General features: G+C 54.9%; 52 protein-coding genes, 7 pseudogenes and 1 riboswitch (2 of these 60 running past the window's edge). Of the genes and pseudogenes, 36 read left to right on the top strand and 23 right to left on the bottom strand.

Annotated elements, in window-relative coordinates; genetic code table 11:
* From traI to LGM20_RS26120, 4 genes are all read left to right on the top strand, one after another.
* Positions 1–4532, top strand: the 3' portion of a protein-coding gene (traI, locus tag LGM20_RS26135) for a conjugative transfer relaxase/helicase TraI (protein WP_044525168.1). It extends 730 nt beyond the left edge of the window; the window shows 4532 of its 5262 coding nt (coding positions 731–5262); its start codon lies beyond the left edge, outside the window; its stop codon occupies positions 4530–4532.
* A 79-nt stretch (positions 4533–4611) separates the two neighbouring features.
* The gene (gene traX / locus LGM20_RS26130; protein ID WP_023284651.1) at positions 4612–5337 is read left to right on the top strand and encodes a type-F conjugative transfer system pilin acetylase TraX; all 726 of its coding nucleotides are present in this window, start codon (positions 4612–4614) and stop codon (positions 5335–5337) included.
* Positions 5338–5493: 156 nt separating this feature from the next.
* Complete coding sequence (locus tag LGM20_RS26125; protein WP_023307531.1) at positions 5494–6090, top strand: fertility inhibition protein FinO; 597 nt, start codon at positions 5494–5496, stop codon at positions 6088–6090.
* A 19-nt stretch (positions 6091–6109) separates the two neighbouring features.
* Positions 6110–6457: a DUF6404 family protein gene (locus tag LGM20_RS26120; protein ID WP_015065646.1), complete on the top strand. Its 348-nt coding sequence runs from the start codon at positions 6110–6112 to the stop codon at positions 6455–6457.
* Positions 6458–6671: 214 nt separating this feature from the next.
* Here the strand turns inward: LGM20_RS26120 and LGM20_RS26115 are convergent, their stop codons facing one another.
* Complete coding sequence (locus LGM20_RS26115) at positions 6672–7217, bottom strand: hypothetical protein (RefSeq protein WP_015065647.1); 546 nt, start codon at positions 7215–7217, stop codon at positions 6672–6674.
* 359 nt (positions 7218–7576) lie between these two features.
* Here LGM20_RS26115 and LGM20_RS26590 point away from each other — a divergent pair, with 359 nt between their 5' ends.
* The 12 genes and pseudogenes from LGM20_RS26590 to LGM20_RS26060 all read left to right on the top strand — a co-directional run bounded on the left by LGM20_RS26590 (position 7577) and on the right by LGM20_RS26060 (position 16685).
* The gene (locus LGM20_RS26590; RefSeq protein WP_004152299.1) at positions 7577–7963 is read left to right on the top strand and encodes a hypothetical protein; all 387 of its coding nucleotides are present in this window, start codon (positions 7577–7579) and stop codon (positions 7961–7963) included.
* Positions 7876–9894 (top strand): S-type pyocin domain-containing protein, encoded by a 2019-nt coding sequence (locus LGM20_RS26110; RefSeq protein ID WP_032423380.1) that lies wholly within the window; start codon positions 7876–7878, stop codon positions 9892–9894. The genes LGM20_RS26590 and LGM20_RS26110 overlap by 88 nt, the downstream gene beginning before the upstream one ends.
* Position 9895: 1 nt before the next feature.
* On the top strand, positions 9896–10153 hold the full coding sequence (locus LGM20_RS26105) for a bacteriocin immunity protein (protein WP_021312405.1): 258 nt from the start codon (positions 9896–9898) through the stop codon (positions 10151–10153).
* A gap of 105 nt (positions 10154–10258) precedes the next feature.
* A pseudogene (locus tag LGM20_RS26100) lies at positions 10259–10339 on the top strand (hypothetical protein); the annotation flags it as partial.
* 104 nt (positions 10340–10443) lie between these two features.
* Positions 10444–10993 (top strand): annotated as a pseudogene (locus LGM20_RS26095) (phospholipase D family nuclease).
* Positions 10994–11312: 319 nt separating this feature from the next.
* The gene (locus tag LGM20_RS26090) at positions 11313–11591 is read left to right on the top strand and encodes a replication regulatory protein RepA (RefSeq protein WP_004199332.1); all 279 of its coding nucleotides are present in this window, start codon (positions 11313–11315) and stop codon (positions 11589–11591) included.
* Positions 11592–11807: 216 nt separating this feature from the next.
* Positions 11808–11885 carry a RepA leader peptide Tap gene (gene tap, locus LGM20_RS26585; RefSeq protein ID WP_004171457.1) on the top strand — a complete coding sequence of 26 codons (78 nt, stop codon included), beginning with the start codon at positions 11808–11810 and terminating at the stop codon, positions 11883–11885.
* Positions 11878–12735 carry an incFII family plasmid replication initiator RepA gene (gene repA / locus LGM20_RS26080; RefSeq protein ID WP_023307528.1) on the top strand — a complete coding sequence of 286 codons (858 nt, stop codon included), beginning with the start codon at positions 11878–11880 and terminating at the stop codon, positions 12733–12735. Before tap ends, repA begins: the two co-directional genes overlap by 8 nt.
* A gap of 1462 nt (positions 12736–14197) precedes the next feature.
* The gene (locus tag LGM20_RS26075) at positions 14198–14530 is read left to right on the top strand and encodes a hypothetical protein (protein ID WP_013213994.1); all 333 of its coding nucleotides are present in this window, start codon (positions 14198–14200) and stop codon (positions 14528–14530) included.
* A gap of 3 nt (positions 14531–14533) precedes the next feature.
* Positions 14534–15046: pseudogene (locus tag LGM20_RS26070) on the top strand (transposase); the annotation flags it as partial.
* Between the two features lie 419 nt (positions 15047–15465).
* Complete coding sequence (locus LGM20_RS26065) at positions 15466–15939, top strand: GNAT family N-acetyltransferase (protein WP_013213991.1); 474 nt, start codon at positions 15466–15468, stop codon at positions 15937–15939.
* Positions 15940–16070: 131 nt separating this feature from the next.
* Positions 16071–16685, top strand: coding sequence for a recombinase family protein (locus tag LGM20_RS26060; RefSeq protein WP_000904941.1), 615 nt, complete (start codon positions 16071–16073; stop codon positions 16683–16685).
* Between the two features lie 52 nt (positions 16686–16737).
* Here the strand turns inward: LGM20_RS26060 and merE are convergent, their stop codons facing one another.
* From merE to merT, 6 genes are read right to left on the bottom strand one after another with little or no spacing between them, the layout of a single operon-like run.
* Positions 16738–16974 carry a broad-spectrum mercury transporter MerE gene (gene merE, locus LGM20_RS26055; protein WP_001087809.1) on the bottom strand — a complete coding sequence of 79 codons (237 nt, stop codon included), beginning with the start codon at positions 16972–16974 and terminating at the stop codon, positions 16738–16740.
* A complete protein-coding gene (gene merD, locus LGM20_RS26050) occupies positions 16971–17336 on the bottom strand; it encodes a mercury resistance co-regulator MerD (protein WP_003465059.1) in 366 nt (121 codons plus the stop codon). Before merD ends, merE begins: the two co-directional genes overlap by 4 nt.
* A 16-nt stretch (positions 17337–17352) precedes the next feature.
* On the bottom strand, positions 17353–18999 hold the full coding sequence (gene merA, locus LGM20_RS26045) for a mercury(II) reductase (RefSeq protein ID WP_000136268.1): 1647 nt from the start codon (positions 18997–18999) through the stop codon (positions 17353–17355).
* A complete protein-coding gene (gene merF / locus LGM20_RS26040; protein WP_000654684.1) occupies positions 18996–19241 on the bottom strand; it encodes a mercury resistance system transport protein MerF in 246 nt (81 codons plus the stop codon). The genes merA and merF overlap by 4 nt, the downstream gene beginning before the upstream one ends.
* A gap of 2 nt (positions 19242–19243) precedes the next feature.
* Complete coding sequence (gene merP, locus LGM20_RS26035; protein ID WP_000735441.1) at positions 19244–19519, bottom strand: mercury resistance system periplasmic binding protein MerP; 276 nt, start codon at positions 19517–19519, stop codon at positions 19244–19246.
* Between the two features lie 15 nt (positions 19520–19534).
* Positions 19535–19885: a mercuric ion transporter MerT gene (merT, locus tag LGM20_RS26030; RefSeq protein ID WP_001294667.1), complete on the bottom strand. Its 351-nt coding sequence runs from the start codon at positions 19883–19885 to the stop codon at positions 19535–19537.
* Positions 19886–19956: 71 nt separating this feature from the next.
* Here merT and merR point away from each other — a divergent pair, with 71 nt between their 5' ends.
* Positions 19957–20391: an Hg(II)-responsive transcriptional regulator gene (gene merR / locus LGM20_RS26025; RefSeq protein WP_000429838.1), complete on the top strand. Its 435-nt coding sequence runs from the start codon at positions 19957–19959 to the stop codon at positions 20389–20391.
* Positions 20392–20508: 117 nt separating this feature from the next.
* Here the strand turns inward: merR and LGM20_RS26020 are convergent.
* The 4 genes and pseudogenes from LGM20_RS26020 to aadA1 form a co-directional block, all read right to left on the bottom strand.
* Positions 20509–20745 (bottom strand): annotated as a pseudogene (locus tag LGM20_RS26020) (GNAT family N-acetyltransferase); the annotation flags it as partial.
* Between the two features lie 127 nt (positions 20746–20872).
* Positions 20873–21712, bottom strand: coding sequence for a sulfonamide-resistant dihydropteroate synthase Sul1 (gene sul1 / locus LGM20_RS26015; RefSeq protein ID WP_000259031.1), 840 nt, complete (start codon positions 21710–21712; stop codon positions 20873–20875).
* Positions 21706–22053, bottom strand: a complete 348-nt coding sequence (locus LGM20_RS26010) for a quaternary ammonium compound efflux SMR transporter QacE delta 1 (RefSeq protein WP_000679427.1) — start codon at positions 22051–22053, stop codon at positions 21706–21708. The genes sul1 and LGM20_RS26010 overlap by 7 nt, the downstream gene beginning before the upstream one ends.
* Positions 22054–22216: 163 nt before the next feature.
* On the bottom strand, positions 22217–23008 hold the full coding sequence (aadA1, locus tag LGM20_RS26005) for an ANT(3'')-Ia family aminoglycoside nucleotidyltransferase AadA1 (RefSeq protein ID WP_001206316.1): 792 nt from the start codon (positions 23006–23008) through the stop codon (positions 22217–22219).
* Between the two features lie 145 nt (positions 23009–23153).
* Here aadA1 and intI1 point away from each other — a divergent pair, with 145 nt between their 5' ends.
* From intI1 to LGM20_RS25960, 9 genes and pseudogenes are all read left to right on the top strand, one after another.
* Entirely contained in the window at positions 23154–24167 is a 1014-nt protein-coding gene (intI1, locus tag LGM20_RS26000; RefSeq protein ID WP_000845048.1) for a class 1 integron integrase IntI1, read from the top strand.
* Between the two features lie 306 nt (positions 24168–24473).
* Entirely contained in the window at positions 24474–24764 is a 291-nt protein-coding gene (locus LGM20_RS25995) for a nucleotidyltransferase family protein (protein ID WP_001247892.1), read from the top strand.
* Positions 24761–25162 carry a HepT-like ribonuclease domain-containing protein gene (locus LGM20_RS25990; protein WP_001293886.1) on the top strand — a complete coding sequence of 134 codons (402 nt, stop codon included), beginning with the start codon at positions 24761–24763 and terminating at the stop codon, positions 25160–25162. Before LGM20_RS25995 ends, LGM20_RS25990 begins: the two co-directional genes overlap by 4 nt.
* Positions 25152–25508 carry a cupin domain-containing protein gene (locus tag LGM20_RS25985; protein WP_003465043.1) on the top strand — a complete coding sequence of 119 codons (357 nt, stop codon included), beginning with the start codon at positions 25152–25154 and terminating at the stop codon, positions 25506–25508. Before LGM20_RS25990 ends, LGM20_RS25985 begins: the two co-directional genes overlap by 11 nt.
* A gap of 254 nt (positions 25509–25762) precedes the next feature.
* Positions 25763–26089, top strand: a complete 327-nt coding sequence (locus LGM20_RS25980; protein ID WP_003100858.1) for a hypothetical protein — start codon at positions 25763–25765, stop codon at positions 26087–26089.
* Positions 26086–26586: a hypothetical protein gene (locus LGM20_RS25975; RefSeq protein ID WP_003100856.1), complete on the top strand. Its 501-nt coding sequence runs from the start codon at positions 26086–26088 to the stop codon at positions 26584–26586. The genes LGM20_RS25980 and LGM20_RS25975 overlap by 4 nt, the downstream gene beginning before the upstream one ends.
* Complete coding sequence (locus LGM20_RS25970) at positions 26583–26954, top strand: hypothetical protein (RefSeq protein ID WP_003100853.1); 372 nt, start codon at positions 26583–26585, stop codon at positions 26952–26954. Before LGM20_RS25975 ends, LGM20_RS25970 begins: the two co-directional genes overlap by 4 nt.
* Positions 26948–27505: a recombinase family protein gene (locus LGM20_RS25965; RefSeq protein ID WP_003100847.1), complete on the top strand. Its 558-nt coding sequence runs from the start codon at positions 26948–26950 to the stop codon at positions 27503–27505. The genes LGM20_RS25970 and LGM20_RS25965 overlap by 7 nt, the downstream gene beginning before the upstream one ends.
* Positions 27506–27537: 32 nt before the next feature.
* A pseudogene (locus tag LGM20_RS25960) lies at positions 27538–27867 on the top strand (NAD(P)H-dependent oxidoreductase); the annotation flags it as partial.
* A 57-nt stretch (positions 27868–27924) separates the two neighbouring features.
* On the opposite strand, the gene arsC reads toward LGM20_RS25960, so the two are convergent.
* From arsC to LGM20_RS25945, 3 genes are all read right to left on the bottom strand, one after another.
* Entirely contained in the window at positions 27925–28353 is a 429-nt protein-coding gene (gene arsC, locus LGM20_RS25955; RefSeq protein ID WP_001549888.1) for a glutaredoxin-dependent arsenate reductase, read from the bottom strand.
* 49 nt (positions 28354–28402) lie between these two features.
* A complete protein-coding gene (locus tag LGM20_RS25950) occupies positions 28403–29686 on the bottom strand; it encodes an arsenic transporter (protein WP_001549887.1) in 1284 nt (427 codons plus the stop codon).
* A gap of 95 nt (positions 29687–29781) precedes the next feature.
* Entirely contained in the window at positions 29782–30135 is a 354-nt protein-coding gene (locus tag LGM20_RS25945; protein ID WP_001549886.1) for a metalloregulator ArsR/SmtB family transcription factor, read from the bottom strand.
* A gap of 483 nt (positions 30136–30618) precedes the next feature.
* On the opposite strand from LGM20_RS25945, the gene LGM20_RS25940 reads away from it, so the two are divergent.
* Complete coding sequence (locus LGM20_RS25940) at positions 30619–32097, top strand: SulP family inorganic anion transporter (RefSeq protein ID WP_001549885.1); 1479 nt, start codon at positions 30619–30621, stop codon at positions 32095–32097.
* Positions 32098–32115: 18 nt separating this feature from the next.
* Complete coding sequence (locus LGM20_RS25935; RefSeq protein ID WP_004118529.1) at positions 32116–32943, top strand: universal stress protein; 828 nt, start codon at positions 32116–32118, stop codon at positions 32941–32943.
* A gap of 71 nt (positions 32944–33014) precedes the next feature.
* On the opposite strand, the gene LGM20_RS25930 is transcribed toward LGM20_RS25935, so the two are convergent.
* A complete protein-coding gene (locus LGM20_RS25930) occupies positions 33015–34211 on the bottom strand; it encodes an MFS transporter (protein WP_001549953.1) in 1197 nt (398 codons plus the stop codon).
* Between the two features lie 380 nt (positions 34212–34591).
* Positions 34592–34662, top strand: a riboswitch (Fluoride riboswitch).
* 77 nt (positions 34663–34739) lie between these two features.
* On the opposite strand from LGM20_RS25930, the gene crcB reads away from it, so the two are divergent.
* Positions 34740–35114 carry a fluoride efflux transporter CrcB gene (gene crcB / locus LGM20_RS25925; protein ID WP_004118534.1) on the top strand — a complete coding sequence of 125 codons (375 nt, stop codon included), beginning with the start codon at positions 34740–34742 and terminating at the stop codon, positions 35112–35114.
* Between the two features lie 274 nt (positions 35115–35388).
* On the top strand, positions 35389–36537 hold the full coding sequence (gene nhaA, locus LGM20_RS25920) for a Na+/H+ antiporter NhaA (protein ID WP_011977829.1): 1149 nt from the start codon (positions 35389–35391) through the stop codon (positions 36535–36537).
* A 353-nt stretch (positions 36538–36890) separates the two neighbouring features.
* On the opposite strand, the gene LGM20_RS25915 is transcribed toward nhaA, so the two are convergent.
* On the bottom strand, positions 36891–37223 hold the full coding sequence (locus LGM20_RS25915) for a DMT family transporter (protein ID WP_004118538.1): 333 nt from the start codon (positions 37221–37223) through the stop codon (positions 36891–36893).
* A gap of 131 nt (positions 37224–37354) precedes the next feature.
* Positions 37355–37912, bottom strand: a complete 558-nt coding sequence (locus LGM20_RS25910) for a recombinase family protein (protein ID WP_004118540.1) — start codon at positions 37910–37912, stop codon at positions 37355–37357.
* Between the two features lie 160 nt (positions 37913–38072).
* Between LGM20_RS25910 and LGM20_RS25905 the strand changes: the two genes are divergently transcribed.
* Positions 38073–41081, top strand: coding sequence for a Tn3 family transposase (locus LGM20_RS25905; protein ID WP_004118541.1), 3009 nt, complete (start codon positions 38073–38075; stop codon positions 41079–41081).
* Between the two features lie 273 nt (positions 41082–41354).
* On the opposite strand, the gene LGM20_RS25900 is transcribed toward LGM20_RS25905, so the two are convergent.
* Genes LGM20_RS25900 through LGM20_RS25890 form a run of 3 tightly spaced genes read right to left on the bottom strand, consistent with a single transcriptional unit; the run spans position 41355 to position 44698 of the window.
* The gene (locus tag LGM20_RS25900) at positions 41355–42323 is read right to left on the bottom strand and encodes an IS5 family transposase (RefSeq protein WP_000654811.1); all 969 of its coding nucleotides are present in this window, start codon (positions 42321–42323) and stop codon (positions 41355–41357) included.
* Between the two features lie 17 nt (positions 42324–42340).
* Positions 42341–44131 carry a P-loop ATPase, Sll1717 family gene (locus tag LGM20_RS25895; RefSeq protein ID WP_224222716.1) on the bottom strand — a complete coding sequence of 597 codons (1791 nt, stop codon included), beginning with the start codon at positions 44129–44131 and terminating at the stop codon, positions 42341–42343.
* A gap of 15 nt (positions 44132–44146) precedes the next feature.
* Positions 44147–44698, bottom strand: a complete 552-nt coding sequence (locus tag LGM20_RS25890) for a recombinase family protein (protein WP_019706028.1) — start codon at positions 44696–44698, stop codon at positions 44147–44149.
* Positions 44699–44861: 163 nt separating this feature from the next.
* Here LGM20_RS25890 and LGM20_RS25885 point away from each other — a divergent pair.
* Positions 44862–47871 (top strand): annotated as a pseudogene (locus LGM20_RS25885) (Tn3 family transposase).
* A gap of 33 nt (positions 47872–47904) precedes the next feature.
* Here the strand turns inward: LGM20_RS25885 and LGM20_RS25880 are convergent.
* From LGM20_RS25880 to LGM20_RS25870, 3 genes and pseudogenes are all read right to left on the bottom strand, one after another.
* Positions 47905–48393 (bottom strand): annotated as a pseudogene (locus LGM20_RS25880) (substrate-binding domain-containing protein); the annotation flags it as partial.
* Positions 48394–48955: 562 nt separating this feature from the next.
* Positions 48956–49156 (bottom strand): hypothetical protein, encoded by a 201-nt coding sequence (locus LGM20_RS25875; RefSeq protein WP_022631502.1) that lies wholly within the window; start codon positions 49154–49156, stop codon positions 48956–48958.
* A gap of 300 nt (positions 49157–49456) precedes the next feature.
* On the bottom strand, positions 49457–50425 hold the full coding sequence (locus tag LGM20_RS25870) for an IS5-like element IS903B family transposase (RefSeq protein WP_013815099.1): 969 nt from the start codon (positions 50423–50425) through the stop codon (positions 49457–49459).
* Positions 50426–50797: 372 nt separating this feature from the next.
* Here LGM20_RS25870 and glgB point away from each other — a divergent pair, with 372 nt between their 5' ends.
* The 4 genes from glgB to glgP form a co-directional block, all read left to right on the top strand.
* Positions 50798–52990, top strand: a complete 2193-nt coding sequence (gene glgB, locus LGM20_RS25865) for a 1,4-alpha-glucan branching enzyme (RefSeq protein ID WP_004099052.1) — start codon at positions 50798–50800, stop codon at positions 52988–52990.
* A gap of 129 nt (positions 52991–53119) precedes the next feature.
* Positions 53120–54403 carry a glucose-1-phosphate adenylyltransferase gene (gene glgC / locus LGM20_RS25860; RefSeq protein WP_004099051.1) on the top strand — a complete coding sequence of 428 codons (1284 nt, stop codon included), beginning with the start codon at positions 53120–53122 and terminating at the stop codon, positions 54401–54403.
* An 88-nt stretch (positions 54404–54491) separates the two neighbouring features.
* On the top strand, positions 54492–55925 hold the full coding sequence (gene glgA / locus LGM20_RS25855; protein ID WP_009653212.1) for a glycogen synthase GlgA: 1434 nt from the start codon (positions 54492–54494) through the stop codon (positions 55923–55925).
* A gap of 18 nt (positions 55926–55943) precedes the next feature.
* Positions 55944–57228: the 5' portion of a glycogen phosphorylase gene (glgP, locus tag LGM20_RS25850; protein WP_023157975.1), read on the top strand. 1163 nt of this gene lie beyond the right edge of the window; the window shows 1285 of its 2448 coding nt (coding positions 1–1285); its start codon is at positions 55944–55946; the stop codon falls past the right edge of the window.

Raw genomic sequence — 57228 nt, 5'->3', positions numbered from 1 at the left:
AGGCCGCCGGACCCGATGCCTCCCTGAAGTCCCGGGATGTGGCCGCGCTCGATACCCGAAAGTCGAAAGAAGCCATCGATCCGGCAGAGAAGATGGTGGAGTGGATGAACACGCTGAAGGAGACCGGGTTTGACATCCGGGGGTATCGTGAGGCCGCCGATGCGCGAGCCGCAGAGCTGGCCCGTGCACCTGCCGCGCCGGTGAACACTGACGGTCCGGATATCACGGATGTGGTGACGAAAGCGATTGCCGGTCTCAGCGACCGCAAGGTGCAGTTCACGTATGCCGACCTGCTGGCACGCACGGTCGGCCAGCTGGAGGCGAAGGACGGTGTGTTTGAGCTGGCGAGAAAGGGCATCGATGCCGCCATTGAACGGGAGCAGCTTATCCCTCTCGATCGCGAGAAAGGCCTGTTCACCTCAAACATCCACGTTCTCGATGAACTCGCCGTCAAAGCCCTGAGTCAGGAGGTGCAGCGTCAGAATCATGTCTCAGTCACGCCCGATGCGTCTGTGGTGCGCCAGGTCCCTTTCAGCGATGCCGTCAGCGTGCTGGCGCAGGATCGCCCGGTAATGGGTATCGTTTCCGGTCAGGGCGGTGCAACCGGCCAGCGGGAGCGGGTGGCCGAGTTAACCCTGATGGCCCGGGAGCAGGGGCGCGACGTCCATATCCTGGCGGCCGATAACCGTTCACGTGATTTTCTCGCCGGGGATGTGCGTCTGGCCGGGGAGACGGTGACCGGTAAATCCGCCCTGCAGGATGGAACGGCGTTTATTCCGGGCGGAACACTCATCGTGGATCAGGCGGAGAAGCTGAGCCTGAAGGAAACGATTTCCCTGCTCGATGGCGCGATGCGCCATAACGTGCAGGTCCTGCTCTCCGACAGCGGGAAGCGCAGCGGGACCGGCAGCGCGCTGACGGTGCTGAAGGACAGCGGCGTGAATACGTATCGCTGGCAGGGTGGCCATCAGACCACCGCCGACATCATCAGTGAACCGGATAAAGGCGCACGCTACAGCCGGCTGGCACAGGAGTTTGCCGTCAGCGTGCGTGAAGGGCAGGAAAGCGTGGCCCAAATCAGCGGGACGCGTGAACAGAGCGTACTCAACGGCCTCATCCGTGACTCCCTCAGACAGGAGGGGGTGCTGGGTGAGAAAGACACGACCATTACAGCCCTGACGCCGGTGTGGCTGGACAGCAAAAGCCGGGGCGTGCGGGATTATTACCGGGAGGGGATGGTGATGGAACGCTGGGATCCGGAGACCCGGACGCACGATCGCTTTGTCATTGACCGGGTGACCGCGAGCAGCAATATGCTGACCCTGAAAGACCGGGAAGGGGGCCGTCTGGATCTGAAGGTTTCCGCGGTCGACAGCCAGTGGACGCTGTTCCGGGCAGAAACACTGCCGGTGGCAGAGGGGGAACGTCTGGCGGTGCTCGGGAAGATACCGGACACACGCCTGAAAGGCGGGGAAAGCATCACGGTGATGAAAGTGGAGGAAGGGCAGCTGACGGTACAGCGGCCGGGGCAGAAAACCACGCAGACCCTGGCCGTGGGCGCGGGTGTGTTTGACGGTATTAAAATCGGCCACGGCTGGGTGGAAAGTCCCGGCAGGTCGGTTAGCGAGACGGCAACGGTCTTTGCGTCGGTGACGCAGCGTGAGCTGGATAACGCCACCCTCAACCAGCTGGCGCAGAGCGGAAGTCATCTCCGGCTGTACTCGGCGCAGGATGCGGCGCGCACGACGGAGAAGCTGTCGCGGCATACCGCCTTCAGCGTGGTCTCAGAGCAGCTGAAGACCCGATCCGGCGAGACGGACCTGGATGCGGCCATTGCGCAGCAGAAGGCCGGACTGCGTACCCCGGCAGAACAGGCCATTCACCTGGCCATCCCGCTGCTTGAAAGTGAGAAACTGACCTTCTCCCGGCCCCAGCTGCTGGCGACGGCGCTGGAAACCGGGGGCGGGAAGGTTCCGATGGCGGACATCGACACGACCATTCAGACACAAATCAGGTCGGGGCAGTTGCTGAATGTACCGGTGGCGCACGGCTACGGCAATGACCTGCTGATTTCCCGTCAGACCTGGGACGCCGAAAAAAGCATCCTGACCCACGTGCTGGAAGGTAAAGGCGCGGTGGCCCCCCTGATGGACCGCGTGCCGGCCAGTCTGATGACGGACCTGACCGCCGGACAGCGGGCGGCGACCCGGATGATTCTGGAAAGCACGGATCGGTTCACGGTGGTTCAGGGGTATGCCGGGGTGGGGAAAACCACCCAGTTCCGGGCAGTCATGAGTGCCATCAGTCTGCTGCCGGAAGAGACCCGTCCGCGCGTCATCGGTCTGGCGCCGACGCATCGCGCGGTCGGGGAAATGCAGAGTGCCGGCGTGGAGGCGCGCACGACGGCGTCGTTCCTCCACGACACGCAGCTGCTGCAGCGCAATGGCCAGACACCCGATTTCAGCAACACCCTGTTTCTGCTCGACGAGAGCTCGATGGTGGGGCTGGCCGATATGGCAAAAGCCCACTCCCTCATCGTAGCCGGCGGTGGACGGGCGGTGTCCAGCGGGGATACCGACCAGCTGCAGCCCATCGCGCCGGGCCAGCCGTTCAGGCTGATGCAGCAGCGCAGCGCCGCCGACGTTGCCATCATGAAAGAGATTGTGCGCCAGGTGCCTGAGCTGCGACCGGCGGTCTACAGCCTGATTGAGCGGGATGTGCACCGCGCCCTGATCACCATTGAGCAGGTCACGCCGGAACAGGTGCCGAGAAAAGAAGGCGTCTGGGCGCCGGGCAGTTCTGTGGTGGAATTCACGCCAAAGCAGGAAAAGGCGATAGAAAAGGCGCTGAGCGAGGGGAAAACCCTGCCGGCAGGTCAGCCCGCGACGCTCTACGAGGCGCTGGTGAAGGACTATACCGGACGGACCCCGGAGGCACAGTCACAGACGCTGGTGATCACCCATCTGAATAAGGACCGGCGGACGCTGAACGGTATGATCCATGACGCACGGCGGGAGAACGGGGAAACCGGCAAAGAGGAAATCACCCTGCCGGTGCTGGTCACGAGCAACATCCGTGACGGTGAACTGCGCAAACTGTCGACCTGGACGGCTCATAAGGAGGCGGTGGCGCTGGTTGATAACGTATACCACCGTATCAGCAAAGTGGATAAGGCTAATCAGCTGATCACCCTGACAGACAGTGACGGAAAGGAGCGATATATTTCACCCCGGGAGGCATCGGCAGAAGGCGTCACGCTCTATCGTCAGGAAAAGATCACCGTGTCTCAGGGGGACCGAATGCGCTTCAGCAAAAGTGACCCGGAGCGCGGCTATGTGGCCAACAGTATCTGGGAGGTGCAGTCTGTTTCGGGTGACAGTGTCACGCTGTCTGATGGCAAACTCACCCGCACGCTGACCCCGAAGGCGGATCAGGCGCAGCAGCATATCGACCTCGCCTACGCCATCACGGCTCACGGCGCCCAGGGGGCCAGCGAACGGTATGCCATCGCGCTGGAAGGGGTGGCCGGTGGTCGGGAACAGATGGCCAGCTTTGAGTCTGCCTATGTGGCGTTATCCCGCATGAAACAGCATGTTCAGGTCTACACCGACAGCCGTGAGGGCTGGATAAAGGCCATCCAGCATTCACCTGAGAAAGCGACGGCGCACGATATTCTGGAACCCCGTAACGACCGGGCGGTGAAAACCGCCGATCTGCTGTTCGGGCGGGCAAGGCCACTGGATGAAACCGCCGCTGGCCGGGCAGCCCTGCAGCAGTCCGGTCTGGCACAGGGAAATTCACCGGGAAAATTCATTTCTCCGGGGAAAAAGTACCCTCAACCACATGTGGCGCTGCCGGCATTTGATAAAAACGGGAAAGCCGCCGGTATCTGGCTCAGCCCGCTGACCGATCGGGACGGACGGCTGGAGGCCATCGGCGGAGAGGGACGGATTATGGGCAATGACGCCGCCCGGTTCGTGGCGCTGCAGAACAGCCGCAACGGTGAAAGCCTGCTGGCCGGGAATATGGGGGAGGGCGTCAGAATGGCCCGCGACAATCCCGATACCGGGGTGGTGGTGCGGCTGGCCGGTGATGACCGCCCCTGGAACCCCGGGGCCATGACCGGCGGGCGGATATGGGCTGATCCGGCGCCGGTGGCCCCGGTACCGCAGGCCGGGGCTGACATTATCCTCCCGCCAGAGGTTCTGGCGCAGCGGGCGGCAGAAGAACAGCAGCGCCGGGAAATGGAAAAACAGGCGGAACAGACTGCCCGAGAAGTGGCCGGGGAGGCGCGTAAAGCCGGCGAGCCGGCGGACCGGGTGAAAGAGGTTATCGGGGACGTCATTCGCGGACTGGAGCGTGACCGGCCGGGTACGGAGAAAACGACGCTACCGGATGATCCTCAGTTCCGGCGCCAGGAGGCGGCGATTCAGCAGGTGGCCTCAGAAAGTCTGCAGCGTGAACGTCTGCAGGCTGTGGAGCGGGACATGGTGCGCGACCTGAACCGCGAGAAAACCCTCGGGGGCGACTGACGCGCCTGCGGCTTGTCTGCTCCGGCAGCCTCCCCGATTAAAATCGGGCAGTCTGCCGGAGCGCTAAAAGGAAAAAAACATGAGAGCACAACACACATTTCCAGGTGCGACAGACCGCTGGCTTCATCGCCTGCTGACCTGGGCACCGGGACAAACGGATATGATTAAAACGGTCGCACTGGTACTGATGGTGACTGACCACACCGGCTTACTGCTGGCCGGAAACAATGAAGTGATGCGCCTGCTGGGACGGGGCTGTTTTCCGCTGTTCGGTCTGGCATGGGGAATGAATCTGGCCCGGCACGCGGAAATACGCCAGTCGCAGCTCAACAGCCTGTGGGTCTGGGCGCTGGTCGCCCAGGTGTCGTTTATGCTCATCGGGTACCCGTGGTATTCCGGGAATATTCTGTTTGCCTTTGCCGTCACGGGCCAGGTCCTGCGGTGGGTCAGCCAGCCGTCCTGGTATTACACCCTCCCGGCGGCTGGACTGCTGGTCGCCTGGATACCCCTGTCAACCGCCAGCTACGGCATGGCCGGAGTGGGCATGCTCACCGCCAGCTGGCTGCTTTGTCGCGCACAGCATGCACAGGAACGGCTGGGATACGGGGTGCTGTGGGCCCTCATGGTGTTGCTGATGAATATGCATGACGTGAGTGAATCAGTGGCCGGGCTGGCGATTGCGCTGCTGACGCTGATGGTGTGCTCATCTGCCGGAGAACGTGTGAAACGCTTCTGGCCGCGGCAGTTCTTCGTGATGTTCTATGCGGTGCACCTGGCGGTACTCGGTATTGTCGTCTCGATGTAAAAAAAAACCGGACACAGGTCCGGGGGGCGGGCACATTGCCCGTAAACGTGACAAAGGGGACATCATCGTTGTGTCCACTGCATTGCGAGGTGAAACGATGATACCGTTAGCGTATCGTATAGCACAGACCTGTAGCTTTTATTGATATGGCCCCTTATGAGTGAAGAAAAACGCCCTGTACTGAGCCTGAAACGAAAACCGGCGGAGAACAGTACGGCCCCCGCAGAGGCAACCCCTGCTCCTGGTGTGGTGCGCCGAAAGAAGGTCGTGGTGGTCTCGTCCCCGCCGGCCTGGAAGGCAAAAAAAGAGAAACTTGAGAAGGTTAAACAAGCGGCCGAAGCCGCCGCGCGCAACGCTGCGCCGGTGCCGGTTAACGCGGTAAAGACGCCACCTCCGGTGCGTTATCTTCGCCTGCTGCCGCCGGAACAGGCCATTATGACGCTGAAGGCATTCTGGCCACAGCTGTTCGACGGAAACTCACCCCGTCTGCTGGCAACGGGCATGCGCGAACAGCTGTTTGCCGACATTGTGAACCGTGACCTGCCGCTGTCGCATAAACAGGTGATTAAGTGCCTGAAGAGTCTGACCCGGTCTGCGGGCTATCTGTCCCGGATGAAGGAGGGAGCCGCCCGCTATGATCTGCAGGGGAACGCCGTCGCGACCGTCACTGCAGGGGAAGCGCAGTACGCCAGCGAGCGCATGATGAAAGAACTCCTGCGAACTGAGCGTATGCGGAGCCAGTCAGCTGGCTGAATACAATCGAGGAGAGGAAATGGATTTTGAAGCGCGGAAACAAAAGGCGCTGGCGATAATGGCCAGCCGTAAGATGTGGAAAAGCAATTATGCACCGCTTCTGATACGACTGTTGTGGCGGCTGGGGATAAACATTCCCCCGCTGCCGTTTGCTCCGTTCTGGCAGGTTTTTGGCGTGATGGCAGGCTCTTTCTCCGTCGGATACGGACTGTGGATGTACTGGATGGTGTGGCGGGCCCAGGGGATGCCACCCCTGTTCGCTTGCAAAATCAGTCTTATTGCGGGCGTGTTATTTGGCCTGACGATGGCACTGTTTCATCTGTGGCGCCGAAAGATGAATAAATTACCTGACTGGAAAGATTTATAACGGAATCAGAAGAACGCCGGAAACAGGACTTACCCTGGCTGAATGGCATGAATTTCCGCGCTATGCACTTGCGTGCATACTCATGCATGCCGTAAAAACAGCCCCTGCGCGTTTCTGGCGGGTTTTCGGTGTTTTGCCAGTTTCCCGTCAGAAACGCCCTGAGGCCGTTCTGGCGGTGCTTACAATTAAGGGATTATGGTAAATGGTGACTTGGTTAATCATAAACATCCTGGGGGATGGCATACACCAGCTGGATATCCGGTGCATCGTTGAGCCATCGACCTGATTTTTTCATCAGGTAGCCACCAATTTCTTCGGTAGTCAGCCGAGCATGAAACAATGCTTCATCATTGAACCAGCAGTCAGGGTGATAGATGAGATCCAGTGGGTTTGCCCTGAAATTAATCTCCAGTAACTGGAGTGCATAGCTGTGGTCAGATGCACTACCTTCTGCTTTGCGTATGAAGTTGATAACGTCGTTCAGTTCTGTCCATGTAAAGTCATCAAGGTATTTTTCCTGATTAAGCGCCATCCTGGTGAAATCTAGTGCACTTGTCCAGGATGAAAAATCACGAAAATCAGAGAACCCGCAGGGCATGACGACCTGTGCATTCCAGTCTGCCATCATCTGTTTTAGTTCTTCATTGTTTTCGTCCATCCCGTTATCGATGTGATCGAGAATGTCATTCAGCTGACTGACCAGTTCTTTCATCTGTTTACGGGTGACCCGTGCGGGTTTCATTCGCTCAGGTAATGGCATCAGAAATACTCTCTTTTTTATCGTGCACTCGGGGGAACTAAGTAATCTATCGGGCTATGAATCAGAGCTCAAATCGTTTTTTTCTTTCTGATGATCCGCATTCTGCCTCGGGTCCACCTCTGCTGTTATTTTTAAGTGAATGAAAATAAATAAAAATATTGTTAACCACGACATATTGACAGAGCTGGTATATCAAGAGCAGCATCAAAATATTGTATATAAATACATGCTTTTATATGCAGTAACTGGCGTGGCAGAGAACTAATAACAGCCTCCGGATAGCTGTCCTGAAGCAATAAACCGCACGCCGTATTTCAGAAAATTGGAAAACAAAAAAAACAAAAGAAGGAAATGTGTGATTGGTGGATTTAACTATAACGGTGAGGGTGCTACGAGCTCAGGCCTTAGCTCTCCTTCTGCCAGTGATGTGGCTAATCAGTTTAATAGTTTTGGTGGGACGCAAATCCGGGCATCAGATGTCTCGAATATTCGCAGTGATGGTAATGGTGGGTATATGGCGGATATTCGGGGGCAGATTCACACTGTGTCCTCTGAGGAAGGCTCAACAACTGTCAGTGGCTTCGATGGTGTCCGCAGTTCTTCTACCGGTAATGGCGGAAGTCAGGGTGGGCAGGGGCCACAGGGACAGTCTCTTGTTATGCATAACGGGCAGATGGGATACTGGGAAAACCGATCATCCGGGGCTGGTAATAACGAACATACTACCCGCGCTTTTGTGGCTGTAGGCCCATCAGAAGCAGAAAAAGCTGCACGAGCGGAGAAGGTAGCTAAGGAAAAACAGCAAGCAGAAGAGGCTGCAAAAGCATTCGCAGCGAAAACAGCAGCGGCATCCGCCGCTGCTGAAAAAGAACGTCAGAATGCGATTTCTGCTGCGGCTGCTGCAGGTCAACATCAAACTGTTCCTGATGCGCGTAATAATCTGAATCAGGCGACTGCTGAAGCATCACGCCTGAAAACAGTGGCAGATAATGCCCTTAATACAGCGAAGAATAAGCGAAAGGAAGCTATCGATGCCGTACCAGTAGCAACTCAGGCTGAGAAAAAATATCAGGATCTGCAGCAAAGCATTAAAGGCCTCACTCTAAATAATAACGGCCAATACGGTACCCAAAAATGGGAGGTTATCAGTTCGAATAAAGAACATGACCACTGGGGATACCGGTTCTATCCATCTGGGATCACAAAAGCTCAGGTTGATGCAGAGCAGAATGATGCGGTGAACAAACGAAATGCTGCTACCAGTCTTGCCAGTCAGGCAACGGCCGCTGAGCAGGCCAGTCTGCAGGCATCAGCTGCCTATAATGCTGCAGAAACGCGCCGTCAGGCTGCCCAGGCTGCATTAGCGTCCGCAGAACAAGCCGCCGCTGCTGAACGTAAACGCCAGGAGGCGGAAGCAGCAGCCGCCGCTGCGGCAGAAAAAAAACGACAGGCTGATGCAGCAGCGAAAGCCGCTGAGGAGGCCAGAGCCATTGCTGAAAAAGCAAAAGCGCTGCAGGCCCGTTGTACAGCCGCAGATAAACTGAAATCTTCAGAGATTCAGGCTGTCAGGGGTATCCCGGCTACAGCGGCACCTTTTGCTATTCCTCTGACCTGGTCAACTGCGTCACGTGGAGGTTTTACTCTGTCGGCTGATGCTGCGGCCAGCCTGGGAGCTTTCATCAGCGAGGCTCTGGCGACGTTAAGTATCGCTGTGGTGGCTAACCCAGTAGCATTAACCATTGTCGGTCTTGTGTTATCGAAATCAGTTGGCGTCGGTAGTGATATGGTGCCCGGTCGGGATATCAGTTCGATGATGCCTGGCGATGCGTTTGGTCTGCCTGATACCGCGGCATTGAATAAAGCAGCAGATCAGAAAACATCTGTCAGTATGCCGGTTCGTGGCCGTCTGGTTATGAATGATAGCGGCATTCTGGATGTTCAGCTGGTCAAAACCAATACTGCCGGTGCCGTGAAGGTCGCTCGTGCTGTACTGGATAAGGAAACCGGCTACTGGGGCTATACTCTTCCCGCTGTCGCAGATGTACCGGCGCAAACTATTTTTGTCAGCCCGGCTGACGCACTTGGTGCAAATGGACCACTGACGCTAAGCGGGCCGGTACCACTACCGGAGCGTATTCTGCATACCGGTGATCAGATTTCGGCGCCACAGGCTACAGATAAAACCGTGACGCCGGTAGCGGATGACCTCGATTTTGACGATATTATTCTGGTGTTTCCACCGGAGTCCGGCCTAAAACCGCTGTATGTGATGTACCGTAGCCCTCGTAACATGCCCGGTACAGTAAGCGGCAAAGGGCAGAACGTTGGCAATAACTGGATGGGGGGGGCCAGTACCGGGGATGGTGCTCCTGTTCCTTCCCAGATTGCGGATAAATTACGCGGGAAGACTTTCGGTAGTTTTGATTCTACCCGTCGGGCGTTCTGGAAAGCGGTTGCTGACGATTCTGCACTAAGCAAGCAATTTAGTGAAGCTGATATTAATCAGATGAAAGCTGGAAGGGCACCTACTGCGGACTTTTTAGAATCAGTAGGGAAACGTGTTAAAATTGAATTACACCACGAAAAAGAAATATCTCAAGGAGGGGCTGTTATGGATGTCGATAACATTAAGGCGCTAACACCTAAAAATCATATTGAGACACATAAAGGAAAATAAAATGGCTGGTAATAAAATTTCAGATTTTACGGAAGAAGAATTTACTGCTTTTGTTAGTAAAATAATCGCTGCTGATTTTCCAACTGACAAAGAGAACGATGATGCTATTTATTCGTTCGCCCAACTAACAGAGCATCCTGCTGGTTGGAACCTCATCTTCAAGCCTAAGGTAGGCGAAGATTCTTCGGCGAAAGGAATTGTTAAAACCGTAAAGGAATGGCGAGCTGCTAACGGTAAGCCAGGTTTTAAAAAATCGTGATTGGATGTGCGGGTTCAGGTGATGAATCCGCACATTTTTAACTCTGGATTTGAAGAATAATTACTAGATATCCATTATTTTTTCCTGTCGCCAAACTGACCCCATGATGGATGGTTTCTGGGCTCTGTCCACGATACCGGCGACGGACCCGTCTGCTACTGGTTTCGGCATACCACAAAATCCTGACGCCTCCGCATGGCGTCGTTGTCCAACCCCGGGAACGGGGAAAAGCCAGTTTCCCCCGCTCCCGGCGTTTCTTAAACACCCGTTAAGGAAATACTGTGAAAAAAATGAACCGTACACTCCACAAATGTTGTCTGTCGGGGCTTATCAGCCTGGCTTTGTGTGCACCTGTTCCGGCCGTGTATGCCGCCAGCATCGAGACGGGATATTCTCCGGAAGGAACGGCTCTGCAGTTGGTCCTGAAGACTATTGATTCTGCGCAGCAGGAAATCCGACTGATGGGGTATTCCTTTACCTCGCCTGAAGTCGCCGGTGCGCTTGTCAGGGCAAAGCGGCGTGGTGTCGATGTGAAAGTGGTTCTGGACTGGAAAGCCAATACCGGCAAGCAAAACCAGGCGAGCCTGGCGGCCATGAATCTTCTGGTCAATGCCGGCATCCCGGTTCGCACAGTGTCGCAGTACAAAATCATGCACGACAAAGTCATCATTGCCGACGGCCGCAATATTGAAGTCGGGTCTTTTAACTACACCCGCCGCTGATCGGGTCAATTCAGAGAACGTGCTTGTCGTATGGGATGATCCAGTCGTTGCTCAACGCTATCTGCAGCACTGGTTGACTCGCTGGTCGCAGGGTACGGACTGGAAACGGGCTTATTAATGCTCCTCAGACATAAAACGAGCATCAATACGGTTTACTTACGTCCATGCTAAAGCGCCTGGTCCGCCCGTCGCTCGTATCTTATCTCTTAAGCCTTGCCCCTGAAGGTACTCACTTTTAGTTCAGGATGGGGCTACTCTCCCACTCTCTAAAAGAGGACATAGGCATCTCATTCAGTTGAAATTTGTACGCCAATACAAATTACAATTTTAGAAAGGATCTCTTGCAAATTGAAAGTAAGTTATTGATTTGCAGGATCTGAGAGTTCTGTAGTATCCTCCGTTCCGAAGACATTTCTGAGGTGTCAGGAGAGCGATAAATGTCACGTTCAGCAGATAAAACCACTTCCTCTACGAATGCAAAACGTGCATACCGGAAAGGTAAGCCAATGTCTGCCAGTGAGAGGCAGCTTGCCGCAATTGCGCGGAAACGCGAAACTCATAAAGAAGTTAAGGTTTTTGTTAAAAACCCACTAAAGGACGTGATGATAGCGGTTTGTGAGGAAGAAGGTCTGACACAAGCCCAGTTTATCGAGAAACTCCTCGAGCGAGAGCTTACAGAACGTGGTCTTATAGATGTAAAGACTTCACATTCTTGATCATGTTTTTATTGAGTGCTAGATTGTTGATGGTCTGAATAATTTTGGGTGTGCCACGCCCTAAGGTGGCAGGGAACTGGTTCTGATGAGGTATCTACCCGGGACCAGAAAAGCAAAAACCCCGATAATCTTCTTCAATCTTGGCGGAAGGAAAAGATTAACGGGGCCTTCATAAACTGCATAGAACGTGTTGCTCTATGCGAGGAGTATATGTACATGCTCAGAAAACTTCAAGATCAGTTTCTGTGTCATTCGCTCCTTCCGTGCAACATAAGCGCAGGAAGCGGTGACTGATATCCTTCAAAACCACTATTCACAGGTTAAAAACCCGAATCCGGTATTCACGCCGCGTGAAGGGAAAAAGACCCTGCCGTTCTGCCGTAAGCTGATGGCGAAAGCCGAAGGCTTCACGTCCCGTTTTGATTTTTCCATTCATGTGGCGTTTTTGCGTTCGCTGGGTAAGCGGCACAGGATGCCACCACTGTTGCGCCGGCGTGCAATTGACGCGCTACTGCAGGCAATGTGTTTTCACTATGATCCGCTGGCCAATCGCGTGCAGCGCTCGATTACCAATATGGCCATCGAGTGTGGACTGGCCACCGAGTCCAGGAGCGGTAACCTGTCAGTCAGCCGTGCCACCCGGGCGCTGAAGTTTCTGGCGGAGCTGGGGCTCATCACCTATCAGACGGAATATGACCCGCAGATCGGCTGTAACATCCCGACCGATATCACCTTCACCCCGGCTCTGTTTTCCGCGCTTGACGTTTCTGAGGTGGCTGTGGTGGCCGCGCGCCGCAGCCGTGTGGAGTGGGAAAACCTGCAGCGCAAAAAGCAGAAAATGAAACCCCTGGAGATGGACGAGCTGATCGCAAAAGCGTGGCGGTTCGTGCGTGAGCGTTTTCGCAGCTACCAGTCTGAACGCAAAAGTCACGGCCGGAAGCGGGCAACCGCCAGGCGGGATGCTTCACGGCAGCGTAAGGATATCGAGACGCGCGTGCGTCAGCAACTGACCCGGGAGTACGCCACCGGCCGCTTCAGGGGCGATCATGAAGCGCTCAAGCGTGAGGTTGAGCGTCGTGTGCAGGAGCGCATGCTGCTGTCGCGCGGGAACAACTACACGCGACTGGCCACTGTCCCCATATAACATTACCTTCCTTAAAAAATCCGGCCGGCGCCGGAGGCTTTCGCACGCCTGTTGGCCGGCTACTACGTATTATCTTATCTTCAGGTCTGCTTTCCTCACCATAATTCCGGTCTTCCTGGCGTCAACGTGGCCTTAAATGTTATCGCCGGCGTCACTTCTGACGGCCGATTTCTGTTATCCACATATAACTGCAAGGGAGTATTTCATATAGCGCTAACCGATGTTTTCTCAAAGCGCTGCTCGTCGTCCTTTCAGGGCGCGTGGTTCCTTTTAAACATCAGCTCTGTATCTCTTTTAAAGATCCTTTAATAAATCCTGTAAACACATAACCTGTTCATCGCCTGCCCTGTGGACAGGCTGCGGAGAATGCCCGCCCTTGCAGCGACCTGACGGTCGCGCCGGTTCGGCAACATCAGAAAGAGCTCCCATCGCTTCGCGACGGGCCCCGACCGGAGAACCACATTAGTTACAGCATTCATAAGGAAGTTAATCATAAAACCGGCGCCGGTTTGCCGGCCAGGTGCCCCTCCCCACCACTGAAAAGCGCCGCCGCCCCCGGCCGAAGGCCGGGAGTAGTGTCGCTTTTAATGATGGGTGTTGTAACTACTCTTCTTCATCGCTGTGAATGGGGCTGCGGGCAGTTGTTTGGTACACGCTCGTAAGCGGCCCTCCGGCCCGCTAACGCGGAGATACGCCCCGACTGCGGCTATCGCCTTGCCGGGACCACTCCGACCGCGTACAGAGGCTCCTGAGACGTTTTGAGCGGGTATGGCTTTGCAGCTACCGTGTTAAGTTTCCTGGTGTCGCTGAAATAGTTGATGAACATCCCCCTAAGCGTCAGCAGCAAGCTGCCGCCGCTAAGGCCCCGGAAATCACGCCCTTTACGTCGTAAACGCCGTAAAGCCCGCTCACCGGGGTTAAAAGGGATTACTTTGACTTCTTCATTGCTGTTAGATGGTTAAGGCTAATCAGGGCAGGGGGTAGGGTGGCAGAATTTATAGCCCGGTAACCGGCTACGCCGGGCTTTCGGCGCCATTTGACGCCACAGACACATGTAACCTCATCTGGCGCCTCCATGCCGCTGACGCGGCATCCAGAAGTTTCCCGATGCTGTAAGTCTTAACGTCTGCTTTGTGCCAAAGGCGGAAGTAACTAACAGCAGTCTGTGTGAAAATACGGGGAGCAGGTCAACGGTGATTGAATAAGTCGTGAAAATTGGCAACCTCCATTCGGCTTGTTCCAACTGATGCAGAGCCGGGCTATTGATCCACTCAAAGAGATGGCTCATGCATCAGTTGTATTGTTGTAAAGCCACACCGTCATATTGTATTTGAAAAGAAAACGCTTTAGTCAATCCCAGCCTTAATAACTGTTTGATGTTCAATATAACGTTCTATACTTGAAAAGACTATTTAGATGATTAAAACTGTTATAAATACTGGTATGTATAACACGAAGTCGAATGAGTAAGGTATTTTTTGTGTGGGATTTATTCATTAAGATAATGCTGCTGTTACCGATTCCCTTGATAACTGTTTTTCCCAACATTATTCCTTTTCTGACTTATAGACAAAATGGTGATAAAAACAAATCCGCCCTGATGGATACACTAGCCCGAGAGATGGATAAACAACAACCCTGTGCGTATCTTGTGGAGTCATGCGTTTCTCGACCGCATAACATCCGGCCAATACCTTGGGCGTTTCTGCGGGTGGTACTACATTACAGTAATTCGATGGAAATCATTCAGCTAGTATCATCTGGGAGGAGAATACTGGCACTGTTGCAAATATAGGCTTGGAGGGAGATGGTAAATGTTGGCTTCACCGGGAGCGAAACGACGGTCAGGGATGTTGTGGCTAAGTGGCGTAAGCAGGTTAACAGTCCCGTTATCGCCCCAGTTCGACTCCCCTCAGCATCCAGGGTAAGCCGCTGGTTAATGCCCTGGCGAATGATCAGAGGAGAAGAAAACTATGCATCCCGCTTCATCGAATCGATGTGCCAGAAAGAACCGCAACTGAAAATGGCGCAACAGCTGTCGCTCGACTTCTATCGAATGCTGAAAACGAAGAATAAATCGCAGTTAAATCAATCGTTCACTGACGTAAGTCAAAGTGGGCTCATTGACCTTCAGCGTGTTGCGGCCAGTATGGAAGCGGATGCAACAGCAATACACGAAGCGATAAGCAGCAGATGGAGTAATGGCGTTGTGGAAGGCCATGTAAACCGCCTGAAGATGCTGAAACGACAGATGTACGGTCGAGCTGGCTTCGAGTTACTTCGACGACGAGTCATGAGCCCTCTGGCTTAAACAACTCCACCTAAGTTGCGGAAGACCCAGTTTTGCACCGTTGGTAACAATGATGATATCTTGGACATGATCGGATGGATGAGCCCTGACCGGAAAACCAATTTTCTGAGTCATTCTGCGAATCTGCGATTTTATGCATTGTGCTCTGTGGAAGGGTTGAATAGCTATATAGCCCCGGAAAAAATTAAGGCGCAGATAAAGGTTTCACGTGGTGGAAAAGGTATCAGCAGGTTAATCAGGGTGCTCGGGAAAAATGAGTTCATCCGAATTGTGAAAGATAGCCAGACGGTACTCACTATCGGCATGGACAATTCCATTGCGACTGGCTAGGTCAATTCATCGCCGTTGCTGTCATTAATTCCGGGTTTAGCACAAGAGTTGTTTATTAGTTTAAATATTAATAACTGGATGATAATTAGATGAATAATATCGAGATAATTGAATCAGGATACAATGCGTTATGTGATGCTTATAATAATTCCGTTATCAGTCTTAAGCGCTCCTCCCTATATGAAGATTTACTAGTCCATATGGATATTCCTGAAAAAAACAGGAGCCGATTCACTTATGCTACTTTGAATGATCGCGACGAAATAATCGCAATATGTGTGTTTATTGTCTCTCTTGATGAGGGAACAACTGATGTAGGATGGTTTGTTAGAGCGGACTTTAGAGGTAAAGGGGTTGGTAGAGATACAGTAGAAAAGGCATTCAACGAGTTTAAGAATGGTCTCAAGGGGGCTGGAGTTGAGGCTATTTTTATTGGCGCCACTGTTGATAATGGTAATACTCCTTCAATTTCATTGGGGCAGAGGTTTATAGGCGGAGAAGAAATAATAGAAAAAGAAGACGGGACTACCATCTACTCATACCTCAATCGTTTCACGCTTTAGTTAATGGGAGAGGGTCAATGGAAAGAGTGAGTACCTATGTCATGGGGTAGTGACCGGGTAGCTGCGATAACTGCCAACTTTTCATCCCTCCACCTTCACGCACAAACGAACGTATATGTGACAGGTACGACATGCTGATAGGCTACATGCGGGTATCGAAGGCGGACGGCTCCCAGGCTACCGATTTGCAGCGCGACGCGCTGATTGCCGCCGGGGTCGATCCAGTACATCTTTACGAGGACCAGGCATCCGGCATGCGCGAGGATCGGCCCGGCTTGACGAGCTGCCTGAAGGCGTTGCGAACTGGCGACACACTGGTCGTGTGGAAACTGGATCGGCTCGGACGCGACCTGCGACATCTCATCAACACCGTGCACGACCTGACTGGGCGCGGCATCGGCTTGAAGGTATTAACCGGGCACGGCGCGGCCATCGACACCACGACCGCCGCCGGCAAGCTGGTCTTTGGCATCTTCGCCGCCCTGGCCGAGTTCGAGCGCGAGTTGATCGCGGAGCGCACGATTGCCGGCCTAGCCTCGGCCCGCGCGCGCGGGCGGAAAGGCGGCCGGCCGTTCAAGATGACCGCCGCCAAGCTGCGGCTGGCGATGGCGGCAATGGGTCAGCCAGAGACCAAGGTCGGCGACCTGTGCCAGGAACTTGGCGTCACGCGGCAGACCCTGTATCGGCATGTTTCACCCAAGGGTGAGCTACGTCCAGATGGCGAGAAGCTACTCAGCCGAATTTGATGCCGGCATGAGGCAACGTAGCGACAGCGTGGTTTGTCTCAATGGGAAGCGCTCATGATCGATCTTTGAAGGCCCGCAGCAGTCGTGTCACAGACAGGACGAACAAACCGGTCAGCGTGAGGGCTGCGATACCCCAGTACTCTCCGATGAACGCGCCGGCCGTCGTGCCGGCCAGCACAATGGCGAGAATCGGCAAATGGCAGGGACAGGTGAGCACGGCCAGCGCGCCCCACAGGTAGCCGGTGATCGGTTTGTGCGTCTCGGACGGCAAGCGCTCGGGGCTGTTCATGGCAGACTCTCCGCGTGCTGTGCCGGCTCGGTCGGCATGGTGGCCAACTGCACCTCCAGATCGGCCAACGCTTCGCGCCGACGCTCGACGAACTGGCGCAGAACGGCAAGCTGCGCGGCCGCTTCATCGCCGTCCGCAGCATCCAGCGCCCGGCACAGCCGCGCCAGCGCGTCCAGGCCGATGCCCGCCTCGAAGGCCGCCCGCACGAAGCACAGCCGTTGCAAGGCGGCATCATCGAACAGGCCATAGCCGCCCGGGGTGCACGCCACCGGACGCAGCAATCCGCGCAGCAGGTAGTCGCGCACGATATGCACGCTCACCCCGGCATCAAGGGCCAGCCGGGACACGGTGTAGGCGCTCATTGAAAACCTCCTTTTTTTATCCAGCGCAGCAGGAAAGCTGCTTCACGTCCTTGTTGAAGGTCTGCGCCGCAAGCTTCAACCCCTCGACCATTGTCAGGTAGGGGAACAACTGGTCGGCCAGTTCCTGCACCGTCATGCGGTTGCGGATGGCGAGCACCGCCGTCTGGATCAGTTCGCCCGCTTCCGGGGCCACCGCCTGCACGCCGATGAGCCGTCCGCTACCTTCCTCGATGACCAGCTTGATGAAGCCGCGTGTGTCGAAGTTGGCAAGCGCTCGCGGAACGTTGTCGAGTGTCAGCGTGCGACTGTCGGTCTCGATGCCATCGTGGTGCGCTTCCGCCTCGCTGTAGCCCACGGTGGCGACTTGCGGGTCGGTGAACACCACTGCCGGCATCGCGGTCAGATTGAGGGCTGCGTCGCCGCCGGTCATGTTGATCGCGGCACGGGTGCCGGCGGCCGCTGCCACGTAGACGAACTGCGGCTGGTCGGTGCAGTCGCCGGCCGCGTAGATGTTCGGGTTGCTCGTGCGCATGCCTTGGTCGATAACGATGGCCCCTTGCGCATTGACAGTGACCCCCGCCGCGTCCAGCGCGAGGCTGCGCGTATTCGGTGCCCGACCGGTGGCAACCAGCAACTTGTCAGCGCGCAATTCACCGTGTCCGGTGGTCAGCACGAATTCGCCGTTCACATGGGCGACCTGGCTGGCTTGCGTGTGCTCCAGCACCTCGATGCCCTCGGCGCGGAAAGCGGCTGTCACGGCCTCGCCGATGGCCGGGTCTTCCCGGAAGAACAAGGTGCTGCGTGCCAGGATCGTGACCTGGCTGCCGAGCCGGGCAAAGGCTTGCGCCAGTTCCAACGCCACCACCGACGAACCGATCACGGCCAGGCGTGCGGGAATGGTGTCGCTGACAAGCGCTTCGGTGGAAGTCCAGTAGGGTGACTCTTTCAGGCCCGGAATCGGCGGCACGGCCGGACTGGCACCGGTGGCGACCAGGCAGCGGTCGAACGTTACCTCGCGCTCGCCACCCTCGTTCAAACGGACGACCAGGCTCTGGTCGTCCTTGAAACGCGCTTCACCGTGCAAAACGGTGATGGCTGGATTGCCGTCCAGGATGCCTTCGTATTTGGCGTGCCGCAGTTCATCGACACGGGCCTGCTGCTGGGCCAGCAGTTTGCTGCGGTCAATCGCAGGCACAGTTGCCGCAATACCGCCGTCGAACGGACTTTCCCGGCGCAGATGGGCAATATGGGCAGCGCGGATCATGATCTTGGACGGCACACAGCCGATATTGACGCAGGTGCCGCCGATGGTGCCGCGTTCGATCAGCGTGACCGTCGCGCCTTGCTCGACGGCCTTCAGCGCCGCCGCCATCGCGGCCCCGCCGCTGCCAATGATGGCGATATGCAAACCGGCGCCCTCAAGTGCATCACGGATTTTTGGTTCATCTTTGAAATCACCAACCCGGATCGAGCCTTGATAACCCAATGCGGCGATGGCGGCCAGCAGTTGGTTGTGGCTCACGGCGGTGTCTGCCATGACTTGCGCGCGGCTTTCTGGATAGGACACCACAGCGGCATTCACGCCGGGAATCTTTTCCAAAGCATCTTTGACATGGGTGGCGCAGGATGTGCAGGTCATGCCATTCACGGTGATTTCGGTCATTTTTTTACTCCATTGAATTTCGGGGTGCAGCAGGCATCGGCTTGGCGTTTTCGTTGGATGGCGTAGATGGTCAAGCCGATGAAAATCGCCAGCGCAGGCAGCAGCACATAGTCCAGATAGCCGGTCAGCGCGGACAAGCCGACCACACCGAGCAAAATGACCAGAACAGGGGTGAAGCAACACAGCGCCACGAGGGTTGTGCCAATGATGCTGACCCGCAGCAGTGTCTTCGGGTCTTTCATGATCAGTTCTTGACTGATGATGGGTAGCCCGCATCCTCGGTAGCCTTGGTCAGTTTCTGCACGCTGGTCTTGGCATCATCGAAGGTGACCACCGCTTCGCGCGTCTCGAAGGTCACGTCAACTTTACTGACGCCATCGACCTTGGAAATCGCCTTCTTGACAGTGATCGGACAGGCCGAGCAGGTCATGCCCGGTACGGACAGCGTAACGGTCTGGGTGGCGGCCCACACGGGGGCAACAACGGCAGCGAGGGCAAGGGCGGAAAGCAGCTTTTTCATGGTGAACTCCTGTGATCAATAGAAAAATGGCACGACGTAGGGAAATCCGAGCGCGACCAAAACCAGCACGGCCACGCCCCAGAAAATGAGCTTGTAAGTAGCTCGCACTTGGGGAATCGCGCAAACCTCACCCGGTTTGCAGGCGGCTGACGGCCGGTAGATGCGCCGCCAGGCGAAGAACAACGCCACCAGCGCCACGCCGATAAAGATGGGGCGATAGGGTTCCAACACCGTCAAGTTGCCGATCCAAGCGCCGCTGAACCCCAAGGCGATCAGAACCAGCGGCCCGAGGCAGCAAGCCGAGGCGAGGATGGCGGCCAGCCCGCCAGTGAAGAGCGCGCCGCGCCCGTTTTGAGGTTCAGACATACGTTTGTCCTTTCGAATCTGAATTGGATAGCTTAAGCTTACTTCCGTAGTTATGTACGGAGTCAAGCGATATGGAAAACAATTTGGAGAACCTGACCATTGGCGTTTTCGCCAGGACGGCCGGGGTCAATGTGGAGACCATCCGGTTCTATCAGCGCAAGGGCTTGCTCCCGGAACCGGACAAGCCTTACGGCAGCATTCGCCGCTATGGCGAGACGGATGTAACGCGGGTGCGCTTCGTGAAATCAGCCCAGCGGTTGGGCTTCAGCCTGGATGAGATCGCCGAGCTGCTGCGGCTGGAGGATGGCACCCATTGCGAGGAAGCCAGCAGCCTGGCCGAGCACAAGCTCAAGGACGTGCGCGAGAGGATGGCTGACCTGGCGCGCATGGAGGCCGTGCTGTCTGATTTGGTGTGCGCCTGCCATGCGCGGAAGGGGAACGTTTCCTGCCCGCTGATTGCGTCACTGCAAGGGAAGAAAGAACCGCGCAGTGCGGACGCGGTGTAGCCCGAGGGAACTACGCCTTAGCGTGCTTTATTTTCCGTTTTCTGAGGCGACTCCAACGTCAGAAAAGACCGTGCGGTCGACTTTTGATATTTCGTGCTGTCGCCTTCTGAAAGTGACATCGGGATCCTCGGCCGACAAGGTGCAACAGCCGACGATGCCGTCGCTGCAACTCGCGACTAGGAGCTCGGATCTCAGGACGAAGGTCTCCGCGAATGTCCGGTCGATCCGCGCGACGTCCCAGGCGGGCGTTCCCTTGGCGGACATCCACGCCGCAGCGTCGTGCATCAGCCGCACAACCTCGTCGATATCACCCGAGCAGGCGACCCGAACGTTCGGAGGCTCCTCGCTGTCCATTCGCTCCCCTGGCGCGGTATGAACCGCCGCCTCATAGTGCAGTTTGATCCTGACGAGCCCAGCATGTCTGCGCCCACCTTCGCGGAACCTGACCAGGGTCCGCTAGCGGGCGGCCGGAAGGTGAATGCTAGGCATGATCTAACCCTCGGTCTCTGGCGTCGCGACTGCGAAATTTCGCGAGGGTTTCCGAGAAGGTGATTGCGCTTCGCAGATCTCCAGGCGCGTGGGTGCGGACGTAGTCAGCGCCATTGCCGATCGCGTGAAGTTCCGCCGCAAGGCTCGCTGGACCCAGATCCTTTACAGGAAGGCCAACGGTGGCGCCCAAGAAGGATTTCCGCGACACCGAGACCAATAGCGGAAGCCCCAACGCCGACTTCAGCTTTTGAAGGTTCGACAGCACGTGCAGCGATGTTTCCGGTGCGGGGCTCAAGAAAAATCCCATCCCCGGATCGAGGATGAGCCGGTCGGCAGCGACCCCGCTCCGTCGCAAGGCGGAAACCCGCGCCTCGAAGAACCGCACAATCTCGTCGAGCGCGTCTTCGGGTCGAAGGTGACCGGTGCGGGTGGCGATGCCATCCCGCTGCGCTGAGTGCATAACCACCAGCCTGCAGTCCGCCTCAGCAATATCGGGATAGAGCGCAGGGTCAGGAAATCCTTGGATATCGTTCAGGTAGCCCACGCCGCGCTTGAGCGCATAGCGCTGGGTTTCCGGTTGGAAGCTGTCGATTGAAACACGGTGCATCTGATCGGACAGGGCGTCTAAGAGCGGCGCAATACGTCTGATCTCATCGGCCGGCGATACAGGCCTCGCGTCCGGATGGCTGGCGGCCGGTCCGACATCCACGACGTCTGATCCGACTCGCAGCATTTCGATCGCCGCGGTGACAGCGCCGGCGGGGTCTAGCCGCCGGCTCTCATCGAAGAAGGAGTCCTCGGTGAGATTCAGAATGCCGAACACCGTCACCATGGCGTCGGCCTCCGCAGCGACTTCCACGATGGGGATCGGGCGAGCAAAAAGGCAGCAATTATGAGCCCCATACCTACAAAGCCCCACGCATCAAGCTTTTGCCCATGAAGCAACCAGGCAATGGCTGTAATTATGACGACGCCGAGTCCCGACCAGACTGCATAAGCAACACCGACAGGGATGGATTTCAGAACCAGAGAAAGAAAATAAAATGCGATGCCATAACCGATTATGACAACGGCGGAAGGGGCAAGCTTAGTAAAGCCCTCGCTAGATTTTAATGCGGATGTTGCGATTACTTCGCCAACTATTGCGATAACAAGAAAAAGCCAGCCTTTCATGATATATCTCCCAATTTGTGTAGGGCTTATTATGCACGCTTAAAAATAATAAAAGCAGACTTGACCTGATAGTTTGGCTGTGAGCAATTATGTGCTTAGTGCATCTAACGCTTGAGTTAAGCCGCGCCGCGAAGCGGCGTCGGCTTGAACGAATTGTTAGACATTATTTGCCGACTACCTTGGTGATCTCGCCTTTCACGTAGTGAACAAATTCTTCCAACTGATCTGCGCGGGAGGCCAAGCGATCTTCTTCTTGTCCAAGATAAGCCTGTCTAGCTTCAAGTATGACGGGCTGATACTGGGCCGGCAGGCGCTCCATTGCCCAGTCGGCAGCGACATCCTTCGGCGCGATTTTGCCGGTTACTGCGCTGTACCAAATGCGGGACAACGTAAGCACTACATTTCGCTCATCGCCAGCCCAGTCGGGCGGCGAGTTCCATAGCGTTAAGGTTTCATTTAGCGCCTCAAATAGATCCTGTTCAGGAACCGGATCAAAGAGTTCCTCCGCCGCTGGACCTACCAAGGCAACGCTATGTTCTCTTGCTTTTGTCAGCAAGATAGCCAGATCAATGTCGATCGTGGCTGGCTCGAAGATACCTGCAAGAATGTCATTGCGCTGCCATTCTCCAAATTGCAGTTCGCGCTTAGCTGGATAACGCCACGGAATGATGTCGTCGTGCACAACAATGGTGACTTCTACAGCGCGGAGAATCTCGCTCTCTCCAGGGGAAGCCGAAGTTTCCAAAAGGTCGTTGATCAAAGCTCGCCGCGTTGTTTCATCAAGCCTTACGGTCACCGTAACCAGCAAATCAATATCACTGTGTGGCTTCAGGCCGCCATCCACTGCGGAGCCGTACAAATGTACGGCCAGCAACGTCGGTTCGAGATGGCGCTCGATGACGCCAACTACCTCTGATAGTTGAGTCGATACTTCGGCGATCACCGCTTCCCTCATGATGTTTAACTTTGTTTTAGGGCGACTGCCCTGCTGCGTAACATCGTTGCTGCTCCATAACATCAAACATCGACCCACGGCGTAACGCGCTTGCTGCTTGGATGCCCGAGGCATAGACTGTACAAAAAAACAGTCATAACAAGCCATGAAAACCGCCACTGCGCCGTTACCACCGCTGCGTTCGGTCAAGGTTCTGGACCAGTTGCGTGAGCGCATACGCTACTTGCATTACAGTTTACGAACCGAACAGGCTTATGTCCACTGGGTTCGTGCCTTCATCCGTTTCCACGGTGTGCGTCACCCGGCAACCTTGGGCAGCAGCGAAGTCGAGGCATTTCTGTCCTGGCTGGCGAACGAGCGCAAGGTTTCGGTCTCCACGCATCGTCAGGCATTGGCGGCCTTGCTGTTCTTCTACGGCAAGGTGCTGTGCACGGATCTGCCCTGGCTTCAGGAGATCGGAAGACCTCGGCCGTCGCGGCGCTTGCCGGTGGTGCTGACCCCGGATGAAGTGGTTCGCATCCTCGGTTTTCTGGAAGGCGAGCATCGTTTGTTCGCCCAGCTTCTGTATGGAACGGGCATGCGGATCAGTGAGGGTTTGCAACTGCGGGTCAAGGATCTGGATTTCGATCACGGCACGATCATCGTGCGGGAGGGCAAGGGCTCCAAGGATCGGGCCTTGATGTTACCCGAGAGCTTGGCACCCAGCCTGCGCGAGCAGCTGTCGCGTGCACGGGCATGGTGGCTGAAGGACCAGGCCGAGGGCCGCAGCGGCGTTGCGCTTCCCGACGCCCTTGAGCGGAAGTATCCGCGCGCCGGGCATTCCTGGCCGTGGTTCTGGGTTTTTGCGCAGCACACGCATTCGACCGATCCACGGAGCGGTGTCGTGCGTCGCCATCACATGTATGACCAGACCTTTCAGCGCGCCTTCAAACGTGCCGTAGAACAAGCAGGCATCACGAAGCCCGCCACACCGCACACCCTCCGCCACTCGTTCGCGACGGCCTTGCTCCGCAGCGGTTACGACATTCGAACCGTGCAGGATCTGCTCGGCCATTCCGACGTCTCTACGACGATGATTTACACGCATGTGCTGAAAGTTGGCGGTGCCGGAGTGCGCTCACCGCTTGATGCGCTGCCGCCCCTCACTAGTGAGAGGTAGGGCAGCGCAAGTCAATCCTGGCGGATTCACTACCCCTGCGCGAAGGCCATCGGTGCCGCATCGAACGGCCGGTTGCGGAAAGTCCTCCCTGCGTCCGCTGATGGCCGGCAGCAGCCCGTCGTTGCCTGATGGATCCAACCCCTCCGCTGCTATAGTGCAGTCGGCTTCTGACGTTCAGTGCAGCCGTCTTCTGAAAACGACAGGCGCGGCACGGGAATCAAGGCATTGCGATTCTCGAAAATAGTTCTTGAAATTCTATTCTTGATTGCATATCATCTCAACGAGTTTCGATAAGAAAGGATGCGCATGCGACCGTCTGTTGTGCTTGACATGAAGCGAAGCGCAGTGCGTGAAGCGGTAGGCCGCTTTCGCGCCGCGAACCCGCGCGTCTTCGGCTCGGTGCTGCATGGCACCGACCGGGATGGCAGCGACCTCGACCTGTTGGTCGATGCGCTGCCCGGTGCCACGTTGTTGGACTTGGGCGATTTGGAAGAAGAACTGAAATCGCTGCTCGGCGTTGACGTCGATCTGCTGACTCCCGGCGACCTGCCGCCGAAGTTCCGGGCCAAGGTGCTCGCGGAGGCGCAACCGATATGAGCGAGAACCGCCTGCCCGATTACCTCGACCACATTCAGCAGGCCGCAACCGATGCGCGCAGCTTCGTGGAAGGGATGGCCAAGGACGACTTCTTGGCCGACAAGCGCACCCAGCAGGCCGTCATCATGAGCCTGATCGTCATCGGCGAGGCGGCCACAAAGGTGATGGATGGCTACGTCGAGTTCACCCAGGCGCATGCCGACGTGCCGTGGCGCAGCATGCGCAATATGCGTAATCGCATGGCTCACGGCTATTTCGACATCAACCTCGATGTGGTGTGGGAGACGGTACAGGAATGGCTGCCGGCGTTGCTCCAGCAATTGCCCGCCGTGCGTCAGGATGCCGACGATGAAGACCGTAACGACAACTGTGAAAGAGGGATCTCCGATGACTGTTGAATCGAGAATATTTTCTGTAGCCGAGTATGTTCAGCCGTCCGAAGGCGAGCCTATTCGTTCCGTTGTGCTTGAAACCCGAGACTCAATTATCGTGGTTTGGCATGTCCATCCCGGGCAGGAAATTGCGGCTCACATTCATCCTCACGGCCAAGACACGTGGACTGTTTTGTCGGGAATGGCTGATTACTTTCAGGGCAATGGGATTGTTCGTGCCCTCAGGGAAGGTGAGATAGCCGTGGCAAGACCGGGCCAAGTGCACGGGGCGCGAAATACAGGTACCGAGCCATTTGTGTTCGTCTCGGTTGTGGCATCAGCCAATGCCGGTTTCGTATTGGCTGAGCGATAGAGCCCAATCTCTGGAGTTGGTCCAATGAGCGGTCGGGGAGATAGGTAACAGACATGCAGCGGACACGGCTGCTAAACCAGGTCGCAAACCTCCTTGTGTCGCAGCGTGCCGCAAGCGACGCGATCAATCGAATGGGGTCGGCATGAGACTGAACACCATCCAGTTCCCGACCGCGTAGCCGCCTGTCCTGCCGATCAGGTCTTGACCATCGACGCCTGGGATCAGTCCTGAATGTTCTTGGAGACCACTACGTTATGAGCCGCAGCCGCCGCAAAACACCCATCGTCGGGCACACGACCTGCGGCAGCGAGCGCGAGGACAAGAAGCTCTGGCATCAGCGCTGGCGCACCCGTGAGCGCACGGCGCTGACCAGCGCGTCGCCCGAAGCCCTGAGCGCCCATCTGCCCCTGCTGGAAAACCAGGCCAGCAGCGTCTGGTCGATGGGCAAGGATGGCCGCTCCTACTGGCCCGTCAAGCGCCAGGCCGCCACGGCGGATCGCATCGCCAATCACAAGGGACGCAACCCGCAAGAACGCGCCTCCCTGAAAAAGCGCCTGCTGCGCAAGTGGATGAGCAAATGAAGCTCTCCTTCCATCAGCACATTGCGCTGTTCTGGATGATCGGTGCTCCGGGCGTCTTCGCGCCCGTGATCGAGAACGCCAAGCGGCCCGATGCCGGCGCCGTCATGGCGTGGGGTGTCGCGATCGTGGCGGTGATGATCCTCTTCACCCCTTTGCTGCTGCGCTGTCCACCATTCCGGCGCTGGTATGGCCGGACGGATGCGCTGTCGGAGCGGCAGCGCCAGGCGCTTGCCGAGCGCGGCCTGCGCCGCTACTACCAGACCGCTTTCGATGACGGCTACGTGCCCCGCGTGATGCCCTACGTGTGGCGCATCATCTGGACGGTCGGCGGGTTGATGGCTGTGACCGCCGTACTGCCTACCAACACCGGACGGCCAGCCTTCGATGCCTTGGTGGTCTTCTCGACCTGGTATCCGATAGGCGTGATGCTGCTGGTTTTCGCGTCGAGGCCCCTTGGCCGGTTGATTCGCCAAAGAGCACAGGAGCGGCGGAAATGAGCACGTCAACCATCGAGGCGCTGGCCAGCGCCTGGGCAAGGATTGCCGAGGAAGCGGAATTCCCCGCTGACTACGAGGGGACTGCCACACCACAAGCGCATCGGGCTAGCGAAGCTATTCAGGAGCAGATTCGGGAGCGCATCGTCGCCACCAACGACATGCGGCTGTTCAGCCTGCTGCACCTGCTGGGTCAGGCGTCGCTGCGCATGGAGCAAGCGCTGTGGCCGGAGGATTACGAGCGGATGACGCGCGAGGTTGAGGAAGCCCTGCGGCAAGCCACCGACGCCAACGCCAGATCGTACACCCACGAAGAAGTGATGCAGGCGATGCAGGAACGCATCGACCGGGCGCGAGACAAGCCATGTTGATTGGCTATGCGCGCGTCTCGACGCAGGATCAGAACCTGGAGCTGCAACGCGAAGCCTTGAGCAAGGCCGGATGTAAAAAGGTCTTCGAGGACAAGGTGAGTGGCACGCGGGCAGACCGGCCTGGCTTGGCCAAGACGCTCGAAATGCTGCGCGAAGGCGATACTTTGGTCGTCTGGAAGCTCGACCGGCTGGGCCGGTCGGTCAAGCAACTGGTCGATCTGGTCGGCGATCTGCACAAGCACGGTGTCCAGTTCAGGAGCCTCACCGACTCCATCGACACCGGCACACCATCCGGGCGGTTCTTCTTCCACGTCATGGCGAGCCTTGCCGAAATGGAGCGCGAGCTGACCGTCGAGCGCACCCGCGCCGGGCTGGAAGTCGCCAAGCAGCTCGGCCGCAAAGGCGGCCGCAAGCCGAAGATGACCGACAGCAAGATCGAGTCGGCCAAGAAGCTGCTGGCCAGCGGGGTGCCGCCCAAGGACGTGGCCAAGAACCTCGGCGTGTCCATTCCGACGCTGTACCGCTGGGTGCCAGCCTCCACGCACGCTTAGCGTGCTTTATTTTCCGTTTTCTGAGACGACCCCCGTCACAGGGAAAAACCCTGGCCGTCATGCAGGTCAGCGGCGGCTCACAGTCGTTCAACGCTGTAAATCAGATGCGTATTCTTGGACGCTGGATGCGGATGATCACCATCCCGAATCAGTCATCCGTGGCAAAAGCCTGGGCCGAGTTTGATGAGGATGGCCGCATGAAGCCTTCTTCGTATTATGACCGCATAGTGGACGTCATGGAGGAACTGATGAAGTTCACCCTGCTGACGCGCGGTCGCAGTGATTATCTCACCGACCGCTACAGCGAAAGGAAAGAGAGTGCCGCGCAGCTTTCTGAGCGGGTCAACCAGCGCAGCATATAAAAAAGCCGGCAGATGCCGGCTTTTTCCACACTGTTATGCCCGCAGCCTGGTAAAAAATCAGTGGCTGACGCGGTTCCCGTGCTCATCAATGACGGCTTCGCCGTCCTCTTTGGTAAACGCGCCCTGCTGCGGGTCCGGCAGTATGTCCAGAACCACTTCGGAGGGACGGCACAGCTTCGTGCCGAGCGGTGTCACTACCACCGGGCGATTAATGAGGATCGGATGAGCCAGCATGGCATCGAGCAGTTCGTCATTGCTGAAGCGGTCTTCTGCCAGGCCGAGCTGTTCGTACGGTTCGGTATTTTTGCGCAGCAGGTCGCGCACGCCGATGCCCATATCCGCAATCAGCTTCTTCAGCTCATCGCGTGACGGCGGCGTTTCCAGATACAGAATAACCGTGGGTTCGGCGCCGCTGTTACGGATAAGCGCCAGGGTATTGCGGGATGTCCCGCAGGCCGGGTTGTGGTAAATGGTAATGTCAGTCATAAGCGGTACTCCGTAAAGGGGCTGCACGGGCGCAGCCCCGGGGTTAAAGTTAAACAGACAGGCGCAGGGCCAGCGCGGCCAGCGTGACAAAAAGCACCGGCAGGGTCATCACGATGCCCACGCGGAAGTAATAGCCCCAGCTGATGGTGATGTTTTTCTGTGCCAGCACGTGCAGCCACAGCAGGGTTGCGAGGCTGCCGATAGGGGTTATTTTCGGGCCGAGGTCACAGCCGATGACGTTGGCGTAAATCATCGCCTGCTTCACCACGCCCTGTGCGCTACTACCGTCAATCGACAACGCGCCAACCAGCACGGTGGGCATGTTGTTCATGACGGACGAGAGTGCCGCCGTCAGGAAGCCGGTGCCGAGCGTTGCGCCCCATACGCCGTGCTCTGCAAACCGGTTCAGGGCGGCGGAAAGGTAATCAGTCAGTCCGGCGTTACGCAGTCCGTATACCACCAGATACATGCCCAGCGAAAAGATAACGATCTGCCAGGGCGCGCCTTTCAGCACCCTGCCGGCGTCAATCACGTGTCCTTTGCGGGCAACCAGCCAGAGAATAAACGCCGCCACCGCCGCCACCAGGCTGACCGGCACGCCGAGCGGCTCCAGAGCAAAAAAGCCAACCAGCAGAAGAACCAAAACCACCCAGCCAGCCTTAAAGGTTCGTGCATCCCGGATGGCTTCCCGCGGTGCCTTCAGCTTCGCCAGGTCATAGGTGACCGGGATGTCCCTGCGGAAAAAGAGATGAAGCATCACCAGCGTGGCCGCAATGGAGGCAATGTTCACCGGCACCATGACGGATGCGTACTCGCTGAAGCCCAGCGTAAAGAAGTCAGCCGTTACGATGTTCACCAGGTTCGATACGATGAGCGGCAGGCTGGAGGTGTCAGCGATAAAGCCCGCTGCCATCACAAACGCCAGCGTGGAGCCGGGAGTGAATCCCAGCGCCAGCAGCATGGCAATAACGATCGGCGTCAGAATTAGCGCGGCTCCGTCATTGGCAAACAGCGCCGCCACTGCGGCACCCAGCAGAACGATATACGTGAACAGCAGCCGGCCCCTGCCGCCTCCCCAGCGGGAAACGTGCAGCGCGGCCCACTCAAAAAAGCCGGACTCATCGAGCAGCAGGCTGATAATGATGACCGCAATGAACGTGCCCGTGGCGTTCCAGACAATCTGCCAGACCACCGGAATATCACCGATGTGCACCACGCCGGTCAGCAGCGCCAGCGCCGCACCGATGACGGCACTCCAGCCAATGCTCAGCCCCTTCGGCTGCCAGATGACCAGTACCAGCGTCAGGATGAAAATCGCACCTGCCAGAAACATACCCGCTCCTATTGAATACAAATGCCTGTTAAACCGGACTGATAAATTTTCGATGCGTAATATATTCGATAATCCAGATATATACCGGTAAATTTTTAAATGCAGACAGGCTTGCCGTTGGTGGTGGCGTTATCGCGTTCAGCCTGCCGGCTGAGCTGGCGGATATCATCCCGCTGGCAGAGATAAGCCTGTTCGATAACCGCCGCTGCCCACGCCGGCATATGAGGCGACAGACGATAGTGGATCCATTTTCCGTCCCGCCGGTCGGTAAGCAGCCCGTTTTCTCTCAGCAGAGCCAGATGCCGTGAGATTTTGGGCTGAGTTTCTTTCAGCACGGACGTAAGTTCACAGACGCAGAGCTCCCCTTTTTCGCGTAGCAGCAGCACGAGGCTGAGTCGGGTTTCGTCGGAAAGGCTTTTAAAAAGCTGCAGGGGGGACACGGGTGGCATGGTGACTCCTTATTGTGACTGACCTGAGTGTACCTGTGAAACTTTCTCCGTCAAATTTATATTCACTTAATCATATGTATGTGCGAACGCCGGACGAGCCTGAGCATGCAGAAGGACTTTCCGTCCGGATGCGCCTGACCGGCATTCCATGAACAGCGTTTTTGCCCTGCGCGTTGACCCCGTTAACAATTCGTGTAGAGTAAAAAGCGCTTTTTGCCGTGGTTCATCTGCCCGGCGGGCATTTGTGGCCGGTACTGAACGTCTGTTCATCCGGTCTTTCTGATTACCCGCGCTGCTCTGTCAGCCGTGAAGGAGTGATAAACACCACCATGCGTCTTACGCCACCCTGAGTCGTACCCCTCCTCTGTCGCACTGAATAAACTTCGGCGCGCACTCAAAAACATCCCGTCTGCGGATGTGCTTTTTCGTACGTAAAATTTTTGCCCTCACGGGCTGACCGTAATCAAAAACTGAGAAATGACTATGCTGCTGTCCTCGACGCGTAAGGACTGGCTGGGTAACGTCCGTGGTGACGTCCTTGCCGGTATTGTGGTCGCGCTCGCGCTTATTCCCGAAGCGATCGCCTTTTCCATCATCGCCGGAGTCGACCCGCAGGTCGGGCTCTACTCTGCGTTCTGTATTCCCCTGGTTATGGCCTTCCTCGGCGGCCGTCCGGCAATGATATCGTCCGCCACCGGTGCGATGGCGCTGCTGCTGATCACGCTTGTAAAAGACCACGGCCTGCAGTATCTGCTGGCGGCCTCGGCGCTGACCGGCGTACTGCAGCTGGCGGCCGGCTACCTGAAGCTGGGCAGCCTGATGCGCTACGTCTCCCGCTCGGTGGTCACCGGTTTCGTGAACGCGCTGGCCATCCTGATATTTATGGCGCAGCTGCCGGAGCTGACCAACGTCACCTGGCACGTTTATGCCCTGACCGCTGCGGGCCTGGGCATCATTTATCTCTTCCCGTATCTGAACAAAACCATTCCCTCGCCGCTGGTCTGCATCATCGTGCTGACCGCCATTTCCATGTGGCTGCACCTGGACGTGCGCACCGTGGGTGACATGGGCAAACTGCCGGACAGCCTGCCGGTGTTTCTGATCCCGGATATCCCGCTTAACCTCGACACGCTGATGATTATTCTGCCGTACTCGGCAGGACTTGCCGTGGTGGGGCTGCTGGAGTCGATGATGACCGCCACCATCGTGGACGACATGACCGACACGCCGAGCGATAAAAACCGCGAGTGCAAGGCGCAGGGCGTGGCCAACATCTGCACCTCCTTTATCGGCGGCATGGCGGGCTGCGCGATGATTGGCCAGTCGGTGATCAACGTCAAATCGGGCGGGCGCGGGCGGCTTTCCACGCTCACCGCCGGCGTGGTGCTGCTGCTGATGGTGGTGTTCCTGCGCGACTGGGTGTCCCGGATACCCATGGCGGCTCTGGTGGCGGTGATGATCATGGTCTCCATCGGCACCTTCTCCTGGCGCTCCATCAGCAACCTGCGCAGCCATCCGCTGTCAACCAGCGTGGTGATGCTGGCCACCGTGGTGGTGGTGGTGGCGACCGATAACCTGGCGTTTGGCGTGCTCACCGGCGTGCTGATTGCCTCGCTGAACTTCGCCACCAAGGTCGCCCGCTTTATGGCGGTCTCCTCTGAGCTGAAGGACGACACCCGCACCTATACCGTAGCCGGCCAGGTATTCTTTGCCTCATCCGATCGCTTTATGAGCCACTTCGACTTCCGTGAAGCGGTGGAGCGCGTGGTGATTGACGTAACGCACGCCCACTTCTGGGATATCACCTCCGTGAGCGCGCTGGACCGGGTGGTTATCAAGTTCCGTCGCGAAGGCACGGAAGTGGAGATCAAGGGTATGAATGACGCGACCCGCACCCTCGTTGACCGCTTCGGAGTGCATGACAAGCCTGAAGAAGTGGAAAAGCTGATGGGTGGCCATTAATTTACTGGAGAAAGCATCATGAATAACACCGTTATTGCCTGCGTTGACGGCTCGCCGTCAACCCGGCCGGTCTGTGAGTATGCTGCCTGGGCAGCCGGTAAACTTGGCGCGCCGCTGGCGCTGCTGCACGTGCTCGAAAAGAGTGAGACTCCCGCCGTGTCTGACCTGACCGGGAGCATTGGTATTGACAGCCGGGAGCAGCTGACCGAAGCGCTGGTCCGCGTCGAGGGTGAGCGCAGCCGGCTGCTGATGGCGCAGGGCAAGGCCGTGCTGGCCGGCTGTGCGGAGCTCCTGAAGCAGACCGGACAGCCGGACGCACAGCTGCTGCAAAAGCACGGCGCACTGGACGAAATCCTGGCGGAGCTGGGCGAAGTCCGGCTGATGGTGCTGGGGCGCCGCGGGACGCAGAATCAGGTAGGCAGCCATCTGGAAAGCGTCATTCGCCTGCAGAAAAACCCGGTGCTGATTGTGCCGGAGACGTTTACGCCGCCGGCGCGGGTGATGTTTGCGTACGACGGCAGCAGTGAGAGCCGTAAAAACCTGACGCGCCTGACGGTCAGCCCGCTGCTGCACGGCCTGAGCTGTCATATCGTGATGGTCAACGGTGACATGTCAGCCCTGCAGGATGCGCAGGCTGTTCTTCAGGAAGCCGGTATCACGACCGAGACACGCCTGCTGGAAGACGAGTCCGTAACCGGGGCGCTGTGCCGCTACGCGGACGCCCATGATATCGACCTCACGGTAATGGGGGCCTGCGGGCACTCCCGGTTACGGCGATTCTTTATTGGCAGCCACACCACGGAAATGCTGTCTGAAAGCCGTCAGCCCCTGCTGATGCTGCGATGAAACAGGCGGGCCTGATATCAGGCCCGCCTTCACAGGGGAAAGAGGATGACGGGTATGAAGGTAAAGGCGCGTTATTGCGGCGCATCCGTCCTGATACCGGTGGCCAGCAGGCTGGCGCCAAGAATGTAGACCAGGCAGAACAGGGCCTGAAGATGCAGGGTGACATGGTTATCTATCAGCACGCCCATGATTACCGGGGATGCCCCGCTGGCAATCACCGTCCCTGCCTCAACCGCCGAGCGCACCCTGGCCAGCTGCGCCGGACCAAACAGCTGTACCCAGAGCGCGGTGGCAAGCGTTGAGGCAATGGCCGACGATACGCCGGTCATAATCAGGTAAAAAGGCGTCACCCACTGACCGTTGCTGAGCCATAGCGCCAGCATGGCCAGGGCCTGTGGCATCAGAAACCACGGCAGCAGCCTGCGTGGTGAGAGCCGGTCAATCAGCGGGCCAAACGACAGCAGCGATACCGCCTGGGTAATGGCATAGGCAATAAACCATACCGCCACCCACGACAGCTCCCAGCCTTTCTCCTGTGCCAGCCTCGCCTGGTGGAAGAAGAAGCCGGTGGTGATAAAGGGGGAGGCCAGCACGACAGGCAGCGCCAGCAGCAGGTTGCGGTTTCGCCATACCGGCGCCTCTTTTTCTTTCTCCTCACCCCGCTTTCTGAACGTACGCAGCGGCTTCTCTTTCCCGCGGGGCAAAAACATCAGCGCGACCCCCACGCCGGCAACAAGCATTCCGGCATTGATGCCCCAGGCAGCGCGCCATCCCGTCAGCGCGCTTATCTGCACCGCAATCACAGGAAAAACGGCCTGCGCCAGCGAGAGCCCCAGCGCGATGGCGCCGAGCGCCTTGCCTGCATCAAGGGGGAACTGGCGCGCCGTTGCGGTCAGCGCAGTATGCACCATCAGTCCCTGGCCGCCGAGGCGCAGAAAGTAAAACCCGATGCACAGCATCCACGCCGCCTGTGCGCCGGAAACCAGCAGGCAGGCCGTGAGCAGCAAAAGGGTGACCGCCAGCGTGAAGCGGCGGGTCGTGGTGTAGTCAATCAGCCGTCCGGCCCAGGTCAGCGTGATGGCGCTCATCACCGTTCCGATTGCGTACAGGCCGCCCAGTCCGCCGTCGGTGAGCCCAAAGGCCTCACGAAAATCCTGCCCGTAAAGTGAGACAAAATAGGTCTGTCCAAAGCTGGACATGGCCATCAGCATCGCACCGAACGTAAGGTGAGAGGCGTGATGAAACATAAACCGAAAAAGCTGACGCATGAATATCCCTGAAGGCGGGCTGCAGCCCGCCGATTAATCACGACGTGTCCGTACCGGCTGCTGCGGACACGGCGCCTGCGTCCCTGAAGCAGGTACACGCGGGTTCACCGTGAAAGGTGGCAGTCCCGTAACGGATATGAGAGAACGGTACCCGGCGCGGACTGGCTGTCGCGGCAGGCTCTCTGATAAAGGACGGGCGAAGAGAAACTCAGGGTGGCGTAATGTGCATGACTCACAGTCAGATATAAAATGCTGCCGAAACGATAATTTTTAATGCTCTTCAGGTCAAGCCTGAAAACGGGCTCCTCATGCCCGCCGCAGGGGGAGTCGCACAAAAACAGTGGATAGCCGCTTGATTAACGCCCGTGACCGGGCCAGAATTGCGGCGAGGTGATGGCGTTCCACCTTACCCAACCGCTTCCCCTGAGAAGCTGATGACGCCTGATATTACTCCCCTTTAACCGGGAGTATGTCAGGCCGCCCCGTATCATCAGCCTGCATACTCCCTCTGACACAGAGGTAAACCCCGTGAAATCTTATCTGGCCATTATCATTGGTGGATCCGCTGGCTGCCTGATCCGCTGGCTGCTTGGCGCACGCCTGAACAGCCTGTTTCCTGACCTGCCACCGGGCACGCTGGTAGTGAACCTTGCGGGCGGATTTATCATTGGTGCGTCGCTGGCCTGGTTCATGCGCCATCCTGACCTGGATCCGGCCTGGCGATTACTTGTTATCACCGGGCTGTGCGGTGGGCTGACCACGTTTTCCACGTTTTCCCTGGAAATATTCTCACAGCTGCAGTCCGGTAATTATTTCTGGGCGTTTACTTCACTGCTGGTACACGTAACCGGCTCCATTCTGATGACTGCCCTGGGTTTTTTTGTCGTCACATGGCTGCTGTGAGCGTGTGGCTGATGACGGATAAAAATGCCCCTGCCTGCGGCAGCTTTACAGGGCTTTACCTCTTCCGCCTGAAGCGGGCCGGACGTTATGATAAAATTAACGTCACGCTAATTCGTTAATTTATCAGCAATTAATTATCGTATTTTTTATATCTTCAGCGTAGCTCAGCCGGCTTATCCTCTGATAACCAGCGGTTGTATATCAGGGGAAGGCCTGTTTTTTTTGAATAAAGGGAGGGAGTGTGTCAGAAATCCCAGACAGAAATAAAAAGAGGATGTCAGAAGTGCCATCTGCATTTTTCAGCTCGCCCGCAGCCGGCGGCATCGTGCTCATCATCGCCTCAGCAGCCGCTATCATCGTGGCTAACTCTCCGCTCAGGGAGGGATATGAGGTATTCCTGAAATACAACGCCGCCGGCCTCTCCGTTGAGCACTGGATAAACGACGCCCTGATGGCCGTGTTCTTCATGATGGTCGGCCTGGAAATCAAGCGCGAGCTTCTCACCGGTCAGCTTGCCACCTGGGGCCAGCGCGCGCTGCCGGGATTTGCCGCGCTGGGCGGGATGGCCGTGCCTGCGGCCATTTACGTATGGTTTAATGCGGGCAGCGATGAAACCCTCGCTGGCTGGGCAATTCCTGCCGCCACGGACATTGCCTTTGCGCTCGGGGTACTGGCACTGCTGGGCAGTCGCGTACCTGCCTCGCTGAAAATTTTCCTGTCGGCGCTGGCTATTCTGGACGACATGGGCGCAGTGGCTATTATTGCGCTCTTCTATACCAGTAATATTTCGTTTCTGATGCTGGCCGGTGCGGCGGTCACGGTTGCTCTGCTGTTTATCATGAACCGTGCCGGGATTACCCGGCTGTTTCCCTATCTGCTGGCGGGGGGCGTGCTGTGGTTTTTCATGCTTCAGTCCGGGGTGCACGCCACCATCGCGGGTATCCTGCTGGCGCTCTTTATCCCGCTGCGGGTAACCGATCCGGATAAACAATCCCCTCTTGCCCGGCTGGAGCACGGCATCAATCCGTGGGTGACGTTTCTGATACTGCCGCTGTTTGGCTTCGCAAATGCGGGGGTCGCGCTCTCCGGTATGACGGCTGATGACCTGATGTCGCCGGTACCGGTCGGCGTTGCGCTGGGCCTGTTTGTTGGCAAGCAGGCGGGCATTTTCGGCCTGTCGCTGCTGGCCGTCAGCCTGGGCCTGGCAAAACGGCCTGAAAAAAGTACCTGGCTGCAGGTTTACGGCGTATCGGTCCTGTGCGGAATAGGGTTTACCATGAGCCTGTTTATCGGCAACCTGGCGTTTGCAGAAAGCCCCCTGTTGGTGGACGAGGTCAAGGTGGGGGTACTTGCCGGCTCTGTACTGGCAGCACTGGCGGGTATGCTGATACTGCGCTTTTCTCCTTCGCATCCTTCCCGGTAACGCATTCGGGTCCGGAAAATCCCCGTGATGACGGGGATTTTTATTTCCCTGCAAACTTATTAATCAACAGGGCCACCTTCATTACCGTCGGCATTTATTCAGGTGCTTATCATCACACTGGTGCCCGCATTTATAGTTTGCCGAAAAAATTCGCACCGTTAATCATGCAGGTACAAACAAAAAGCAGTCTTTTTGTCAATCATGGCAACTTTTCCTGGCCGCCCCCGGTTATGTCGGTTCTCTCGCCTGTTATTAATGTAGCGGGTAATGTCCCATTTCAAAAAGGGGAAAGGGAGAGGCATGCTGATGTCTAAAATCAGAATGCCCCCGGAGTTCTGTTTATGGATGAGAACCTACAGCTGCTTGTGTCCTGCCAGAATTTTCAGGCCAATGATACCCGCCAGAATCAGTCCGAAACAGGCAATGCGTAACAGGCCCTTATCTTCATTTAAGTAAATTATTCCGTACGCTGCTGTCCCTAAAGCACCAATCCCGACCCAGACCGCATAAGCGGTTCCTACAGGAATAGTCCGTGTTGCCAGGGACAAAAAGTACATGCTCACACCGATAAATGTCAGGCAAAAAATACTGGGGTAGATCCGGGTAAATCCCTCAGTCCGGAGCATTGACGCGGCATAAAAGACTTCGGCTATGCCGGCAATCACCAGATACATCCATCCATTCATAAAACTCCTTTAACGGCTCATCAAAACCAGCAATATTGTGGGCAATGTTAACTCTGTTTTTAAGCAGGGGATCATCAGCATCAACCGCGAAACCCTTTCCGGCACAGGAAAAAATCGCTGCCTGCGTCGGGTTAACTGCCTGGGCCCAGTTTTTTTAACCTGAAATAGGTGGCCCTGGATATGCCGGTTTTCTCCATCACCAGTTTAATGGGCGTTTCGTGCCGGATAAGCTCCAGTGCGGCGGCCGATTTGTGATGAGGTTTCCGTCCAAACCTGACGCCTGCCGCCATGGCGATGACCCGGCCTTCGTTTGTGCGCTCCAGGATCCGCTCCCGCTCAGCTTCAGCAACGGCAGCAAGGATCTGAATGACCATTTTACCCATCGTGCCTTCAGTACTCAGTCCATTCTCCAGAAACCGGATGGCTATTCCCTTTTTATAGCAGGCATCAACAATGTGGATCATATCCGCTGTGTTGCGGCCAAGCCGGTCCATTTTGGTACACATGATAATGTCATCTTTTTCGGCACGGGCAAGCAGCCGTTGTAACCCTTCACGTTCGTCCGTGGCGCCCGACATCATGTCAGTAAAAATCCGGTCATCTCTGACGCCTGAAGATTTCAGCTCCATGATCTGCGCCGTCAGTTTCTGATGGCTCGTTGATACCCTTGCATATCCCAGTAATGCCATATTGGTCTCACAAATCGATACTGATACTGCGTAGTATCATAAAGCATAAAACACGATTTTTGATACTCATGTAAGCACGCACTTTAAAAGGTCTCAAAACTTATAATATCTGAGACTATCAAAATTTGAGCAGAGCGATACCCTTACGAAAGGATGCGGGATGAGTGACGGTTTTCTGACCAGTGAACAGACCGAAAACTACGGACGGTATGCCGCCGAGCCTAACGAGGTTCAGCTGGCCCGGTATTTTCATCTTGATGAACGCGATCTTGTTTTTATTAATCAGCGCCGGGGGAAACATAACCGATTTGGGATTGCCCTTCAGCTAACCACGGCCCGTTTTCTGGGAACCTTCCAGACCGATCCCTTGCAAATACCTCCCGGCGTCCGAAATTACGTTGCATTACAGCTGAACATTCATCGCCCTGAGATCATGGCCCGATACGCCCAGAGAGAGAATACCCGTTGGGAGCATCAAAGGCTGATCAGGCAACACTCTGACTACCATGATTTTGGCGATTTCCCCTGGTCGTTCAGACTGAAACGTCTGCTTTATATCCGCACATGGCTCAGTAACGAGCGCCCCGGTCTGATGTTCGATTTTGCCACGGCATGGTTGCTCCAGAATAAAGTATTGTTGCCCGCAGCCTCAGCGCTGACGAGGCTCATTGGCGAAATTCGTGAGCGGGCAAGCAGGCGTTTGTGGCGCAGACTGGCTGCATTACCTGACAGCTGGCAGACTGAGCAACTGGCCGGTCTGCTTGTCATACCGGAAGGACAGCGGGTTTCCGTGATGGAGCAGATACGAAAAGGGCCCGTCAACGTCAGTGGTCCGGCCTTTACTGACGCACTTCAGCGCTACACACGCCTGCGCAGCCTGGAGTTTTCCCGGCTGAATTTTGCCGGGCTGCCTGCAATTCAACTCCGCAACCTGGCTCGTTATGCTGGCATGGCTTCGGTAAAATATATCGCCAGAATGCCGGAGGAACGGCGGCTGGCCATCCTGACCGCGTTTGTTAAAGCACAGGAAATTTTGGCACTCGATGAGGCTGTCGATGTTCTGGATCTGCTGATCCTCAATATCACGCGTTCAGCGAAGCAAACCGGGCAGAAAAAACGGCTCAGAACGCTCAAAGATCTTGATCGCGCGGCGCTACTTCTGGCACATGCATGTACGCTTTTACTGGATGATAAAATGGATGACGCAGCGCTGCGTCAGACTATTTTCAGCCACGTACCAAAGAACCGGCTGGCGGAATCCGTAGGTAAAGTCAATGAGCTTGCCCGCCCGCAGGACACAAATTTCCAGGATGAAATGGTCGAGCAATATGGACGGGTTAAGCGCTTTCTGCCAGCGATGCTGCGTGATTTACATTTTCAGTCTGCCCCTGCCGGCGAAAATACGCTATCGGCCATACATTACCTGGCCGAACTGAGTGGTTCGAAAAAACGCCTCCTGGAGAATGCGCCTGAGCAGATCATTACAGGTCCCTGGAAACGTCTGGTGTACGACTCCGAAGGCCGGATACAGCGTGCAGGATACTCATTGTGCCTGCTGGAACGCCTTCAGGATTCGCTGCGTCGCCGCGATATCTGGCTGGAGAACAGCGATCGCTGGGGCGATCCGCGTCAGAAGTTTCTTCAGGGGAAAGAATGGCAGGCTCAGCGGATCGCCGTATGCCGGGCGCTTGGACACCCCACCGATGGTGGAAATGCCGTTAAACAGCTGGCAACCGAACTGGACGAAACCTGGAAAACGGTGGCCTCACGCTTTGAGCTGAATGCTGCCGTGAGCATCTGTCATCAGGGTAAATATCCGTCCCTGACCATCAGCAGTCTGGAAAAACTGGAAGAACCGCAGCCGCTGATTCTTCTGAACAGCCGCGTCAGGCAGCTGGTCCCCCCTGTTGATCTGACAGAGCTGCTGCTTGAAATTGACGCCCGGACTGGTTTTACCCGCGAATTCACTCATGTGAGTGAGTCTGAAGCCCGTGCTCAGGATCTTAACATCAGCCTGTGTGCCGTACTGCTCGCTGAAGCCTGCAATATCGGACATGAACCGCTGATCAAACACAGTATTCCGGCACTGACCCGCCACCGTCTGAGCTGGGTAAAACAAAACTACATTCGGGCTGAAACGCTGGTCAGCGCTAATGCCCGGTTGGTCGATTTTCAGTCCACGCTGGAACTGTCTGAGCGCTGGGGCGGCGGAGAAGTGGCTTCTGCAGATGGGATGCGCTTTGTCACTCCTGTAAAAACGCTGAACTCTGGCCCTAACAGAAAATACTTTGGCTCAGGGCGTGGGATCACCTGGTACAATTTTGTTTCTGACCAGTATTCCGGCTTTCACGGCATCGTTATCCCCGGTACGTTGCGTGACTCTATCTTTGTGCTGGAAGGGCTTCTGGAGCAGCAGACGGGGCTGAATCCGGTGGAGATTATGACGGACACTGGAGGGTCCAGCGACATTATCTTTGGCCTGTTCTGGCTGCTGGGCTACCAGTTTTCGCCCCGCCTGGCAGATGCCGGTGAGGCGGTATTTTGGCGTGCAGATAAAAATGCGAACTACGGGGTACTGGATGAGCTGGCGCGGGGATGCGTTGAACTGTCAAAGATAGAAACCCAATGGGATGAAATGATGAGGGTTTCCGGTTCTCTGAAGCTGGGTACAGTCCACGCCTCAGAACTTGTGGGCTCGCTTTTAAAAAGTTCCCGTCCGTCAGGGCTGGCGCAGGCGATTATGGAGGTGGGACGGGTCAACAAGACGCTGTACCTCCTCAACTACATTGATGATGAAGAATATCGTCGCAGGATACTGACTCAGCTTAACCGGGGAGAAGGCCGTCACGCCGTGGCAAGGGCGATCTGTTACGGCCAACGTGGTGAGATTAGAAAACGTTACCGTGAGGGGCAGGAGGATCAACTGGGTGCGCTGGGGCTTGTCACTAACGCAGTTGTATTGTGGAACACGCTTTATATGCAGGAAGCGCTATCACATTTGCGCAGCGCTGGTGAGATCCCGGAAGACGAGCATATCTCACGCCTGTCGCCACTGATGTACGGTCATATCAACATGCTGGGACATTATACGTTCACGCTGCCGGAAAATATTCTGAAGGGAGAGTTGAGGCCATTAAATTTCAATTCAAACAATGAATTATTGCCTTAACGTGGTTTTTTACACGATTGAACCTCGAACCCCGGTATAGATTATTCTCCGCGCAGTTGGCGGCGTTTTGGTCAATGTGTGCACTCTGGAAGCCAGGAACGGGATACACCACATCGGTATTCATCCGCGTGCTGTAACAGATAGCGCACCGCGCCGCGCTTTTGTCCATTATCTTAGCCTGAACTTTGTCAGGAATTGCTTTTCTGTTGGTCATTTAGGGCTTTGTTGAATAAATAAGATTTCGTGCGAACGACCCTGTAGCTGGCTGGATTTTCAGGCAATACGCACGCTTTCTGGCATCCCAGCCTTTGTCATCCTGTTCAACGCACGCACCATGGCCATAGCTTCCGCTACCTGACCATCGTAGTCACGCAGCGTCAGTGAATCTCCCAACAACTGCTTCATTCTGTACATTGCCGTTTCCGCTATCGAGCGACGGTTATATTCCGTTGTCCATTTCCACCGTGCATTGCTTCCGCTCAGCCGCTGATTAGCAACGGCACGGTTGCGGTCTGCGTACTCACCGGGCCAGTAACCTGCTCCTTTTCGGGGAGGAATAAGCGCGCTGATTTTTTTGCGGCGCAGTTCATCGTGACAGAGCCGGGTATCGTAAGCCCCGTCTGCCGCGGCTGCCCTGATTTTTCTGTGAGTCTGCCGGATAAGGCCCGGGAAGGCTTCTGAGTCCGTGACGTTATTCAGCGACAGGTCTGCACAGACAACTTCATGTGTGTTGCTGTCAACAGCAAGATGCAACTTTCGCCAGATACGACGGCGCTCTTTGCCGTGCTTTCTGACTTTCCATTCGCCTTCACCAAAGACCTTCAGCCCGGTGGAATCAATCACCAGGTGTGCGATTTCACCCCGGGTGGACGTTTTGAAACTGACATTAACCGACTTTGCCCGCTTACTGACACTGGTGTAATCCGGGCAGCGCAACGGAACGTTCATCAGGGCAAAAATGGAATCAATAAAACCCTGCGCAGCCCGCAGGGTCAGCCGGAATACGCGTTTAATCACCAGAACGGTGGTGATGGCGAGATCAGAATAGCGCTGGGGCCTTCCTCGTGATGAAGGCGTTGCCGACTCATACCAGGCCTGAATGGCCTCATCATCCAGCCAGAAAGTGAGGGAGCCACGGTTGATGAGAGCTTTGTTGTAGGTGGACCAGTTGGTGATTCTGAACTTTTGCTTTGCCACGGAATGGTCTGTGTTGTCGGGAGGATGCGTGATCTGATCCTTCAACTCAGCAAAAGTTCGATTTATTCAACAAAGCCATTTTTCGCATCAAAAACAACTTGTCTTGTTTTATAGTCTTCTAATACACGCTTCCAAAAATCTGATTTTCCACCATTGGTACCTATAATATCTCGTCTCTGAACCGCGTTACCGTTTGGATGCGGTTTTATATCTGTCAGGTGGGATGCAAATACAATTCTTAGTGCGTCTAAGCACCATTGCTCAAATTCATTAGCCCCTTCATTTCCTGTCGGTATTTGATCCAGATGAGTGGTTATTTGACCTATTGTTTTATTTCTAATGGCTGAATTATCGGAAACAACATTGATATCATATTCGTCATTTATTTCCTCAGCTTCCTCTGGAGCAAGAGCGTTGCGATTTAAATTCAAACCAAGCCAATAACATGGATGAATTAATAGTTTTTCACTGCTTTCAAAACCTTTATCTGGGGTTCGTCCATCATGGCAAAATGAATAAGATGAAGTGTTTTTATCACGTATACCCACAAATCCTACGCTATACAAACTTTGGAGGATTCCACTAGCTTTTAGTAATTGTATTTCAGAGATTATTTTGGGGTCTTCATTTTCTTCTATTGATTCGAAAGATGCTTCTATTTTTTTTAAGCAAGTGTAGACTGTTAATTCAGGTTCAATACTACGGAATGCGCTAGTTATAACTTGTATTGAAGGAAAGATCTTCTGGTACTCCTTCCAAAGGTCTTCAAGCCTGGCCATGGAAATTGACTTGGCTGCATATTCTAGATCAGTGTTAATAATGGTTTCTCGACTCTCTCTAAATGCGGAGAAAAAAGCTTCATTTAACAATGACAGTAAATCTCTGGGGCGGTAAAGGGTAAATTGCAAGCATCGTTTAAAACCACTCCTTCCTTTGAGGTCATCGGCTGTACACCTATCCCAAACCCGTTGATCTTTCTCAATATCTAGATTAAATGCCACTTTCATTCTTTTAGCCGATAGCATTAAGAGTTGTGCCCAATCCCAATGCAGCCTTATGACTTGCCCCTCTATATTTCTTGAGTAGTCAGGATCTTCCTTTGATAGCGATCTAAATATATTATCTCTTAAAAAAATGATTGGGCGAATGCATTTTGCTTTTTGATTTAATTCAATTGAGGCATATGCCAGACCAGCTATGATTCCGATTCCTATATTATCCGGTTCATATGCTTCATCTAGCTTATCCATCAATATGACAATTTTCCTGTCTGAGCGCTCAAGAAGTGAAACTATATTGCCTTCGATTTCTGAAATATTCAAATTAAATTGAAGGTCACCAATTGATTCTTCAGGATTGTTTTCATCTAAATATTCTTTTGCTACAATCCTACACTTTCTTAAAATATCACCTTGTGCAGCATTCCATTTCTTTAAATGCTCATTCAACAATGTTTCTGTCGAAATTTGAGATGATAATTTATAATGAGAAGATATATATGATGCTATCTCCATTAACATAGCATATCGCCATAATAACCTTGTGGCTGCCCTGGCTAAATTGAATGAGCCTGTAAATGGCTTCAACATTGATCTAAAGCCAATTATTTGAGTGTCGTCTGGTGAAAAACTTAGGATTAATATTTTTTTATCTTTCTTCCAATGCTCATTTAGCTGAATGAATAAAGCACTTTTACCAGTCCCTCGTCTGCCTACAACAATAGTTCGGTCATCTGTTTCAATTAAAGTTCTAAAGTCAGCAGTTTCGATGAAAGCACTGCTCAACATTTTCTTATCATTTTCTGCTGTTGTATCGCCAAACGGATTAGACTTTGAAGTAATATTAAATTCCATATTCAACCTTTTATATTAGTTGCTTTCATTTATTACTTTATATACTGTTGAACGAGCAATATTCATTGTTTTTGATATGTGTGAGGCTCCTAAACCTTGTTTCCACATATTTAATATCGCACCTCTGTTTATTTTTCTTTTTCTACCGAACACAACTCCCTTTGCCATTGCTTCTTGGCGACCTTCATTTGTTCGTTCTAATATTCTTTGACGTTCGGCTTGAGCTACAGCAGATAGAATAGTGACCACCATTTTTCCCATGTCACCATCAGTACTGATTCCGTCATCGATAAACCGGACAGCTACGCCCTGAGCGTCGAATGCTTTAATTAACTGGATCATATCGGCAGTGTCACGGCCAAGACGGTCGAGCTTCTTCACCAGAATGGCGTCACCATCCTCCACCTTCATGCGCAGCAGATCAAGCCCCGGACGATCAACTGAACTGCCGGATGCCTTATCAGTAAAGATACGATTTGCTTTCACACCTGCTTCTTTGAGCGCCCTGATCTGAATATCGAGCGACTGCTGACTAGTTGATACCCGTGCGTAACCAAAAAGGCGCATAAAAATGTATCCTAAATCAAATATCGGACAACAGGTGTCTGTTATAACAAAAAATCTATTTAATAGACACATAAACAACACCATTTTAGTATGTCCGATAATTTATAATATTTCGGACGGTTGCGAAATTGTTAATTTATGACCATCAGGCAGGGAGGCCGATATGCCCGTCGATTTTCTGACCACGGAGCAGGAACTGAATTATGGTCGCTATGTTGCAGAACCCAATGACGTGCAGCTGGCGCGCTATTTTCATCTTGATGAGCGGGATCTTGCCTTCATTAACCAGCGACTGGGAAGGCATAACCGGCTGGGAATTGCGCTTCAGCTCACCACCGCCCGTTTTCTGGGCTCTTTTCTGACAGATTTAACCCGGGTTCTGCCGGGTGTTCAGCATTTTGTCGCGGTACAGCTTAACATCCGCCGTCCGGAAGTCCTTTCCCGCTACGCAGAACGGGATACTACCCTCAGAGAGCATACTGCGCTGATTAAGGAATATTACGGTTACCATGAATTTGGCGATTTCCCCTGGTCTTTCCGCCTGAAGCGCCTGCTGTATACCCGCGCATGGCTCAGTAATGAGCGACCCGGCCTGATGTTTGATTTTGCCACCGCGTGGCTGCTTCAGAATAAGGTCCTGCTGCCCGGAGCAACCACACTTGTGCGTCTCGTCAGTGAAGTACGCGAACGGGCAAATCAGCGACTGTGGAAGAAACTGGCCGCGTTGCCGGACAGCTGGCAGACCGCCCGCGTGACGGAGCTGCTGGACATTCCTGAGGGGCAGCGTATTTCACCGCTGGAGCAACTGAAAAAGGGACCTGTCACCGTCAGCGGCCCGGCATTTACCGAAGCGCTGGAGCGGTATATCCGGCTGCGAAACCTGGAGTTTTCCCGACTGAATTTTACCGGTCTGCCTGCTATACAACTGCGTAATCTGGCCCGTTACGCAGGCATGCCGTCGGTAAAATATATCGCTTGAATGCCACAGCAGAGAAAACTGGCCGTACTCACCGCATTCGTTAAAGCACAGGAGACTGCGGCGCTGGATGAAGCCGTTGATGTGCTCGATATGCTGATACTGGATATCACTCGTGCGGCGAAGAAAACGGGGCAGAAAAAGCGACTCAGGACGCTTAAAGATCTTGACCGTGCTGCGCTACTACTGGCGCGGGCATGTTCATTGTTGCTGGATGAGCAGGCTGACGATGCTGAACTGAGGGAGACAATATTCAACAGCATACCGAAAAGCAGGCTGGCAGAATCCGTCAGTAAGGTAAATGAGCTGGCCCGGCCTCAGAACAACAATTTCCATGACGAAATGGTGGAGCAGTACGGGCGGGTAAAGCGTTTTCTTCCGGCGGTATTGCGCGACCTGCATTTCCAGGCGGCGCCAGCCGGAGAACATACGCTGTCCGCTATTCATTATCTCACCGAACTGAACGGCTCGAAACAGCGCATCCTGGACGATGCGCCTGAACATATTATTACCGGCCCCTGGAAACGTCTGGTATACGATGCGGAGGGCCGGATACAGCGTGCCGGTTACTCTCTTTGTCTGCTGGAGCGCCTTCAGGATGCACTACGTCGACGGGACATCTGGCTCGAAAACAGCGATCGCTGGGGAAATCCCCGCGAGAAGCTGTTGCAGGGGGAAGAATGGCAGGCTCAGCGGGTCCCCGTTTGCCGGGCGCTGGGACATCCCACTGATGGACATAAAGGCGTGCAACAGCTGGCGGTCCAGCTGGATGAAACCTGGAAAGCCGTCGCATCCCGCTTTGAAGGAAATGCGGAGGTTCATATTTGCTATGACGGTAAACATCCTTCCCTGACTATCAGCAGCCTGGAGAAACTGGAGGAGCCACCATCGTTGCATCGTCTCAACAGTCGGGTAAGGCAGCTACTCCCGCCAGTAGATTTGACGGAACTGTTGCTTGAAATAGATGCCAGAACGGGATTTACACGTGAGTTTACGCATGTCAGTGAATCCGGGGCCCGGGCGCAGGATCTGCACATCAGCCTGTGGGCGGTCCTGATGGCAGAGGCCTGCAATATCGGACTGGAACCGCTGATAAAGCACAACATACCGGCGCTGACGCGCCACCGGCTCAGTTGGGTGAAACAGAATTACCTCCGGGCGGAAACGCTGGTCAGCGCCAATGCCCGTCTGGTTGATTTTCAGTCCACACTGGAGCTTGCTGGCCGCTGGGGTGGTGGCGAAGTGGCCTCAGCTGACGGCATGCGCTTTGTCACGCCGGTGAAAAACGTCAATTCAGGGCCTAACAGAAAATATTTTGGTTCCGGACGTGGTATCACCTGGTACAACTTCGTCTCTGATCAGTACTCTGGATTCCACGGCATTGTTGTCCCCGGCACATTACGAGATTCCATTTTTGTGCTGGAAGGCCTTCTGGAGCAGCAGACAGGGCTGAATCCGGTTGAGATCATGACGGACACAGCCGGTACCAGCGACATTATTTTTGGCCTCTTCTGGCTGCTGGGATACCAGTTTTCCCCCCGGCTTGCCGATGCCGGTGAAGCGGTATTCTGGCGGGTGGATAAATCGGCAAATTACGGTGCACTGGACGAACTGGCACGTGGTTGTGCCGATCTGTCGAAAGCCGAGGATCAGTGGGATGAGATGATGCGAACCGCCGGTTCGCTGAAACTGGGCACCATTCATGCTTCAGAACTCATTCGCTCTTTGCTGAAAAGCTCGCGTCCATCAGGACTGGCACAGGCGATCATGGAAGTGGGGCGCGTCAACAAGACGCTGTACCTTCTAAATTATATTGATGATGAAGATTATCGTCGGCGGATCCTGACGCAGTTAAACCGGGGAGAAGGCCGCCATGCTGTGGCGAGGGCGATCTGCTACGGGCAGCGCGGTGAGATCAGAAAGCGCTATCGTGAAGGTCAGGAAGATCAACTGGGTGCTCTGGGCCTGGCCACTAACGCAGTGGTGCTGTGGAACACACTTTATATGCAGGAAGCCCTGAGCTGGATGCGCAGTAATGGAGAGGAAACCGGTGGTGAAGATATCGCCAGGTTATCCCCACTGATGCACGGACATATCAATATGCTGGGGCATTATACGTTCACGCTACCGGAGGATATTTTGAAGGGGGGAACTGAGAGCATTAAATTTCAATTTAAACAATGAATTACCTTCTTAGCGTACGTTTTCGTTCCATTGGCCCTCAAACCCCTGGTACAGTCAGTGAACCAACGTAAATCACATATCCACCTTTTCCACCCATATCTTTTGCAAGTTCATCTATATTGGCCTGAGCATATTTTTCGCTATCAATAGTTTCCACATCCCATTGAGCTATCTGCTTATCAGGGGACTCATGAGACAACACAACAATACCTTTATCCCGGGCTTTTTTTAATACAGGCTCCAGAACCGTTGCATCATTTGGTACAACGATAATTGCATTAACATTTTTAGCAATAAGGTCCTCAATGACTTTAACTTGTTGAGCCGGATCCGGGGTTGCTGGCCCTGTCTGATAGGCATTAACATTGAGTTTATCGGCAGCTTCCTTTACGCCAACCCCCATCCGGTTAAACCATGGGATACCATTGACTTTTGCAACCAAGGCAATTTCATATTTCTCTGCTGCGAATACTGAACCGGAAAAAATATATGCTGAAGACATAGCTACGCTAAGCAATGCAATTTTAAGTTTCATATTTTTGCCTTTCTGAACTGTAGGGGGTGGATGTCATGGAAAGATTACCGGTAAAGGGAATAGCTCAGGAAGTCAGGATTACGTAATTGTGAGTTATGCACATTAATGTTAAAATTCATGATTTTTTATGTTGATTTTGTGTTAAATCATGAGGGATTGATGGGGGAAGACAAAATAAAATGTTAATTAATGGTGGTTTTAAATCATATTATTTAACCATTTGATAACATTTCAGGGGTTTTAGGTGATGCCCGAATACAGCGAATTTAAGTCATAAAATTAATTTTTTATTTCGCATGTCTCATTAGTAATTTTTATCACCATAGATAAGTCTGCTGACCGGGGAACCAGCATGCGGAAAAAAGATATGTGATTTGCAGGGGTATACACCGATACGTGCATCAGCGACTGACAACGTCTCTTACTGGTAATGAGGAGCAGGGTGGAAAAATACTTTTTCTGCAAAGTCGTGAACCCCATCTGGGGGTGTTATCTGCCTTCACAGAGATGTTGCCGGAACACAATAATGAACAGGCCGGATTATGCTATCCGGCCTGTTGTGTCAACTTGGTGATTTTTCGACAAATAGATTGAGATGGTAGCGGTAGCTGTCGAGGAACCGGGATTTACATGCATCATTCATACTGCCGGTGACCTGTTCAACGTCCACTTTCCGCCCTTGTGAGTTCATCTGGGCCAGACTTAATGCAATAAAATCAAAATCTTTTGGATGAAACTTTTCTACGTGGTGTATTGCCTGCATATTCCTCCCTTTTAATCGCCATGAAGAGTAAGGTTTATGCTCTGCTATTTTCAGTATGGCCCAGCCTCTCGATATTCTCCTGCAGAGTCGCGAAAACTGTGAGGCCAGCCGCAGATTTTGTACTTTAGGGCGTTTCCTGCCGCCGCAATCCGCCTGTCAGGCCGTCTGGTGGAGGTAAATGCTGCCATGAAGTTGCAACCCAGAATGATTGAGCTGTCATCAGGCGTATGTTTTATTTTTTTATGGCTTTGTTGAATAAATCAGATTTCGGGTAAGTCTCCCCCGTAGCGGGTTGTGTTTTCAGGCAATACGCACGCTTTCAGGCATACCTGCTTTCGTCATTTTGTTCAGCGCTCGTACCAGGGCCATAGCCTCCGCAACCTGACCATCGTAGTCACGCAGCGTCAGTGAACCCCCGAACAGCTGTTTTACCCGGTACATCGCCGTTTCCGCTATCGAGCGACGGTTGTAATCTGTTGTCCATTTCCACCGCGCATTACTCCCGGTCATTCGCTGATTAGCCACTGCACGGTTACGGTCTGCATATTCACCGGGCCAGTAACCCGCACCTTTTCGGGGAGGGATAAGCGCGCTGATTTTCTTACGCCGCAGTTCATCGTGACAGAGCCGGGTGTCGTAAGCGCCGTCTGCCGATGCTGCCCTGATTTTTCTGTGAGTCTGCCGGATAAGACCCGGGAAGGCTTCTGAGTCCGTCACATTGTTCAGCGACAGGTCAGCGCAGATGATTTCATGTGTTTTACTGTCAACGGCGAGATGCAGCTTACGCCAGATACGGCGGCGTTCCTGGCCATGCTTTTTGACTTTCCACTCGCCTTCACCGAAGACCTTCAGCCCGGTGGAATCAATTACCAGGTGTGCGATTTCACCCCGGGTGGGCGTTTTGAAACTGACATTAACCGACTTTGCCCGCCTGCTGACACAGCTGTAATCCGGGCAGCGTAGCGGAACGTTCATCAGAGAAAAAATGGAATCAATAAAGCCCTGCGCAGCGCGCAGGGTCAGCCTGAATACGCGTTTAATGACCAGCACAGTCGTGATGGCAAGGTCAGAATAGCGCTGAGGTCTGCCTCGTGAAGAAGGTGTTGCTGACTCATACCAGGCCTGAATAGCTTCATCATCCAGCCAGAAAGTTATGGAGCCACGGTTGATGAGGGCTTTATTGTAGGTGGGCCAGTTGGTGATTTTGAACTTTTGCTTTGCCACGGAACGGTCTGCGTTGTCGGGAAGATACGTGATCTGATCCTTCAACTCAGCAAAAGTTCGATTTATTCAACAAAGCCTTTTTTTATATACGATCTGACGAATTCAGCAGAAGGAAACTCATCATTCGTGACGAAATAAAAATTAGTTTCCCCATTAATATAGAAATGAGTGTTTACTCACAGAAAGAAAATCAGGAGTAATTATTCTGAAGACAGATAATATAGAAGTCGTACAGCGCATTTAACTCACTTCTCAGGAGGTTAATCACTCTCTATTTGTGGACAACCGACATGTCTTAAGGCTCTGGAATAACGTGTTGATATTTCGATGCGTAGCATGCAGCGGAATATTACCGGATCAATAAAGCAGGAAGAGGCGTTTTAATTCTTTCCGCAGGATGATAGTAGGGTGACTGCCATGTCTGATTATAATGAAAAAAGTGCGATCTCCGCACTTCTCGCAGGTCATTGTTCCGATCCATTTTCCGTGCTTGGCATGCACTCAACCGATGCGGGTCTGGAAGTGCGCGCATTATTACCCGATGCCACCGATGTATGGGTGATTGAACCGAAAACCGGGCGCAAAGTCGGTAAACTCGAATGCCTCGACACACGCGGGTTCTTTAGCGGCGTTCTGCCGCGCCGGAAAAATCCTTTTCGTTACCAGCTGGCCGTCACCTGGCACGGTCAGCAAAACCTGATTGACGACCCCTATCGCTTTGGCCCGCTGCTGCAGGAGCTTGATGCCTGGCTGCTCGCTGAAGGGACTCATCTGCGGCCCTACGAGACGCTGGGAGCCCATGCCGACACCATGGACGGCGTCACCGGGACGCGTTTTTCCGTCTGGGCGCCGAACGCCCGTCGTGTGTCGGTGGTCGGACAGTTCAACTACTGGGACGGCCGCCGCCACCCGATGCGTCTGCGCAAAGAGTCCGGCATCTGGGAGCTGTTTGTCCCCGGCGCGCATAACGGCCAGCTGTATAAGTTCGAGCTGATTGACGCCCACGGCCACCTGCGGGTGAAATCCGACCCGTATGCCTTTGAGGCACAGATGCGCCCGGAAAGCGCGTCGCTTATCTGCGGCATGCCGGAAAAGGTCGAACAGCCACAGTCCCGTCAGCAGGCCAACCAGTTTGATGCACCGATTTCGATTTATGAAGTGCACCTTGGCTCGTGGCGCCGCCACGCCGATAACCATTTCTGGCTCAGCTACCGCGAGCTGGCGGACCAGCTGGTGCCTTACGCGAAGTGGATGGGCTTCACCCATCTGGAGCTGCTGCCGGTAAACGAACATCCGTTCGACGGCAGCTGGGGCTATCAGCCCACCGGGCTGTACGCGCCGACCCGCCGTTTTGGTACCCGTGAAGACTTCCGCTACTTCCTGAATGCTGCCCATGCCGCGGGTCTGAACGTGATCCTCGACTGGGTGCCGGGCCACTTCCCGTCGGATGACTTTGCGCTGGCATCGTTCGACGGCACCGCGTTGTATGAACACAGCGACCCGCGAGAAGGTTATCACCAGGACTGGAATACGCTGATCTACAACTACGGTCGCCGTGAAGTCAGCAACTTTCTGGTCGGGAACGCGCTGTACTGGATTGAACGCTTCGGGATCGACGCCCTGCGCGTGGATGCGGTTGCGTCAATGATCTACCGCGACTACAGCCGCAAAGAGGGGGAGTGGGTGCCCAATGAGTACGGCGGCCGGGAAAACCTCGAAGCGATTGAATTTCTGCGCAATACCAACCGTGTGCTCGGTGAGCAGACGCCGGGAGCGGTCACGATGGCGGAGGAGTCCACCGACTTCGCCGGGGTTACACGACCGTCTTCGACGGGCGGTCTTGGCTTCTGGTTCAAATGGAACCTCGGCTGGATGCATGACACCCTCGACTATATGCAGCTCGATCCCATCTATCGTCGTTATCATCACGACAAGATGACCTTCGGGATGCTCTACAACTACACCGAAAACTTCGTGTTGCCGCTGTCACACGATGAAGTGGTTCACGGCAAAAAATCGATTCTTGACCGGATGCCTGGCGATGCCTGGCAGAAGTTCGCCAACCTGCGCGCCTACTACGGCTGGCTGTTTGCCTTCCCCGGTAAAAAGCTGCTGTTTATGGGCAACGAGTTTGCCCAGGGGCGGGAGTGGAACCACGACGCCAGCCTCGACTGGCATCTGCTGGAAGGGGGCGACAACTGGCATCACGGGGTGCAGCGTCTGGTGCGCGATCTGAACCATACCTATCGCCACCATAAGGCACTGCACGAACTGGATTTTGACCCCTACGGCTTTGAATGGCTTGTTGTGGATGACCATGAACGGTCGGTGTTTATCTTTGTCCGTCGCGATAAAGCCGGGAACGAGATAATCGTGGCGAGCAACTTCACGCCAGTACCGCGTCACGGCTATCGCTTCGGGATTAACCAGCCGGGGCGCTGGCGTGAAGAGCTGAACACCGACTCGATGCACTACCACGGGAGCAACACCGGCAACGGCGGCTGCGTGGCAAGCGAGGCGATCGCCAGCCACGGTCGGGAGCATTCGCTGTCGGTGACTCTGCCGCCGCTGGCGACAATCTGGCTGGTACGGGAATCTGCAGGGCAATAAAACGCGCAGCTGATTTATTGCAGCTGACTTATTACCGGAGGTGATCACTTCTGAATTATTTTGCAGAAGAGTGAGGCTTTTTCTTCATTATTTTCTTTTATGGCTTTTATTTAATAGCAGGACATTATTATGAGTAAACTTGAATATACTGACAACTTAATGCTGTCGCGCCAGTTACCGCTTAAATCCGTGGCCCTGATCCTCGCCGGCGGACGTGGCACACGATTAAAAGACCTGACCACTATTCGCGCAAAACCTGCGGTGCATTTCGGCGGTAAATTCAGAATTATTGATTTTGCTTTATCGAATTGTATTAACTCCGGAATAAGACGTATCGGGGTCATTACACAATATCAGTCCCATTCACTGGTGCAGCATATTCAACGCGGCTGGGCATTCTTTAACGAAGAAATGAATGAGTTCGTGGATTTATTACCGGCGCAGCAGCGGGTGCATGGTGAGAACTGGTATCGGGGGACGGCGGATGCCGTGACCCAGAATCTGGATATTATCCGCCGCTATGATGCGGAATATGTCGTTATTCTGGCCGGGGACCATATCTATAAACAAGATTATTCGCGGATGCTGCTCGATCACGTTGAAAAAGGGGCGCGCTGTACCGTGGCCTGCCTGCCGGTCCCGGTTGAAGAGGCAAGCGCTTTTGGCGTCATGGCCGTGGATGAGAATGACAAAATCATTGAATTTGTTGAAAAACCGGCTAATCCGCCCACCATTCCTGGCGATGAAACCCGCTCGCTTGCCAGTATGGGCATTTATGTGTTTGATGCGGAATATCTCTACCAGCTGCTGGAAGACGACGATCGGGATGAACACTCCACCCATGATTTTGGCAAAGATATTATTCCCAGGATAACGGCGGCAGGTGAAGCGTATGCGCATCCGTTCCCGCGCTCCTGCGTTCAGTCGGATAATAATGCCGAGCCATACTGGCGCGATGTCGGAACCCTGGAGGCGTACTGGAAAGCGAATCTGGATTTAGCCTCAGTAGTGCCAGAGCTGGACGTTTATGACCGTAACTGGCCTATCCGTACCTATGTCGAATCGCTGCCCAGCGCCAAATTTGTTCAGGACCGTTCCGGCAGTCATGGCATGACCATGAATTCTCTGGTCTCCGGCGGCTGTATTATTTCTGGCTCGGTGGTGGTGCAGTCGGTTCTATTTTCCAGAGTTCGGATTAACTCGTTCTGTAATATTGATTCGTCGGTTTTATTACCGGGCGTCTGGGTCGGTCGCTCCTGCAGGATAAGACGCTGCGTGATCGACCGGGGATGCGTTATTCCGGAGGGGACGGTGATTGGCGAAAATGCCGTTGAGGATGCGCGACGCTTTTATCGTTCGGAAGAAGGCATCGTTCTGGTTACCAAAGAAATGCTGGACAAACTTGAGGTATGAGCCCATTTGCGGAAAAAGCGTGTCCGGCGGCAGAGAAAATATTGCCCTGTCGCGGGTCGTCTCTGTGGCTGAATAATAAGGAGCATACATGCAAGTTTTACATGTAGGAGCAGAGATGTTCCCGCTGTTAAAAACGGGCGGACTGGCCGACGTCACCGGCGCGCTCCCGGCGGCGCAAATTGCCGAGGGGCTGGATACCCGCGTGCTGCTGCCTGGGTTTCCGGCGATCCGCAACGGGGTTCAGGATCCGCAGGTGGTGGCCAGCAGGGAGACATTCGCCGGGCGGATGACGCTGCTGTTTGGCCATTTTAACGGTGTGGGCATCTATCTGATTGATGCCCCGCATCTCTATGACCGGACGGGTAATCCTTATCATAACCAGCAGATGCAGGATTATCCTGATAACGTCCTGCGTTTCGCGTTGCTGAGCTGGGTCGGGGCCGAGCTTGCCGGTGGTCTTGACCCGTTCTGGCGTCCTGAAATCGTCCACGCCCATGACTGGCACGCGGGTCTCACCCCGGCTTATCTGGCCACCCGCGGCAACCCGGCCAAATCGGTGTTTACGGTGCACAACATTGCCTATCAGGGGTTGTTTCAGGCCCGGCATATGGCGGAGATCGCGTTACCGTGGTCGTTCTTCCAGATGCACGGGGTGGAGTTTAATGGGCAAATCTCCTTCCTTAAGGCGGGTCTCTATTTCGCTGACCATATCACCACCGTCAGCCCGACATATGCCCGTGAAATTACCGAACCACAGTACGCGTTTGGTCTGGAAGAGCTGCTGCGGCAACGTCAGCGGGAAGGGCGACTGTCGGGGATCCTGAACGGGGTTGACAAAAATATCTGGGATCCGCGCCGCGATCCGCTGCTGGCAGCGCCTTACGACCAGAATTCACTGGCGGAGAAAGCGAAGAACAAGCAGCAGCTGCAGACGTCGCTGGGGCTGAAGGCGGACGATCGGGCGCTGCTGTTCACCGTTGTGAGCCGGCTGACCAGCCAGAAGGGGCTGGATCTTCTGTTTGGCGCGCTGCCGGGAATTATATCTAAGGGAGGGCAGCTGGCGCTGCTGGGATCCGGGGACCCGGATTTGCAGGCCCGTTTTCTGACCGCCGAGGCGCAATACCCCGGGCAGGTGAGTATCCGGATCGGCTACGACGAGGCGCTGTCGCATCAGATGATTGGCGGCGCCGACGTCATCCTGGTGCCCAGCCGTTTTGAACCCTGCGGTCTGACCCAGCTTTATGGTCTGCGCTACGGCACATTACCGCTGGTTCGCCGTACCGGCGGACTGGCGGATACCGTCGCCGACTGTTCGCTCGAAAACCTTGTTGACGGGCTCGCGACCGGATTTGTGTTTACCGACAGCGAGACGGAATCGTTATTACATGCTATCCACCGGGCCAGTGTCCTGTGGTCGCGTCCCTCGCTGTGGCGTTACGTGCAGCGGCAGGCGATGAGCATGGATTTTAGCTGGCAAAGTGCCGCAAAGTCTTTCCACCTGTTGTATCAGCGTATTATTTAATTGCTACGGATAAGAAAAATGGAACCACGCATAAGTTATATTTCACCCAGGCTGAATGAAGAAGCGCTGCAGCATGCTATCGCTTATAACCTCATGTTTATTCTCGGTAAAGACCCTTCACTTGCCAATAAGCATGAATGGCTCAATGCTACGCTGTTCGCCGTGCGCGATCGGCTGGTTGAGCGCTGGTTGCGGGCGCATCGGGCGCGGATCTCGCAGCAGGCGCGCCAGGTATATTATCTGTCGATGGAGTTTCTCATCGGCCGTACCCTCTCGAATGCCTTACTGTCGCTGGGCATCTATGAGGATGTGAAAACAGCGCTGGCCGGGATGGGTCTGGATCTGGAAGAGCTGATTGACGAAGAGAATGACCCGGGCCTGGGCAACGGCGGTCTCGGTCGTCTGGCAGCCTGTTTTCTCGACTCCCTGGCCACGCTGGGGCTGCCAGGACGCGGTTACGGCATCCGCTACGACTACGGCATGTTCAAGCAAAACATCATCGACGGCCGGCAGATGGAGTCACCGGACTACTGGCTGGAGTACGGTAACCCCTGGGAATTCGAGCGCCATAAAACCCGCTATACCGTGCGCTTTGGCGGGCGCATTCAGCATGAGGGGAAAAACTCGCGCTGGCTGGAAACCGAAGAGATCATCGCGGTGGCCTACGATCAGATTATCCCGGGTTATGAAACCGATGCCACCAACACCCTGCGCTTGTGGAGCGCCCAGGCCAGCAGCGAGATTAACCTCGGTAAATTTAATCAGGGAGATTACTTCGCGGCGGTAGAAGATAAAAACCATTCCGAAAACGTCTCCCGGGTACTGTATCCGGACGACTCGACCTACTCCGGGCGCGAGCTGCGCCTGCGTCAGGAATATTTCCTCGTTTCGGCGACGGTGCAGGATATTCTTTTTCGCCATTACCAGTTGTATCAAACCTATGACAACCTGGCAGATAAAATTGCTATCCACCTCAACGACACCCATCCGGTGCTGTCGATCCCGGAGCTGATGCGTCTGCTGATTGACGAACACCGCTTCAGCTGGGATGACGCTTTCGGGGTGACCTGTCAGGTCTTCTCCTACACCAACCATACCCTGATGAGCGAGGCGCTGGAGACCTGGCCGGTCGAGATGCTGGGGAAAATCCTGCCGCGCCATTTGCAGATTATTTTCGAGATTAATGACTATTTTCTGAAAACCATGCAGGAGCACTATCCCGATGATATTGCGTTGCTGAGCCGGACCTCGATTATCGATGAATCCAACGACCGTCGCGTACGGATGGCCTGGCTGGCGGTGG

The sequence above is a fragment of the Klebsiella quasipneumoniae subsp. quasipneumoniae genome, assembly GCF_020525925.1.
In the GTDB taxonomy this organism is placed as follows: Bacteria; Pseudomonadota; Gammaproteobacteria; order Enterobacterales; family Enterobacteriaceae; genus Klebsiella; species Klebsiella quasipneumoniae.
The sequence above is the reverse complement of the archived record's forward strand: the minus strand, read 5'-3'. Positions and strand labels throughout refer to the sequence as shown.

Bases quoted from the DNA above. Each gene is read 5' to 3' on its own strand.
- merR (WP_000429838.1), top strand. From the start codon at position 19,957: ATGGAAAACAATTTGGAGAACCTGACCATTGGCGTTTTCGCCAGGACG.
- LGM20_RS26120 (WP_015065646.1), top strand. From the start codon at position 6,110: ATGGATTTTGAAGCGCGGAAACAAAAGGCGCTGGCGATAATGGCCAGC.
- LGM20_RS25990 (WP_001293886.1), top strand. From the start codon at position 24,761: ATGAGCGAGAACCGCCTGCCCGATTACCTCGACCACATTCAGCAGGCC.
- intI1 (WP_000845048.1), top strand. From the start codon at position 23,154: ATGAAAACCGCCACTGCGCCGTTACCACCGCTGCGTTCGGTCAAGGTT.
- LGM20_RS25940 (WP_001549885.1), top strand. From the start codon at position 30,619: ATGCTGCTGTCCTCGACGCGTAAGGACTGGCTGGGTAACGTCCGTGGT.
- LGM20_RS25875 (WP_022631502.1), bottom strand. From the start codon at position 49,156: ATGCAGGCAATACACCACGTAGAAAAGTTTCATCCAAAAGATTTTGAT.
- merA (WP_000136268.1), bottom strand. From the start codon at position 18,999: ATGACCGAAATCACCGTGAATGGCATGACCTGCACATCCTGCGCCACC.
- LGM20_RS25975 (WP_003100856.1), top strand. From the start codon at position 26,086: ATGAAGCTCTCCTTCCATCAGCACATTGCGCTGTTCTGGATGATCGGT.
- arsC (WP_001549888.1), bottom strand. From the start codon at position 28,353: ATGACTGACATTACCATTTACCACAACCCGGCCTGCGGGACATCCCGC.
- merF (WP_000654684.1), bottom strand. From the start codon at position 19,241: ATGAAAGACCCGAAGACACTGCTGCGGGTCAGCATCATTGGCACAACC.
- LGM20_RS25895 (WP_224222716.1), bottom strand. From the start codon at position 44,131: ATGGAATTTAATATTACTTCAAAGTCTAATCCGTTTGGCGATACAACA.
- LGM20_RS26125 (WP_023307531.1), top strand. From the start codon at position 5,494: ATGAGTGAAGAAAAACGCCCTGTACTGAGCCTGAAACGAAAACCGGCG.
- LGM20_RS26060 (WP_000904941.1), top strand. From the start codon at position 16,071: ATGCTGATAGGCTACATGCGGGTATCGAAGGCGGACGGCTCCCAGGCT.
- merP (WP_000735441.1), bottom strand. From the start codon at position 19,519: ATGAAAAAGCTGCTTTCCGCCCTTGCCCTCGCTGCCGTTGTTGCCCCC.
- LGM20_RS26090 (WP_004199332.1), top strand. From the start codon at position 11,313: ATGTCACGTTCAGCAGATAAAACCACTTCCTCTACGAATGCAAAACGT.
- traX (WP_023284651.1), top strand. From the start codon at position 4,612: ATGAGAGCACAACACACATTTCCAGGTGCGACAGACCGCTGGCTTCAT.
- tap (WP_004171457.1), top strand. From the start codon at position 11,808: ATGCTCAGAAAACTTCAAGATCAGTTTCTGTGTCATTCGCTCCTTCCG.
- LGM20_RS26110 (WP_032423380.1), top strand. From the start codon at position 7,876: ATGCATAACGGGCAGATGGGATACTGGGAAAACCGATCATCCGGGGCT.
- glgC (WP_004099051.1), top strand. From the start codon at position 53,120: ATGAGTAAACTTGAATATACTGACAACTTAATGCTGTCGCGCCAGTTA.
- LGM20_RS25910 (WP_004118540.1), bottom strand. From the start codon at position 37,912: ATGGCATTACTGGGATATGCAAGGGTATCAACGAGCCATCAGAAACTG.
- glgB (WP_004099052.1), top strand. From the start codon at position 50,798: ATGTCTGATTATAATGAAAAAAGTGCGATCTCCGCACTTCTCGCAGGT.
- merD (WP_003465059.1), bottom strand. From the start codon at position 17,336: ATGAGCGCCTACACCGTGTCCCGGCTGGCCCTTGATGCCGGGGTGAGC.
- LGM20_RS26065 (WP_013213991.1), top strand. From the start codon at position 15,466: ATGAATAATATCGAGATAATTGAATCAGGATACAATGCGTTATGTGAT.
- LGM20_RS25950 (WP_001549887.1), bottom strand. From the start codon at position 29,686: ATGTTTCTGGCAGGTGCGATTTTCATCCTGACGCTGGTACTGGTCATC.
- LGM20_RS25930 (WP_001549953.1), bottom strand. From the start codon at position 34,211: ATGCGTCAGCTTTTTCGGTTTATGTTTCATCACGCCTCTCACCTTACG.
- LGM20_RS25945 (WP_001549886.1), bottom strand. From the start codon at position 30,135: ATGCCACCCGTGTCCCCCCTGCAGCTTTTTAAAAGCCTTTCCGACGAA.
- merE (WP_001087809.1), bottom strand. From the start codon at position 16,974: ATGAACAGCCCCGAGCGCTTGCCGTCCGAGACGCACAAACCGATCACC.
- glgA (WP_009653212.1), top strand. From the start codon at position 54,492: ATGCAAGTTTTACATGTAGGAGCAGAGATGTTCCCGCTGTTAAAAACG.
- LGM20_RS25995 (WP_001247892.1), top strand. From the start codon at position 24,474: ATGCGACCGTCTGTTGTGCTTGACATGAAGCGAAGCGCAGTGCGTGAA.
- LGM20_RS26105 (WP_021312405.1), top strand. From the start codon at position 9,896: ATGGCTGGTAATAAAATTTCAGATTTTACGGAAGAAGAATTTACTGCT.
- LGM20_RS25935 (WP_004118529.1), top strand. From the start codon at position 32,116: ATGAATAACACCGTTATTGCCTGCGTTGACGGCTCGCCGTCAACCCGG.
- LGM20_RS25985 (WP_003465043.1), top strand. From the start codon at position 25,152: ATGACTGTTGAATCGAGAATATTTTCTGTAGCCGAGTATGTTCAGCCG.
- nhaA (WP_011977829.1), top strand. From the start codon at position 35,389: ATGTCAGAAGTGCCATCTGCATTTTTCAGCTCGCCCGCAGCCGGCGGC.
- LGM20_RS25980 (WP_003100858.1), top strand. From the start codon at position 25,763: ATGAGCCGCAGCCGCCGCAAAACACCCATCGTCGGGCACACGACCTGC.
- LGM20_RS26010 (WP_000679427.1), bottom strand. From the start codon at position 22,053: ATGAAAGGCTGGCTTTTTCTTGTTATCGCAATAGTTGGCGAAGTAATC.
- LGM20_RS25970 (WP_003100853.1), top strand. From the start codon at position 26,583: ATGAGCACGTCAACCATCGAGGCGCTGGCCAGCGCCTGGGCAAGGATT.
- merT (WP_001294667.1), bottom strand. From the start codon at position 19,885: ATGTCTGAACCTCAAAACGGGCGCGGCGCGCTCTTCACTGGCGGGCTG.
- LGM20_RS25965 (WP_003100847.1), top strand. From the start codon at position 26,948: ATGTTGATTGGCTATGCGCGCGTCTCGACGCAGGATCAGAACCTGGAG.
- LGM20_RS25890 (WP_019706028.1), bottom strand. From the start codon at position 44,698: ATGCGCCTTTTTGGTTACGCACGGGTATCAACTAGTCAGCAGTCGCTC.
- LGM20_RS25905 (WP_004118541.1), top strand. From the start codon at position 38,073: ATGAGTGACGGTTTTCTGACCAGTGAACAGACCGAAAACTACGGACGG.
- sul1 (WP_000259031.1), bottom strand. From the start codon at position 21,712: ATGGTGACGGTGTTCGGCATTCTGAATCTCACCGAGGACTCCTTCTTC.
- LGM20_RS26075 (WP_013213994.1), top strand. From the start codon at position 14,198: ATGAGTAAGGTATTTTTTGTGTGGGATTTATTCATTAAGATAATGCTG.
- aadA1 (WP_001206316.1), bottom strand. From the start codon at position 23,008: ATGAGGGAAGCGGTGATCGCCGAAGTATCGACTCAACTATCAGAGGTA.
- LGM20_RS26115 (WP_015065647.1), bottom strand. From the start codon at position 7,217: ATGCCATTACCTGAGCGAATGAAACCCGCACGGGTCACCCGTAAACAG.
- LGM20_RS25915 (WP_004118538.1), bottom strand. From the start codon at position 37,223: ATGAATGGATGGATGTATCTGGTGATTGCCGGCATAGCCGAAGTCTTT.